Origin of the sequence: Sinomicrobium soli, assembly GCF_003285545.1 — a bacterium.
GTDB lineage: Bacteria > Bacteroidota > Bacteroidia > Flavobacteriales > Flavobacteriaceae > Sinomicrobium.
Genome location: NZ_QLNV01000004.1, coordinates 115,344 through 173,014 on the forward strand (window position 1 = coordinate 115,344; position 57,671 = coordinate 173,014).

Sequence of the window (57,671 nt, forward strand, 5' to 3'; positions counted from 1 at the left end):
TAGAAAGGGAATTTATTACCGAATCCCTGCCGGTAAGCCTTATAGGTATGAATTCCAGGCTTATGACCCAATACCTGGAATTCGTAACAGACAGGCTGTTGGTGGAACTCGAATGTGAGAAGGTGTACAATGTGGCAAACCCCTTTGACTTTATGGACATGATCTCCCTCCAGGGAAAGACCAATTTCTTTGAGAAAAGGGTATCGGAATACCAGAAAGCAGGGGTGTTGAAAAAGGATAGTGACGACGATACGCAGAAGATCAGCTTCGATGCGGATTTTTAAGGGCATGGTATACAGCAGAAAAAACATAAAATAATAAACGGTAGTGGTATGTATGTAATAAAAAGAGACGGCAGGAAAGAACCCGTGATGTTCGACAAGATCACGGCACGGGTAAGGAAATTGTGCTACGGGCTCAACGATCTGGTAGATCCCGTAAAGGTGGCCATGAGGGTCATAGAAGGGTTGTACGACGGGGTTACGACCTCTGAACTGGATAACCTGGCAGCGGAGATCGCGGCTACGATGACAACGACACACCCGGATTATGCCAGGCTGGCGGCCAGGATATCGGTGTCCAACCTGCACAAGAATACCAGGAAGTCTTTTTCGGAGACCATGACCGACCTCTATGAGTACGTAAATCCGAGAACAGGGAAGAAGGCGCCGCTGTTGTCTGATGAAGTGTATAAGGTAATACAGGACCACGCGGAAAAGCTGGACTCCACCATTATATACAACCGCGATTTCGGGTACGACTATTTTGGCTTCAAGACCCTTGAGCGCTCTTACCTGCTCAAGCTTAACGGAAAGATCGTGGAGCGCCCCCAGCATATGCTGATGCGTGTTGCGGTAGGGATACACCTGGACGATATGGACAGCGTGGTGGAAACCTACGAACTGATGTCCAAAAGATATTTTACCCATGCCACGCCCACACTGTTTAATTCCGGGACACCCAAACCGCAGATGTCATCCTGTTTCCTGCTCGCCATGAAAGACGACAGTATCGACGGGATATACGATACGCTGAAACAGACCGCCAAGATATCCCAGTCGGCCGGGGGGATAGGGCTTTCCATTCATAATGTCCGCGCCACAGGAAGCTATATAGCCGGGACCAACGGTACTTCGAACGGTATTGTCCCCATGCTGAGGGTATACAATGACACCGCCCGCTATGTAGATCAGGGCGGAGGAAAACGAAAAGGCAGCTTTGCCATTTACGTAGAGCCCTGGCATGCGGATATCATGGATTTTCTCGATCTTAAAAAGAACCACGGCAAGGAGGAGATGCGCGCCCGTGACCTGTTTTACGCCATGTGGATTCCCGACCTGTTTATGAAGCGTGTAGAGCAGGACGGGGAGTGGACCCTGATGTGCCCCAATGAATGCCCCGGGCTTTTTGACAGCTACGGAGAGGAATTCGAACAGAAATACGAGGGCTATGAAGCTGCCGGAAAAGGGAGGAAAACGGTAAAGGCACGCGAACTGTGGGAAAAGATACTGGAATCGCAGATAGAGACCGGAACGCCTTATATGCTTTATAAGGATGCGGCCAACAGGAAATCGAACCAGAAAAACCTGGGAACCATAAGATCTTCCAACCTGTGTACGGAGATCCTGGAGTATACTTCTCCCGATGAAGTTGCCGTGTGTAACCTGGCCTCCATAGCATTGCCCATGTTTATCAGGGACGGGGAATTCGACCACAAGGAACTGTTCCGGGTCACCAAACGGGTAACGCGAAACCTGAACCGGGTGATCGACAGGAATTATTACCCGGTAAAAGAGGCCGAAAATTCCAATTTCCGCCATCGCCCCATCGGGCTGGGGGTGCAGGGGCTTGCCGATACGTTTATACGTCTCAGGATGCCCTTTACCTCCGACGAGGCCAAGACACTGAACCAGGAGATCTTCGAAACCATATATTTTGCTGCGGCCACGGCCTCTATGGAAATGGCGAAAGAGGAAGGGGCCTACCAGACCTTTAAGGGATCGCCCATATCGCAGGGAGAATTCCAGTTCAACATGTGGGGCATAAAGGACGAAGAACTGAGCGGACGGTGGAACTGGGGCGAACTCAGAAAAGAGGTGATGGAACACGGGGTGCGCAATTCCCTGCTGATGGCCCCCATGCCTACGGCTTCCACCTCCCAGATACTGGGTAATAACGAGTGTTTTGAACCCTATACCTCCAATATCTATACCAGGCGGGTACTGTCCGGGGAGTTTATCGTAGTGAATAAACACCTCCTCGAAGACCTGGTAAACCTCGGGCTGTGGACCGAAGAACTGAAGCAGGAACTCATGAGGGCCAACGGTTCCATCCAGCATATCGAGGGCATCCCACAGGAGATAAAAGACCTCTATAAAACCGTCTGGGAACTGAGCATGAAAGACATCATTGACATGTCCAGGCACAGGGGATATTTTATCGACCAGTCGCAGTCGCTCAACCTGTTTATGGAAAATGCGAATTACGCCAAGCTGACTTCCATGCACTTCTATGCGTGGAAAAGCGGACTGAAGACGGGGATGTATTACCTGAGGACCAAATCGGCCGTGGATGCGATCAAGTTTACGCTGGACAATAGTAAAAAAGCGGTTCCCGCTCCCGAAGACCAGGAGCTTGCCGTAGAAGTGAATGCCGGGGAAACCGTTACCGCACCCGTTGCCGTAGAGCCCCTGACGCCGGAGGAACTGAAAGAAATGATAGCGAGATCCAAAGACAACGAGGGAGATGATTGCCTCATGTGCGGATCATAGTTATTTGCCGATATCATAATTATCCGGGACCCCGGGAAGCCTGAAGAGGTTTCTTCGGGGTTTTGAAATGTTTGCGGAATATATATTGTACTTATGCTTGAAAAAAAGAGTTTTATCCCCGAAGAGGTGTATGCCAGTAAGGGTAAGCGCATCGGGAACCTGATCATCGATCGTCTCGTTATCTATGTTTTTTCCTTCGTATTGGGCATGATTACCTTTGTGATGTCCGATTATATGGGAGTTCACGGGCCACTCCGGTTTATAGAGAACATGAACCCCTTTGAGGAAATATTGTTCGAAGTGGTGATTACCCTGCTTTATTACGCTGTTATGGAGTCGGCCACGGGCAGGACCATAGGGAAGTTTATCACCAATACCAGGGTCATTAATGAGCAGGAGGAAAAGGCTACCCTGAACGAAGCTGTTGTGAGAAGCCTTTGCCGGCTTATTCCCTTTGAGGCCTTTTCGTTCCTGGGAGGCGAAGGCCGGGGATGGCACGATTCCATTCCGAAGACCTACGTGGTGGATATCAGGAAGTACGAAGAGGAAAAACAGATACGGGAAGGGCTGGAAACCCTGGGAAATAATACAGAAGCACTATGATGCAGTGGGAGAATCTCCTGTCGCTTAAACGGCAGGGGGATACCAACAAGAGATTGAGAAAGGAAGAAAAGGAAACCCGGCTGGGGTTTGAGGTCGATTACGACCGGATCATTTTTTCTTCTTCTTTCCGCAGTTTGCAGGACAAGACACAGGTTATTCCCCTTTCGAAGACCGACTTTGTCCACACGAGGCTTACACACAGTATGGAAGTGTCTGTGGTAGGCCGTAGCCTGGGGCGCATGGTGGGCAAGAAACTGCTCGAAAAACACCCTTACCTCAGGCAGGTGCACGGATACCAGCTCAATGATTTCGGCGCCATCGTCGCGGCGGCGGCACTGGCACACGATATAGGGAATCCGCCGTTCGGGCACAGCGGGGAAAAGGCTATCGGGTCTTACTTTAAATTCGGGAAAGGAACGGAGTACAAACCCTTGCTTACGGATAAGGAATATCGCGATCTCACCGATTTTGAGGGCAATGCCAACGGGTTTAAAATACTGACGGAGAGCCGTGAAGGGGTTCGCGGCGGGCTTCGCCTGAGCTATGCCACCCTGGGAGCGTTTACCAAGTATCCGAAAGCGTCGCTCCCTCACAGGCCCAGCAGGCATATAGCCGACAAGAAATTCGGTTTTTTCCAGTCGGAGAGCGTATTTTTTTCCGAAGTGGCGGAAGAGCTGGGACTATTGTCCCGCGGAAGTGAGGAAGATATCGCCTATGTGCGGCATCCGCTGGCTTTTCTCGTGGAAGCCGCAGATGATATCTGTTATACCATTATCGATTTTGAAGATGGTATCAACCTCGGCCTGATCGATGAAGAATACGCACTGGAATACCTGATAAAGCTGGTGAAAGACCGCATAAATACGGTAAAGTACGGACAGCTGGGGACTACCGAAGACCGCATCAGCTACCTGCGGGCCCTGGCTATTAATACGCTTATTGAAGAGTCTTCCAGGGTATTTGTCGCCAATGAGGAAGCCATTTTAAAAGGGGAGTTTGACACTTCCCTTCTCGATAAATGCCAGTATAAGGCGCAGATCAACGATATCATATCGCTGAGTGTGGAAAAGATCTACAGGTCGGAAGAGGTGATCGAAAAGGAGATCGCAGGATATGCCATTGTCGAGCGTTTACTGGAGGTATTCTGTGCCGCGGCCATCAGGAAATTCGGGGAGGAAGAGACGCATTACGACTGCCTGGTACTTCAGTTGATCCCGGAGAAGTACAAATACGGATTTACCTCGCCATACCGCTGCCTGCTGGGAATAAGCTGCTTTGTAGCCAGCCTTACCGATGGCAGGGTCGTGGGGATCTACAACAAGATAAACGGGGGGCAGATCACTTGATCAGCGATCTGCCCGGTTATACTTGTCTTGAGGAGAACAAGGAGGGTTGGCGCATTACCGCGATCAGAAAGCATAGCTTATGCCTACTCCGAGGATCTGTTTCAGCTGGAGCCTGGGGCCATAGGCCAGGGTTTCGTTTTCACCTAATTGCAATTCCCGGGTTTTTACGTCGTTGTCGTATTTGATATGTGCCCCTACGTTGGCTTTTACATATTCGTTGACGACCAGGTTGAAATTGAATTCCCAGTCTACATCCACATTTCCGAAATCGTTCAGGTAGTCGGTGTACAGCGATATCCTGTTGGTAAATGTCATGTTGGTATACACTTCCTTTTCCCAGTTACTGTTGATGAGTATACCCACCTCCGTACGGGTCTGTTTCCCGGCGCGGATCATATTCCCGTCTGCGTCATAAAGGGCCTTTTCCACCCCGAAAGCCCCGTTGTTGGCCAGGTCCTGGTCCAGTACATAGGTAGACTTCTGCGTGACGGGCGAGAAATAGGCGGTTAGTTTTTCATCCGTGGGTGAATACTCCGCACCGACACCGAGGAAGAAATATCCCGGGGCCATAAACCTGGAGATGGGATTGTCGCGGTCGGGATATTTGTACCCGTTGGTAAACTGTGTATTGAAGTTCAGTTTGGCCGAATAATACCAGTCTGATTTGGGATGTGTACGGTAACCGAAGGTACTGTTGAACTGTATCGCGTCATCCGATTTGCGCAACTTCTGGTTTTCCTGGGCGTTGAGGCCGTATTTCACGATAAGCTCGTTGTTCCAGCTCAGGTTTCCTCTTTTGTACCACCGGACAAAATGCCCGGACGATATCCCGGATATGGCATTATTACCCCCGGCATTCCAGTTGGAGAAAGCGATCTGGCTCATGATGATACCGAGTTCGTTTTTCTTAGACCAGTACGAAACCGGATCGGGGATGGGGGGCACAATGTTTTTAAGCCCCCTTATGCGCCCCTGGCTGGTATCTTTGGGCATGTATACGGGCAGGTTGTGAGTGCTGTACGAGCTGCTCCTGATAGGCGTGAGTATTTCCTGTGCCCGGATGGTATATGTGCACAGAACGATCGTGATTAGGAAAATGGTTTTCTTCATTGTCAATAATGGTTTTATATACGGTAACGGTGATTATGGTATAAAATTTTTGACATTTTCTTGATATGGTTTCCGGATAAATTATTAACGGTGTTGTTCCGTGTATGTTGTCCTCCATAGCAAATTGTTCGCTAAATATATGAAACCTTCATGTCGTTGCAAACGGATTTTTCGGTTTATAAATGGTTTGTACCAGGTCTGGCCCTGTCCCCGTCAGAGCAGCGAAGATATCGCCTGTCGTATCTTTTCCGGACTGATACCTGTCATTTCCTGTAATTCCCCCACTTTTCCGTGGGAGATAAACGCATCGGGGATACCGAGACGCCGAATGTTGCTGCTGTATCCGTGTGTGGCCGCAAACTCCAGTATGGCGCTGCCGAACCCTCCGGAAATGCATCCGTCTTCTACGGTGACCAGTATTCCGAATTTTGTGAATATGCGGTGCAACAGGGCTTCGTCCAGGGGTTTTACAAACTGCATGTCGTAGTGGGCGACCGCGGGTTTGTTATCATCCGGAAGGCCCTCAATGGCCAGGGTGGTGTTATGCGCCATATTTCCTATGCTCAGTACAGCGATCCGGTTGCCGTCTTTCAGCGTTTTTGCTTTTCCCGTTTCCAGTTTCCGGAAAGGTGTTTTCCAGCGGGGGGTTATTCCCCGCCCCCTGGGATACCTGATGGCGATCGGCGACCGGAGCCCCAGCTGTGCCGTGTACATGATGTTTCTCAGGTCGGTCTCGTCGGCCGGGGCATAGATGACAAGATTGGGGATGCATCTCAGAAAGGCCAGGTCGAATACGCCGTGGTGGGTAGCCCCGTCTTCCCCGACCAGCCCTGCGCGGTCGAGACAGAAAATGACCGGGAGGCCCTGCAGGGCCACGTCGTGAATAACCTGGTCGTAGGCCCGTTGCAGGAAGGTGGAATATATATTGCAAAAGGGAATAAGCCCCTGTGTGGCCATACCTGCTGCCAGCGTAACGGCATGCTGTTCTGCGATCCCCACGTCAAAGGCGCGTTCCGGGAAGGCATCCATCATAAACCTCAGCGAGCTGCCGGTGGGCATGGCAGGGGTAATTCCCACGATCTTTTCGTTGTTCCCGGCAAGTTCTACCAGGGTATGGCCAAAGACATCCTGGTATTTGGGAGGAAGATCGTAAGCGGTGTCCTTTTTTACGATCTCGCCGGTGATCCGGTCAAATTTTCCCGGGGCGTGATAAAGTACCTGGTTCTCTTCGGCTTTCCGCAGGCCCTTGCCTTTAGTGGTTACGATATGGAGGAACCTGGGGCCCCCGAGTTCTTTCAGGCGGGATAGTTCGCTGATCAGGGCAGGAAGGTCATGACCGTCTACCGGTCCGCTGTAATCGAAATTAAGAGCCTTTACAATATTGTGCTGTGCCGGTTTCCGTTGTGTCTTGACCCTGGTCAGGTATTCTTTTACCGCGCCCACACTGGGGTCTATACCTATGGCATTGTCATTGAGTATGATAAGAATGTTGGCGTCGGTAACCCCTGTGTGATTAAGCCCCTCGAAGGCCATTCCGCTTGCTATGGAGGCATCGCCGATAACGGCAATATGCTGTTTTCCGGTATCCCCTTTAATGGCTGAAGCCATGGCCATCCCCAGAACAGCGGATATGGAGGTCGACGAATGCCCCGTGCCGAAGGTATCGTATATACTTTCCCCGCGTTTCGGAAAACCGCTGATGCCTCCGAGCTGGCGGTTGGTGTGAAAAATGTTTTTTCTTCCCGTAAGTATCTTGTGTCCGTAAGCCTGGTGACCTACATCCCATACCAGTTGGTCCAGGGGAGTGTTGAAGACGTAGTGGAGCGCAATGGTGAGCTCTACGACCCCGAGGCTGGCCCCGAGGTGGCCTTCTTTTACCGAGACGATATCGATAATAAAATCGCGCAGTTCCGCCGCCACTTCGGGCAGTTGCTCCGGCGACAGTTTTCTGAGGTCTTCGGGGGTGTCTATATGGGCTAACAGTTTTTCGGGCATGATGGTACAAAAGTACGAGAAGCGTTTGTATTTTTGCGGGTATGACGACTACTTTTGACGACGAATATTTTATGAAAAAGGCACTGCAGGAAGCGGAAGCAGCCTATGAAAAAGGAGAGGTGCCCGTGGGAGCCGTAGTGGTGATCGGCGACAGGATCATTGCCAGGGCGCATAACCTCACGGAGACGCTTACCGATGTCACTGCCCATGCAGAAATGCAGGCCATTACTTCAGCCTCGGGTTTTATCGGCGGAAAATACCTGAAGGGGTGTACCTTGTATGTAACGCTGGAGCCTTGCCAGATGTGTGCCGGCGCCCTGTACTGGAGCCAGATATCGCGGGTGGTTTTCGGGGCGGAGGATACAGACCGCGGCTTTAGGGCCATGGGGGCGTCGCTGCATCCCAAAACAATACTGAAAAAAGGAGTGATGGCGGGTGAAGCGGCCGGGTTGCTCCAGCAGTTCTTCAGGAAAAAACGACCCAGACATTAAAGCGTGCGGGATATATTCCAGCCTGTAAGGCACTTTCAGAAGCAATCTCCACAGACCCGTTAATAAGAAATTTTTGGCAGGAGGGGAGAGGCGACTCTAACTTTTTTATGTATTTATCCTTAGGGGGCAGTATGCGGGTTTACCGGCCGTATAATGGTGATGCCGGTGTCTTTTTTACAGAGATGTTAAAAAAATATTCAAAACGCGACCGAAAACCGGGTTTTACCGCTCGTTTTGCCCGGATCCGCCGCTCACCACTTTAGAAATTTTTTTGTAATTTAGTCTCCCCCGCCAGGTATGACCTCAATAACCCTTACGGAAACTTTAGGTTAAAGACGTACTGTAACTAACCAATCCGAAAAGCCTACTTCGGCTATGAAACGACATATCGTTGGGGCTACGCTCTATATCCACATGAGTCACCAGACCTTTAAAGATTAAACCGGTATTTGTGTCTTTTATATTTTTGGGTGCTATTTCAATTTGGATCTGTTGTCCGACATACTGCTGGGCCTTATCAATAACCCCGGCAATAAAAGCCTTGGGAAGCGGCTGTCTGACAAAAAAAGTATGATGGGAGAGCAGCCCCTGCTGTATTCCCATCCTGGAGAATTTGGTAATGGCTTCTCCATTGATACTTATCTTGATGTTTGTTTGTATAGCCATAATACAATGTTTTTGATAAAACCTCTCGATTTATTGTGGGTCAACCAATTCTATAATATCAAGGTTTTCAACTTCCTTATGAGCTTCACCGATCTGCTCTTTTGTACCCACATAGTACTGTATGAATCTAATCACTTCGTTCCCATCGGGGTCCTTATTTACTCCGCCTGCAATACCACCGGTGGCAATTATGGTATCTGAAGGCAACTCCCTGTCCATGGTAAACCTGATTTGATTTTCAGGGGCAATACTCCCATTATAAAATTTTGGAAAACCTGACAAGCCTGGATTGCTTGTAAATTTTGATAACAACACCCCGCTTGACGGGATTCTGTATACACGTGATTTATCCTGGTATTCTTTATCCGCACCGTTTTCCTGGTTGTAAATGACAAGGATATAGCCTTTATAATCCTCGGGAACTACAAATATGCTGGGTTCCCCTCGCTGGCAACTCGTCAAAACGGAGATTAAAACGAGTAATAATACAGGAATATTGATTTTAAAATTCATCTTGAATACGTTTGTTCCATTCGTCTACAGTATACGTTTGATCTCCTTCACGGACGCCGGTAAAATTTCCTTCGCTGTTAAACATAATCTGCATGTCCACATTAAATAAAGGATTCTTGTTATCCCCGAAAAGACTGTGTAAACCACCCTTTTCCTTATATGCCCCTAAAAAGACCTTGGTATATCCGGATTGGTCTACCACAAAGGCTTCTGCACTTGGAAAACTGTCTCCGATAAAAGACCCTTTGATATACAGTACCCCGTTTTCCAGGTCTTCTGTTATGGATAATGTGGAGTGTACATCAAGCCTTGGAGTAATAAAACCCGGGGTAAGCGGGTCTTTGCCATAGTGGTGAAAATCAAATGAGGCCGTTCCTTTACTAAAATTCCTGTTAGAAATCAAAGCAGTTGGTTCGCCAATGTCAGCAGCGGGTGGGATATAAGATCCGGGGGTAGGACCCGGACTTCCATAAAATATAGTAGGGTCACTTCTAAATTCCAATCCGGAAATAGAACCTTGTGCAGGATCAACGGTAAAAGTAGAACGAACTCTTGACCAGGCATCCGGGTCGGGGTAAGATCCTGTTGTAGGCCCTCTGCCATCCCCTCTAAAAAAAATACCCGTTGTAGGAGCCGAAATAAAAGACCGTATATGAACGGGCCAGGGCCATTGCCCCTCCACACGAAGCGTAAAGTTCAGCTCCCCGCTATAGCCTATATGTGCCATGCTTTCTCCCCATTTTAAGGCCTCTTCTACAGAGTGTACATTGATCTCCATACTATCCGCTTTACAGGCTCACAGGCCAGTTCTTGTCAAACCTGGAACCATTAATCTCAATTTCTTTAGCTACAATGGTGATTTCAGCACGCATCGGGAGCGTATCATCAGCATCAAAGGCTTCTTTATAAGCCACACAATAGGCTTTACGGAATTTCAGCCCACGCATTTTCGACATGCCGTCCCGGCGGTAAAACACAAATGCCCCATCTTTCACGTGGCTCGGGTTGCGCATCCAATCGAACAGGGTGGTACTTTTGGTCAGTTCCACCAGTACCCGGATACGCCCTCCCCTCGGGTCTGCCGCCGGCCGGTCGCTATGATCGGTATCCTGTACCATCGACATCCGGTATTGCAGTACAACCATTTCTTCATGGTCTATAGTTAATTTCGCAAGGAAACTCATAATTCATTTTCTGTTTGCTGGTGCTTTTCAAACCTTCATCAGACTTCAATATGTATAATCTACCGAAGCTACACTACGAATTCATTATCAGGATTGGCTTAGGGGGAAGCAAGCAAAGGGAATGCCCCAGACATTCCCTTTACTAATATACTAATCCTTAATACTGTAACGCTAAATTGGTTTACACCCATTCATTCAAATGCTCGCCTCCGCCGGTATTGAGTACACGGCAGGAAATGGTAAAGGTCTCGGTAAGAGGATTGTTGCCGGAGGCATCAAAATTCTCCTTGTACTTTACCAGGTACCCTTCGGTGAAATTCACCTCTTTCAGTTTCGCATCGGTATCGCGTTTCAGATAGGTGATGGTTCCGTTCTTACGTTCGAAATTGTTGGTCATCCACTCGAAAAAGAAAGAGTCTCCGGTGGATTCTACGGTAAGGTAAATTCTACCTCCACGTGTTACCGAAGAAGGACGCCCGGTGGCATCTACTTCCTGGGCCAGGTCGTAATTGGCGTTAAGAATATTCACTTTCTTCCCGCCAACGCTTAATGTTGCTTTAAATGACATAATACTTAAAATTTAAGGTTAACAAATAAAATACCTACTAAAAATTGATTTATATACAGCACGCAAGATATTAAATCTCACCCTAATACACAAAATTTCTAATAGCATTAAAATGTTTTTCTTCTCAAATTGAGAAATAAAATCAAATATTGATATCAATATTTACTGACAAATTTTGGTGATAAACCCAGAGAATAATAGAAATGGAGGTATCCGGTTCGTACGGTAGTACAACCTCATAAGCATAACTATTCTAATCCGTCAATACCACAAGCTAATCAAGCCGTCTATGCCCGATCAAGGTCGGTTTAAAAAAAATCGGAACCTCCTAAAAAGGCCCCTCCCATTTTTTTTACCGGGAGCGCACTCTCTAACTCCACCTTGATTCTCCACCCCTGTTGAGTGGTCCGGTGCCATTAGAATTATGAGCACAAAAAATCATGCCCAGGAAAAGGCTGTAGCTAAAAAGACCATGGAACTACAGTAACCAAAGAAGTGAAAAGTACCCAACCGGTACCAAAGAAAGGGTATTCCGCTTAGAGGGGAGCTTCGGCAAGGAAAAGGAATACTACCACTTGAAGAACGTCAAGGCCAGGACCGGGTCTGAGGAAAACACAAAAAACTCGGACAACTTAACTGAAAATCGTCCGAGTTTGTTCGTACTTATGGCTTAAATCTTAACGGATATATGTTAAAGAGGCCTGCTTCTGAAAGTGCCTAAAAAAAGGTGTCTGCCGGGGCAAACACCTTTAGTCAATCAAAATAAAATATAGCTTATCCGATTACCTGCACCTGGGCGGCAACCATCCCTTTTCTTCCTTCTTCTTCTACATATTCTACTTTGTCTCCGTCTTTCAGCTCAACACCTTTTAAACCGGTTACGTGTACAAAGATGTCTCTGCCTGTTTCGTCGTTGGTAATGAATCCGTAACCTTTTGATTCATTGAAAAATTTAACTGTTCCTGTCATTATTAAAATTATAAATAAAATTTGAGTAACAAATGTAGGATTTATATGAATGCAAAAGGTTAAATAAATGTTTTTTCTTGAAAAAAAATTATTGATTTTCAGGATTTTTGGGGTTTCCGAAGATGTTCAACCCGGCGTAATCCCTGAAATTCTTGTTTTTATAGCGATGAATAAGGAACAGCGGCATCAGCACCAGGGCCATTCCCATGACACTGAAACCTATTACGCGGTGCCCCGTGTGTTTATCTCCCGTCCACAACAGGATAAAGCCGGTGGCCAAAGCGCCGAGGACTGCAAAAAACAGGATGCGGATCAGGATTTTCATGGTTGTACGATTTAGCATTGTTCATTGGTATGTTTTACAAAGATAGCATATTCTGCAGACCTTTCTATCTTGTGGTGAACGATATGAGCTTTCTGCGGTATGCGGTGAGCAGCTTTGATTTGGAAATAAAGCCCTTGTAGATGTTGCCCTTTACTACCGGTAGGTTCCAGGCCCCGCTGTCCTGGAACTTCTGCATGACTTCCGTCATTTTGTCTTTTTCAAGGTCAATTATGGCAGGGGGGGGATGCATGACATCCGAGGCCGATATTTCGTGGTAAAGGGTCTGGTCGAACATGATGGGCCTGATATCATCGAGGAGCAGTACGCCTACCAGTGAACTGTCTTCTTTTTTGAGTACCGGGAAAATGTTGCGGTTCGATTTGATCACGGCATGGTGAACAATGTCTCCCAGCTTCATGTCGGGGTAGATGGGGATGAAGTTGGTTTCCACGACCCTGTCGATATCCATAAGGGTGAGTATGGCCTGGTCCTTGTTGTGCGTGATCAGCTCTCCCTTGCGTGCCAGCTCCATGGTATAGACGGAATGTGATATAAAATATTTTGTGATGGCAAAGGAAATGGCCGAAGTGATCATCAGGGGGATAAATAATTCATAGCCTCCCGTGAGTTCCGCAATGAGAAAGATGGCCGTGAGCGGGGCATGGAGTACCCCTGCCATAAGGCCTGCCATTCCGACGAGGGTGAAATTGCTCTCTGAGACCGCCGGGTTTCCCAGCCCCAGGGCATTGATGATCTTCGCCACGCAATTGCCCATAATGCTCCCCATGAACAGGGTAGGGGCGAAGATGCCTCCCACACCGCCGGCACCGAAAGTAAGACAGCTGGCAATGACCTTAAAGAACACCAGTCCGGCAAGCAGGACGATCACGGTCCATACGTTATCCAGGCTGAGATGGAATATATTGTTGGTCAATGCCTTTTCCGGGTTGCCTTTTATCAGGTTGTTGATCACGTCAAAGCCCTCACCGTATAGCGGGGGGATAAAAAACAGGAGCACCCCGATGCCCAGCCCGCCTATAAGAAGCTTTTTAAGGGGGGAGTCAATACGGTCGAACAGGCTGTGCGTCTTGTGGTAAACTTTTGCAAAATAGATGGATACGAGCCCTGACACCGCCCCGAGAATGATAAAGAACGGGACGTCACGGATCTCGAAATTTTCAGTGATATGAAAGGGGAGCAGGCTGTCTGACCCGAAAAAGAAATACGAGGTAATGATGGCTGATATGGAGGCCAGTAACAGCGGGAGCAGCGAAGCCAGGGTGAGGTCGAGACTAAATACCTCAATGGCAAAAATGATGGCGGCAACGGGTGCCTTGAATATGGAGGACAGCGCGCCCGCAGCGGCACAGCTTATCAGGAGGGTGCGGTTGGCCTGGTTCATATGGAACAGCCTCGCTATGTTGGAGCTGATGGCAGATCCCGTAGCTACCGTAGGCCCTTCAAGCCCTACCGATCCTCCGAAGCCTACGGTAATGGGGGCCGTCAGAATGGAACCGACCATCTGGAACTGTTTCATGATGCCTTTTCGCTTGGATATGGCATATAATGTGGAAGGGATACCGTGACTTACCTGGTGCCTGATAACGTATTTCATTATCAGGTAGGTAATGGTAAGCCCGATAATCGGAAAAATGAAATAAAAGGCGTGGTGGTAATACTGTACCAGGTTCCCTTCGAGGAGGTGTTGTATGAAGTGTGTAAAGTTCTTTAACACCACCGCCCCCAGCCCGGAAGTAAACCCGACCAGTACACTCAGGATAAAGATAAACTGGCGTTGTGAAATATGTTTTGCGCGCCAGATCAGGAAACGCCCGAGTAAGGACCGTTCGTGTTTTGCTTTTTTACACTCTTCCACCAATACGACATTTAGAAGGTTAGTAGTTTTCCCGCAGTTGCTATACTGCTTTTTGCGAAAGTGCAAAATTAAACACAATAAAACCGTTCCCACAAGTTTTTTACCCGATAATCGGGATTCCTGTCAGGATAAGTGCAGATTGAAAAATGCAGATACCGGTAGGGCGCTGCGGGAGATAAAGAAAAAATCCCTTGAATGCCGGTGCAGTCAAGGGATGGGACAATTTTATAGTTTCGGGCAGTTCTTGCAATGTGTTTTGCCCTTTTTCTTATACTTCTTACAACACTTCTTTTTTTTCTTCTTTTTCTTTTCTCCCGTGAGAAGTGGTGTCATCAGCGGTATACGTTCCCAACATTGTCCTGCGGCATCTTCTGTATAGCATTGCATGGGTCATTTCTGTATTTATTTGTGCTGCAAATATACTCCAAAAATGTGAATCCGTATTCCGGCCCGAAGGATTACGGCTTTATTTCCAGCCCCAGTTCTTCCAGCTGTTCGTCGTCTATGGGAGCAGGGGCATTGATCATGACATCGCGCCCCGAATTGTTTTTCGGGAAGGCGATAAAATCGCGAATACTTTCCTGCCCGCCGAGTATGGCCACCAGCCTGTCAAAACCAAAGGCAATTCCTGCATGAGGGGGAGCTCCGTACCTGAAGGCATTCATGAGGAAGCCGAACTGGGCTTCTGCCTGTTCTTCGGTAAAACCGAGCAGCCCGAACATTTTGCCCTGAAGTGCGGAATCGTGAATCCGTATGGAGCCGCCTCCTATTTCGTTACCGTTCAGTACCAGGTCGTAGGCATTGGCCCTGGCCTTGCCCGGATCGGTGTCCAGAAGAGGGATGTCTTCCGGTTTGGGTGCGGTAAAGGGGTGGTGCATGGCGTGGTAACGCTGTGTTTCTTCATCCCATTCCAGCAACGGGAAGTCTACCACCCACAGCGGGGCAAATTCGTCCGGCTTGCGAAGCCCGAGGCGTTCTCCCATTTCCATACGAAGGGCGCTGAGCTGTGTTCGTGTTTTATGAGCATCTCCGGCCATAACGAGCATAAGGTCTCCCGGCCCGGCCCCGGTAGCTTCCGCCCATGCGGAGAGGTCACCGGAACTGTAGAACTTGTCTACGGACGACTTGAAACTGCCGTCGGGATTGCATTTTACCCAGACCAGTCCGTTGGCCCCGATCTGTGGTCTCTTTACCCAGTCGATAAGGGCATCAATCTGCTTCCGGGTATATTCTGCCGCCCCGGGAACAGCGATACCAACGATGAGTTCCTGTGCGTCAAAAACATTAAAGCCCTTGCCCTTGGCCACTGCATTCAATTCGCCGAACTCCATGCCAAACCGGATGTCCGGCTTGTCGTTCCCGTATTTTTGCATGGCTTCCGCATATGACATTCTGGGGAAGCTGCCCACCTCGATATTCTTTACCGTTTTGAGTAAATGCGTGGTCAGGGCTTCAAAAACCTGCAGGATATCTTCCTGATCCACAAAAGTCATTTCGCAATCTACCTGTGTGAATTCCGGTTGCCTGTCTGCCCGGAGGTCTTCGTCCCGGAAACATTTTACGATCTGGAAATACCGGTCCATTCCGCCTACCATAAGCAGTTGTTTAAAGGTCTGCGGCGATTGCGGAAGGGCGTAGAACTGGCCTTCGTTCATACGGGAGGGAACCACAAAGTCGCGGGCGCCTTCCGGGGTCGATTTTATGAGATAAGGCGTTTCCACTTCGATAAATCCCTGTTGTGAAAGATAATTGCGGACCTCCATCGCTACCCGGTGCCTGAAAACCAGCTTGTCTTTTACCGGGTTTCTCCGGATATCGAGGTAACGGTATTTCATGCGCAGGTCTTCTCCGCCGTCGGTCTGATCCTCAATGGTGAAGGGAGGGAGGGCGGCACTGTTGAGCACCGTAAGCCCGCTTACCATGATCTCGATATCGCCGGTGGGGATATTTTTGTTTTTGGACTCTCTTTCAATAACGGTTCCCTGAACCTGGATTACAAATTCCCTGCCCAGCGTTTTTGCGAGCTCAAAAACCGCTTTCGGGGTTCGCTCTTCATCCAGGATGAGCTGGGTGATACCGTACCTGTCACGAAGATCTATCCAGATCATGAATCCCTTGTCCCTGATTTTCTGTACCCATCCGGCCAGGGTGACGGTCTGGTTGATATGAGAATAACGGAGTTCTCCGCAGGTATGGCTTCTGTACATTGTATTACAATTATATTGATGTCATTATTAATCCGGCATACAGGGGGCATATGGTACACCGGGGTGCAAAGGTAAGAAGATATATGTTTCCTTCATGGCTTATTGAGGTTTCTGAATTTGAAATGTTTTATAGTGTTTATAATCAGTATATTACCGATTTAATGTTAATTTAATGTTATGTAAATGTTTCTTAAATGTAAAATATTGATTATATTTGTGATAACAGGAAAATTGATAATCATTAAAAGAACAGTAATATGAAAAAGATAATGATCATTGCGGCAATGCTGGTTTCGGCCGGGGTTTTCGCCCAGAAAACTGAGGCAGAGCCCAGGTTTGAAAAGGAGGGAAACCTGATAAAGGCTACCTATTATCACGATAACGGAACAATAGCCCAGACAGGCTTTTTTAAGGCCGGGAAGCTTCATGGGGAATGGCAGTCTTATGATATCGAAGGGAAGAAAGTAGCTACGGGAAAATATGACAAGGGGCAGAAAACCGGGAAGTGGTTTTTCTGGTCGGGGGAGCAACTGAATGAAGTTACTTTTGAGGATAGCAGGATTGTTAATGTAGTGGCATGGAGTGAGGCAAAACCGCTGGTGTTGAATAAGTAGCAGACAGCAGATAAAAAGACAGAAAAAAGAAGACCGTGCTCTACGAGGGGCACGGTCTTTTTTTTAGAGGTATTGCGGCCATTAGCTCAGGGCCGTATCGGTATCTTCACCGGTTTCGGTACTGTTTTTGTTCCGCTTTTTGTACACCCACATTTTGAGCAGGGTTACCAGGTAAAACGTAACCGGGACAATGATGAGCGTGAGGAATGTGGCAAAGGTGAGCCCGAATATAACGGTCCATGCCAGCGGCCCCCAGAAAATCACGTTGTCTCCCCCGATATAGATTTTCGGGTCCCAGTTCTCAAAGAGTGAAAAGAAATCTATGTTGAGTCCTATGGCCAGTGGCACCAGGCCAAGTATGGTGGTAATGGCCGTAAGGATTACCGGCCTCAGCCGCGATTTTCCCGAGGTCACTATCGTCTGTACCAGGTCTTTCTTGTCGAGCATACTGTCTTCGGGCATACCCAATTCCTCTTTTTTGCGGTCTATGAGTATCTGGTTGTAGTCCAGCAACACCACACCGTTGTTCACCACGATACCGGCCAGGGCAATAATACCCATCATGGTCATCATGATCACAAAGGTCATATTGAATATCACCAGCCCGAAGAGCACTCCTATAAAGCTCAGGAAAATGGCCAGCATGATAATGGCCGGTTTGGAGATGGAACCGAACTGGAAGATCAGCAACAGCATGATCAGGCCGAGCCCGGATGCCAGGGCGGTTGTCAGGAATATCATGTTTTCTTCCTGCTCCTCCATTTCCCCGGTAAAGGCAAATGACATTTCCTGTTCCGGAAGCCTGAAGTTCTTGAGTTCCGTTTTGAGCTGCATGACGATCTCGTTGGCGTTATAGCCGGGCAATACATCGGCATAAACGGTGACCAGCCGCTTCAGATCGCGGTGTTTTATGGCGCTGAAGGAAGCCGTGTTCTTTTGTGTTACCACTGCCGCTACAGGGATCTCCTTCAGCTGGCCCGAAGCCGCATCCCTGAAGGTTATTTTCTGGTTGAAGAGGGCACTGGTATTATACCGGTTTTCTTCATTGAACCTGACGTTTATGTCATAATCATCCCCGTCTTTCTTATACACTCCCGCTTTCTCCCCGAAAAGTGCACGCCTGATCTGGTTCCCGACCTGTCCGGCCGAAACGCCCAGTTCCCCGGCCTTTTCGCGGTCTACCGTAACTTCCATGGTCGGTTTGTTGCGGTTGACATCTATTTTGAGTTCATCTATCCCGGTAATATTGATGTCGTTTATGAAATCGCGCATCTGTTCTGCGGTATGCACGAGCTCCTCGTAATCCTTGCCCTTTATTTCAATATTGATGGGATATCCTGCAGGAGGGCCTACGGCATCCTTCTCTACCGAAATAATGACCCCGGGATAGTGGCCTGCCAGTTTTTGCTGTACCTCCCGCCGAAGGTCTTCACTGTCCTGCCCCCTGCGGTATTTGAATTCGCGCAGGGTCACTGTGATCTTTCCCTTATGGGGCATTTCCGCTGAAGAACCCCCATCGGTTTCCGGGTTTCCGGCGCCTTCACCTACCTGGGATACGGCCGATTCCACCATGTAATTATACCCGTTATCGATGAATTTCGGATTCCTCAGCACACTGTATACGTCGTCTTCGATCTTTTTGGTCACCGCATTGGTCTTTTCGATGTCTGTACCCTGCGGATATTCGATATACACGATGATCTGATTGGGTTTGTTGTCCGGGAAAAACTCGACTTTCGGACTTGCCACGCCTACCAGCACAAAAGAAAGGAACAGCAGGCCGATAGTGCCGAAAAGAAATACATAGGGCCATTTTTTGCTGAGGGCAAAGGAGAGGAATGCCTTATAGCTGTTTTCCAGCCGCACCAGGAATGTTCTCTGGAAACGGTTGGCCAGTCCCTTGATTACATATTTGTATAGCCAGAACGTGGCTGCGGTAACCAGCATCAAAGTGCCTATACCTCTTGCAGGACCGCTGATAAACAACAAGGGAACCCCGAGGATGGTCAGGGCAATACTCAGGCGGATAAGCTCTTTCCTGGTGAGTACCCTGTTCCTGATCTCCATAAACCTGGATACCAGCATCGAATTCATGAATATGGCTACGAGAAGCGACGATCCCAGTACGATAGACAGGGTCATGGGGAAGAACTTCATGAATTCTCCCATAACTCCCGGCCACATCCCCAGGGGGATAAAGGCGGCAACGGTGGTCGCTGTAGAGACAATGATGGGAAGGGCGATTTCCCCGATACCGATCTTGGCTGCCTGTTTGCGGCTCATGCCTTCCTCTTCCATGAGGCGGTATACATTTTCTACCAGTACGATCCCGTTGTCTACCAGCATTCCGAGCCCCATGACCAGGGCAAACAGGACCATGGTATTCATGGTAAAACCGAGGATCTGGGCTATCATAAACGAGATCAGCATAGACATGGGGATCGCAAAACCTACGAACAGGGCATTGCGGAACCCGAGGAAGAACATCAGTACACCGACCACCAGGATAACCCCGAAAATAACGTTGTTGACCAGGTCGTCTACCTGGTTGAGGGTCTGTGTAGACTGGTCGTTGGTAATGGACAGGGTAACGTCTTTCGGCAGGTAGTTTTCCTGGGTTTCCTTTACGATACGGGATACATTTTCGGAGGCATCTATGAGGTTTTTCCCCGCCCTTTTCTTGACATCGAGCATCACTACATTCTGCCCGAACTCCCTGGCATAGGTGGTCTTGTCTTCCTCTTTGAACCGTACTGTGGCAATATCTCTCAGGTAAACGGCACCGTCTTCCGATTTGACCACAAAGTTGAGCAGCTCCGCGGGGTCCTCGATCTCCCCGAGTACCCTTATCGTCCTGCGCTGTCCACTCGATATGAGGTTACCACCCGAAATGGTGGCATTTCCGTTGTTAATGGTACTGATAATATCGTCGAAACTCACCTTGGCGGCCGTCATTTTGTAAATATCCACAGCCACTTCCACTTCCTTGTCCTGTGCCCCGCGTATATCGGCCTGCTTGATTTCTGATAAGGTTTCTATCTCGTCTTCGAGATATTCCGCAAATTCCTTGAGTTTCTCTACCGGGTAATCTCCCATGATATTGACATTCAAGATGGGGACTTCCTCTGAGAAGTTGAGTTCGAATACATTGGGCTCCACTTTGGCCCCGTTAAATGTGGGCCAGTCTTCATCCGCCTTTTCGGTGTCGACTTTGTCTTTTACTTTCTGTTTTGCCGCGTCGACGGTGATATCTTCGTCAAATTCCACGATGATCATGGAGTAATCTTCCTGGGATGTTGAGGTGATCTCCACCACATTACTGACGTTTCTCAGCTCTTTTTCCAGCGGGTCGGTAATGAGCTTTTCGATATCTTCAGCGGTATTTCCGGGATACAGGGAGCTGATATAGATCTTTGTTTCCTTTACTTCCGGGAAGCTTTCGCGAGGCATGGAATAATAGGCGGAAAAGCCCACAAAAAAGAAAATGGCGATAAGGACATAAATAATGGTCTTGTTGTTTATGGCCCACGACGACAATGCGAATTCCTTGTAGTTGTTTTTTTTGTTATCCATTGGTTCTGGAATTTATACCTTAGCTTTATATGCCGGCCGGGCATTATTTTTCTTCCGTGATCTGTATCACCTGTCCTTCTTCCACACTTCTCGCTCCTTCCTTGATGATATGGTCTCCGGGACCGATGCCGTCAAGGACCTCGATAACATCTCCCTGTGTTTTTCCTGTTTCTATAATGACCCTTTTTGCAATGCCCTGATGTTCCTTGCCGTTCTTTTCGGCTACATATACATATTGTTCTCCCCTGGCATTTTCCGAAATAATACTTTGAGGGATAAGTACCGCTTTCTCGCTGGTGTAATCATATACCCGCAGTTTGGCGGTAAGATTGGGTTTTATTTCTCCTTCGGGATTGGGGACATCCACTTCAATTTTAAACGACCTGTTGTTGGGGTTGATGTAGTTTCCTGCCTGTCTGACCTCAGATTCCACGGTCTTTCCGAGCACGGGGAAACTGATGTCTGCCCGGGTTCCCCTGGAAATACTGGGGAGGTATTTTTCCGGTACTTCTGCTTCTATGTACATGTCGCTGAGGTTGACAATACGCATCAGTTCCGTTCCGGCGGTAACTATGGAGCCCTGATCGGTAATGATATCGTCTATAGTCCCGGAGAAAGGAGCGGTAACCCTGGTCTTTGCCACCTGGTCCCTTAACTGGGCAATGGCTTTTTCCTGTGATTCGTATGAGGTCTGTGCATCCAGGAACTGTATTTCGGAGCCTATGTTCTGATCCCATAACCGCTTTTGACGTTCGTAGGTGGTTTTGGCGAGATTGGCCTGTACTTCGGCTTGTGCCAGTTGCTGGGAGAGGCCGCCATCGTCTATTTTTGCCAGTAGCTGTCCTTTTTTTACGGCCTGCCCGTCCCGGACGTATACTTCGGTAAGCAATCCGTTGTATTCGGCATTGATAACGATATTTTTCTTGGTGTTCACACTGCCCTGTAACTCGATATAGTGCCTGAAGAGGGTGTCCTTTATGGTAATGGCAGAGACCAGGGCAAGTTTGTGAAGGGTATCCTGCTCGGATATGGCCTCGTCCAGCCGGGTCAGTTGCCCGGAAATTTCATCGCGCTGCATGACCAGTTCGCTTCTTTTGGCTTTCATCTCTCCCAGGGACCCGCTTTCTATGATGCTGTCTACTGATTTTTTCTTGCCGCCACCCCCGCAGGAAGTAAGCAGGGCTATTCCCAGAACCGCTATATATGATTTTTTCATAATATCTTTTTTGTCGCGTGTTTGTTTTTTATTCGTTGGCATTGTGTAATATGGCTTCCAGTTCGGTCTTGTTGTTAATGATATCCAGCATGGATTGCAAATATTCCTGCTGTGCCGTATAGAGCTGGGTCTGTGCCTGCCTGAGGTCGAAGCTTGTGGCCATACCCTCTGAAAACTTGACCTGGTTCTTGTGCTCTATACGTTCGGCCAGTTCCAGGTTCCTCTTCCTGGTCTGGAATTGTTCCAGGGAAAACTGGTAATTGCTCTTTGCCTGTTGTATGTCCAGTTGCAGTTTCTGTTCGGTTTCCCTAAGATCGTTTTTGGCCTTTTCCAGTTCTATTTTCATACGCTGGGTAGCGGCACTTCTGCCGAGTGCACTGAATACCGGTACGTTGAGAGAAAGCCCGACCATCGAGTTGCCGAACCATTCCTGTTCCCTCTTGAAAAAGTCGAAACTGTTGCCGAACCCGAGATACCCGCCGTTGATAAAAGCCTCAAGGGTGGGAAGCCCCTTGCTTTTTTCGTTTTTCAGCAAAAGTTCCTGCGATTTGGTGTTGATGTCGGCTATTCTATAGTCGATGTTGTTTTCCGGGTTAAACTGTGCTTCCGCCAGTCCCGGGACTGTATTTTCCACTGCCAGGTTATCGAGCCTGTCGGAAAGGGATACCGGGGTGTCTATGGGCGCCCCTATGGTAATATTCAGCATTTTATACGCTATTTCCCGCAGTCTGATACTGTTCTGCAGGTCGCTTTCGATCCCGGCGAGGGTAATTTGCAGTTGTTCTACACTTTCTTCTTCGGCAAGCCCGTTCTCATACGTCTTCCGGGTTTCGTATACGTTTTTTTCCAGCACCTCCTTGTTTTTCCGGAGAATACGTATGTTCTCTTCGGTGAGCAGGACATTGCCATAGGCATTGATCACTGATTTCCTGACTTCCAGTTCGGTTTTTTTCCTGGCATTCCTGGAGATGTCCAGGTATACTTTGGCCGATTGCAGGCCCACGATATAGGAACCGTCGAATATTTTCTGGCTGAGAGTAGCAAGGGCATTTACATTGTGTTTGGTGCCAAAGATCACCTCTTCGAAGGTTCCGGGCTCTCCCCCGAAGATCTCGGCCGGGATAAGGGAAACCTGTTGTTTCAGGTTATTCTGGTAGTCTGCCGTGATATTGATCTGCGGAAGCCCCGTGGACGTGGTTTCCCATTTTTGCTTTTTGGCTATCTCTATGTCGTGGGCAGCGTTGAGTACGGTTCTGTTGTGTTCCAGGGCATATGATATGGCTTCGTCCATCGACAGGTTCAGGCTGTCCTGGGCAGTAAGGGCCGAGAAGCACAGGAGCAGGGAAAGTTGGAATATTTTTTTCATGGAGTATTTACCTTTTTTTAATTTACTCACGATGTTAAGATTAAACCCGACTGACCTACAGGCAGGCGTCAGGCAAGTTGCTCCGGCATCTTCACCGGAAATTTTTATGTGTCATCACAGCCTTTCCTGATACCAGCCGGCGGGTCAGGCCCCGTCTTTTTTTAGCGGATGCCGGATCACCGGGGCGATGCGGGAACTTTTGCTGCGTTCCCTGACCAGTATCTCTTCCAGGGTTTCCAGCCCCTTAGGGGTGGCAATGGCCCTGACGTGGTATTCGAGAAAAATATTTACCAGGTAAGGAATGGTGTGGTCTACGGCCCAGGTGATATCCCCGCCCTTGAACGATGTCATTCCCGTATAGTATATTTTTGCAACGACCTCCAGGTCGAGCTCCGGCCGGTAATATCCTCCTTCTACTCCCCTGCGCAGGTTGTTCAGGATATAACCGTCTATAATGTCATACCGTTCCCTGCGTACGGTCTCGAAAATCTTCGGGTAGTATTTCTCCAGCTGGTAGGCGGGAGAGGCCTTCTCATTGTTTAGTCTCCGCAGGGTGATCTTCCGGGTCTCATAGAGCTCTTCGATAGGGTTGAGCTTCCACTGGTCGATCTCTTCGATATCTGATAAAATGGTGCCTACCACATAATTGCAACAATGTGTGATCAGGTCCGATTTATTCTTGAAATACTGGTAAACGGTCTTTTTGGATATTCCCATTTCGTTGGAAATGTCGTCCATGGTGATGCTCTTGAACCCCATGTTCAGGAACATTTCGGTGGCTTTTTCTATAATCTGCTCTCTCATAATCAGGGGCAAAGGTATTTAAAGAAACTTTAAAAACAAAAAAAGTTTCCATAGTTTTTTATTGTGTTTAAGACACTTTCCCATCCGGGAGAGATATATGCCCCGGCCTGTGCCCCGATCTGCTGATTTGTTTTCGGCAAAGTAAACGGGGATTGGTGACAGCCTTATGTCAGCAGGGGAAAGAAAATATGGTAAGGATGAATTTTTCATCTGTTTAAAATTTTTTGCACCGACCAAAATGTGCAAAAAATTTCTGCACATTCAGGAACCGCTGCGCGCTCACATGAAAAATTTTAATCATTTCCCTGTGTGAAATATTTGATTAAAGTTTTTCATGTTCGTTTCATTATGATATAATTTGCTTTGTACTTTGTAGGGGGTGCTGTATTTTAGCTCAAAATTTCTTTTGCATGTTGTCCATACCTGAATATCAGAATGAATTTTTGGCGTATTTGAAAACCTATCCTTTCGGGAAAGCACCGGAAGGGCTGTATGCCCCCGTATCCTATATAATGCACCTCGGGGGAAAGCGGCTCCGCCCGGTACTTACCCTGCTGGCAGCCGATTTCTTTGACGGGGATTACCGGAAGGCCATGGATGCCGCGCTGGCCGTTGAGGTCTTTCACAATTTTACCCTGGTCCACGATGATATTATGGATGGAGCCTCTGTGAGAAGGGGGCACCCTTGTGTGCATGAAAAGTGGGATGTCAATACCGGAATACTTTCGGGAGACGTCATGCTGGTCATGAGTTATAAGCTGTTTGAAGGATATGCTCCCGAATTGCAGGTGGCCCTGTTGCGGGTGTTTAACAAAATGGCTGCCGAAGTATGTGAAGGACAGCAGTACGATGTGGATTTTGAACTACGGGGAGATGTAAGCCTGGACGAATATCTCCTGATGATAACGTATAAGACTGCCGTTCTTGTAGGGACGGCCCTGGAAATGGGGGCCCTGGTGGCAGGTGCTGCTGCAGATGAGGCACGTGCCATATACGATTACGGGGTAAATCTCGGGATGGCTTTCCAGTTGCAGGACGATTACCTCGATGCTTTTGGCGATGAGGAGACCTTCGGTAAAAAAATAGGGGGAGATATTGCAGAAAACAAGAAAACCTTTCTCTATATCAAGGCCCTGGAAGGACTGGACAATGAAGATGCACAGCTTTTAAGGGATCTCTATGAACTGCACCCTGCCGATACGGAAGAGAAAATAAAGACGGTAAAAGAGCTCTTCGTGTCGAGCGGCGCTACCGGTATCATACAGGACGAGATCAGGTCTTATACACAGAAGGCCTTTGATTGTATCATACCGCTTGGGACGGAGGACAGTAAAAAGCAGTTACTGCTGGACTTTGGCAGGGACCTGATGACCCGGACGGTATGAGCTTATAGTTCGTAGTTCTTAGTTGTTAGTTCGTAGTTGTTAGTTTAGTTGCTCACCCACCCACCTAATGACCCGGTAACTCAATAACCTGAAAATCCACAGACTTCAGGCCTGCAATAATTTAGTTTAGGCTAAAAATATATTCTTGAAAATAAAAATGTATTTTTGTCTAAACGAAATTTTATGACACTATCCGAAGAAAATTACCTGAAGGCGATATATCACCTGAGCAGGGATGCGCAGGACGAGGTCTCTACCAATGCTATTGCTGAGGCTATGGAGACCAAGGCGTCTTCGGTAACCGACATGATCAAGAAGCTGTCGGAAAAAAAGCTGGTGAAATACAAACGCTATCAGGGGGCAAAACTGACTGAAGAAGGGAGGCTTTATGCCGTAAACGTGATACGTAAACACCGCCTGTGGGAGGTTTTCCTGGTAGAAAAACTGAACTTTTCCTGGGATGAGGTACACGAGGTTGCGGAACAGCTGGAGCACATAAAATCGGATAAACTGATCGAGGAGCTCGATGTTTTCCTGGACAATCCTTCTGTGGACCCTCACGGAGATCCCATTCCCGACAGGCACGGCAATATACAACCCTCTTCCAAGGTACTTCTCGCCACGCTCAGAGCGGGAGAGCAGGGAGTATGCGTAGGTGTCAGGAATTCGTCGAGGGAGTTTCTGCAGTACCTGGACAAACTCGGGATATCGCTGGGGGATGAATTGAAGGTGCTCTCCAGGGAACCTTTTGACAATTCGATGCTGATCGGTACGGGAGACAGGAAGCTCAGTGTGTCGTCGCTGACGGCAAATAATCTTTATGTGAAAAAAATATGATCTATGTTTGATAAGCTGATTGTCTTTTTTGAGTCGATAGACCCGGTTGCGGGAGCCTTGCTGGCTACGACCTTTACCTGGTTGCTCACCGCTGCCGGGGCCGCCCTGGTGTTCCTGTTTAGAGACATGAAACGCAGTGTGCTGGACGGCATGCTCGGTTTTACCGGCGGCGTTATGGTGGCAGCCAGTTTCTGGAGCCTGCTGGCCCCTGCCATAGAGATGAGTGATGGTGAGGGGTTTGTAAAGGTGATGCCTGCCTTTATCGGTTTCGGGCTGGGAGCGGCTTTCCTGTTCGGGCTCGACCGTCTGTTGCCGCATTTGCATATCAATTTCAAGGAGAGCAGGGCCGAGGGGGTACAGACCGATTGGCACCGCACTACATTGCTGGTACTGGCCATAACCCTGCACAATATTCCCGAAGGGCTTGCCGTAGGAGTACTTTTCGGAGGGGTGGCCGCAGGAATTCCCGAAGCTTCCATAGCCGGAGCGGTTATCCTGGCCCTGGGGATAGGGATACAGAATTTTCCGGAGGGAATAGCGGTGTCCATGCCCCTGAGAAGGCAGGGAATGAGCAGGAGAAAGAGTTTCTGGTACGGACAGCTGTCGGCCATTGTAGAACCTGCCGCAGGAGTATTGGGTGCCATGGCGGTGAGTTTCTTTACCCCGGTGTTGCCCTATGCCCTGGCTTTTGCAGCGGGGGCCATGATCTATGTCGTGGTGGAGGAGGTGATCCCGGAAACCCAGCAGGATAAATATACGGATATTGCAACTCTCGGATTTATCGGGGGGTTCATGGTCATGATGTCGCTGGATGTAGCGCTGGGGTAGTGCTGCCGTTAATGGCACCCGCAGTCGGGACCGCCCCCGCAGTTGCTTTTGTTTTTTCTACGGGAGGGCAGCAGGAATTTTTTGACCAGAAAACCTATGGCTGCTCCCAGGGCGATATATACTAATGTGGTCTGGATATCCGGCATTTTTGGTTATTTGAGTAATTGATATGCTATTAAGGCACTTACATAGGCGAGTGCAGTCATAAAGACCAGCTGTACCATCGGCCATTTCCACCCGTTGGTCTCCCGTTTTACGATCGCCAGGGTGCTCATGCACTGCATGGCAAAGGCATAGAACAGCAGCAGGGATACTCCCGTGGGAAAATTGAATACCTTTTCTCCTGTTACGGGATTTACTTCTGCAGCCATACGGTTCTTGATGGTATCTTCTTCTTCACTTCCCACGCTGTAAATGGTAGCCAGGGTCCCTACAAAAACTTCCCTTGCTGCAAAAGAGGTGACCAGGGCGATGCCTATTTTCCAGTCGTACCCCAGCGGGCGGATGGCAGGTTCTATCGCCTTGCCCACAATCCCGATATACGAGTTTTCCAACTGGTATGATGCGATTTCGGTTTCCAGCTCCTCTTCGCTGAGGGTGCTTCCTGCATGCCTTTCGGTGATTATCTCTTCGGCCCGGTCAAAGCGGTCTGACGGACCGTGGGAGGCCATAAACCACAGGATTATGGATATGGCGAGGATGATCTTTCCGGCGCCCCATACAAAGCTCTTGGTTTTTTCGACAACGGTGATGATTACGTTTTTAGGCAGGGGGATCTTGTAATTGGGCATTTCGACCACAAAGAAGGGTCTTATCCTTGTTTTCATGGTTTTGTGCATGACATATGCCGACAACAGGGCGGCCACAGCTCCCAGGAGATACAGGGCCATAAGCATGATGCCCTGCAGGTTAAAACCCCATACCTTTTCGTCCGGGATAACGAGGGCAATAATGATCAGGTACACGGGAAGACGTGCGGAGCAGGTCATAAACGGAGATACCAGGATAGTGATCAGCCGTTCTTTCCAGTTCTCTATATTTCTTGTCGCCATTACCGCGGGAATGGCACAGGCTGTTCCCGAGATCAGGGGGACCACGCTTTTCCCGCTCAGTCCGAAACGGCGCATGCTCTTGTCCATCAGGAATACCACCCGGCTCATATACCCCGATTCTTCCAGCAGGGCGATAAAGAGGAAGAGAAATGCGATCTGGGGGACAAAAATGACCACTCCGCCTATACCGGGAATAAGACCTTCGGCGATAAGGTCTGTAAACAGGCCGGGAGGAAGGGTGTTTTTGGCCCACTCGCTGAATGCTGCAAAAGACTCGTCTATAAAGTCCATGGGGTAAGCACTCCAGTTGAATATGGCCTGGAAGATCAGTAGGAGAATAGCGAAAAAAATGACATACCCCCCCACCCGGTGTGTGAGTGCCCGGTCCAGCGATGCCCGCAGTCCCCTGGCGGCGTTGAGGTCCGTTTTGGAAGCCTCTTTCAGGATGTCGTTGATAAACTTGTAGCGATAAATGGTTTCCTTTTGCTGTAAGCGCTTTATTTCCGAACCCGATTTGGTGTTAAAGGAGGAAGTGTCAGGAACTTCCTGCCGGTCCAGCTTTACAAAATTGGCATCCTGGGTGATCAGCAGCCAGAGTTTGTACACCTCGTGTTCGGGAAAGGCCTTCCGGAGTTTTTCAAAATACTCCGGGTCCAGGGCGGTAGTATCGGTGCAGGACGCTGAAGACAAGGTCCGATAGTCGAGAATAAGTTCCCTGATCCTGTCTATTCCCGTTCCTTTACGGGAGCTGACCAGGGCTATCCGGGTGTCCAGTTCTTTTTCGAGTTTTTCAAGGTCCAGAGAGATACCCTTGCGCTGCATGCGGTCGGCCATATTGATAACCAGTATGGCAGGTATCTGCAGGTCCTTGACCTGGGTAAACAGGAGCAGGTTTCTCTTTAGGTTCTCGACATCGGTAATCACGACGGCCACATCCGGAAAATCCTTGTCGTTCCTGTTGAGCAGGAGTTCGGTAACGATATTCTCGTCCATCGAAGAGGCGTTGAGGCTGTAGGTTCCCGGGAGGTCCAGGATATGGGCTTTTATCCCCCTGGACAACCTGCATACCCCTTCTTTCTTTTCCACCGTAATTCCGGGATAGTTGCCTACTTTCTGGTTCAGCCCTGTCAACTGGTTGAAAACAGAAGTCTTCCCGGTATTCGGGTTGCCTATAAGCGCTACCTTGATCTGCTTGCTCGCTATTGTCATAATGCCCGGTTTTCTTCCAGTTTCTCAATTTCTATAAGCAATGCGGTTTCCCGTCTTATGGACAGAAAAGACCCGTTGATGTTGAGGTATAACGGATCTTTGAAAGGAGCCAGCTGAAGCAGTTCTACCTCATTGCCGGGAAGGCACCCCATCTCAAAAAGTTTTATCGGAATCCGGTCTATGGGGATATGTGTGATCACCCCTTTCTCGCCCCGTCTCAGATGTGCTATAGTTGTCTTCAATTTTTATTTAGAATGAATTTAAGTGTTCAAAAATAGCATAAAAAGTCAGGCTGCAAAAATGAATGCGGTGCCCGGATATCAGGTGTCGTTGTTAAGGTGTTGATTATTAGTGTTTTTTGAGTGTTTGAAGGAGAGTGTGTACGGAAACTTTAACATACTTTTTGTTTGTCGGAGGGGGCAGTACTTACGGATCGGATTATCCTTCGCCCCTGAGTACCTCAATATCGTGCAACAGTTTTTCCATGTCTTCCCCGTCGGTGCCGTCGTAGAATCCGCGGATACGTTTCTTTTTGTCGACCAGGATAAAGTTTTCGGTATGGATCATGTCGTAAGGGCCGCCGTCTCCGTCGTTAAGTACGGCCAGGTACGACTTTCGCGCAAGCCGGTAGATCTGCTTTTTGTCGCCCGTAACCAGGTTCCATTTCTCGTCGTTCACTCCTTTCTCCAGGGCGTATTTTTTCAGTTGGGGTACGGAATCTATCTCCGGGGTTACCGAATGCGAAAGCAGCATCACGTCATCATAAGGGGCAACGGCTTTCTGGATGCCGGTCATGTTGTCGGTCATAATAGGGCATATGGTGGGGCAGGTAGTGAAGAAGAAATCGGCTACGTATATCTTGTTACTGTAATCGTCCTGCGTTATGGTATCCCCGTTCTGGTTTACGAGTTTGAAATCGGCAATGGTATGATATTTTTTTACGTATTGAATGGTGCTGTCTACCAGTTCCGCCCTTACCATGGAGGGCTGGTATACGGGGAGGACCTCTTTGGGTTTAAGGGCGTTGTAAAACAGGGTGATAATGATGGCGGAAAGGATAAGGAGCGTGATGGCCAGGTATTTGAACTTGCTGAAGAAACGCAACATGATACAACTGTTTTAGTTCATGCAAAGGTAATGAATTGCGCCGTCCCCCGGTTTTCGGCAAAGGGCGAAAAAACAGTTTTTAACATTACCTTGATAGTTTAGCCTATGATCATGCCTGCGAGAGTGGCGGAAATAAGTGATGCCAGTGTTCCGCCCAATACTGCTTTCATGCCCAGCTCGGAAAGGTTTTTACGCTGACCGGGGGCCAGGGAACCTATTCCTCCTATCTGGATGCCGATAGAGGCAAAATTGGCAAATCCGCAAAGCATATAGGTAGCCATGATAACCGATTTGTTGTAGGTGAAGTGCAGGGATTGTGCGGCATCCTTGAGCTGGGCCAGCTGAATATACCCTACAAACTCACTGGCGGCCAGTTTCACCCCGAGAAGCTGCCCCATAAGCGCCATATCTTCAGGAGCTACCCCTATAACCCACATCAGGGGGGCGAAGATATAGCCCAGTACCAGTTCCAGGGATAATTCGCTGTATGGCGTATGGGCTGCCACCCATTCGTTAATGTGCCCTATCTCGCCGATTTTCAGCAAACCGTAATTGATCATGGCGATAAAGGCCACAAATACCAGGAGCATGGCGGCTACATTGGCAGCCAGTTTAAGTCCCTCGGTGGTCCCGACGGCCATGGCATCGAGCAGGTTGGAGCCTATATTCTGTTCGGAAACCTCTACCGTGGTATTCACCTCCCCGGTCTGGGGGAGAAGTATTTTGGAAATGACAATAGCTCCGGGTGCGGCCATAACGGATGCTGCCAGAAGGTGGCGGGCAAATTCCAGCCGTAGTGTTTCGTCGCCCCCCCCGAGAAATCCTATATATGCGGCCAGGACCCCTCCTGCTACCGTAGCCATACCGCCTACCATGACCAGCAGGATCTCGGAACGGTTCATCTTGCCGAGATAGGCCTTGATCATCAGCGGGGATTCGGTTTGCCCGAGGAATATATTGCCGGCTACCGAAAGGCTTTCGGCACCGGATATCCTGAGCAGCCTGGAAAGCAGCCATGCCAGCCCCCTGACGACTTTCTGGATAATACCGAGGTAAAACAGTACGGAGGTCAGTGCAGAGAAAAAGATAATGGTAGGGAGTATGGTAATGGCGAAATTCATCAGCGGGCTCTCTATCTCGTTGGTGCTGAAGGAGCTGAAAAGGAACCTGGTGCCTGCTTCGGTGAAGTTCAGGATCTTGTTGAACCCCTTGCCCAGCAGGGTGAAAATTTCCCGGATGAGCGGGATCTTTAATATCCCGATAGCCAGAAGCAGCTGTGCGAGCAGTCCCAGCCCTACGGTCCGCCAGTTTATAGCCCTCTTGTTGCTGCTGAAGAGGTAGGCGATACCGATCAGGACCAGCAGTCCGAGCACTCCTCTTCCCAGACCGTTCAAGGTAAACCCGGCACTGGGCTGGATAGCGGTCTGGAAAGCAATGAAAGCGTTGTGCATATGTAATGTGATTATTTTTTCTCCCTCTTGGAGATCTCGTCCCGGAGTTTTACGGCTTTTTCATACTCTTCGTTAGTCACGGCATTTTCCAGCATTTTATGTAGTTCTTCCAGAGTCAGCGCACTGTAGTTCTCTGAAGTGGGAGGGGTATTTTCGGGGTCTTTTACGATCTCTTCCGAAAGGACCTCCTCTCCGGCCTGTTCCTTGTCTTTCTGGGAAAAATTAAGATATATGCCGGCCTTGTCAAGAATATTCTTATAGGTGAAGATCGGGGCGCTGAACCGGAGCGCCAGGGCAATGGCGTCGCTGGTACGGGCATCGATGATCTCTTCTATCTTGTCGCGCTCGCAGATAATACTCGAATAGAAGACCCCGTCCACGAGTTTGTGGATAATGACCTGCTTGACCACAATGTCGAAGCGGTCTGCAAAATTCTTGAAGAGGTCATGTGTCAGTGGCCGCGGGGGCTTTATTTCTTTTTCCAGGGCAATGGCGATGGATTGTGCCTCAAATGCCCCGATGACTATGGGGAGTTTTCGGTCGCCTTCTACCTCGTTGAGTATAAGGGCATAAGCGCCGTTCTGGGTTTGGCTATACGAAATTCCTTTTATGTTTAATCTGACTAAACTCATAGTTCTACACAACCGGGTATAAACCTGTTCATCACAATTTTAGGCAAAGATGAAAAAATTTCGTGCGAATTCCTCGTTGCAGGCCCGCGAATTTACGTTTTTAAATGCAATATACTGATATCCGGTATATTTGGTGTTGCCCTGTCACGGAAGTTCCACGTAAAAAGAACTGCCCGGCCGGAACATACTCCCCGGCCGGGCTGCCCTTCAGGAAACAATGTACTAAAAAATTATGAGATCTTTATGCGGGCGGAAATTGATTTTGGAAGAATCCGACACAAAAAAGAGGAATATACCCGGTTTCGTATCAAGTGGTTACTAAGTTATTGAGTTACTAAGTTATTGAGTGTTGACTAAATAACTTAGTAACTCAATAACCTAATAACCAATAACCATGGCAATGCCATTGCCTTTCAATGGCGTGGATATCCCTGAGTCCTATGAGTTTTGCGACTTGAATTCCTTTAATTTTTCAGTCAGGGCGGGGACGACCTCGAAGGCATCACCTACCACCCCGTAGTCGGCAGCCTTGAAGAAGGGGGCTTCCGGGTCGTTGTTGATCACTACCTTGACCTTGGAGGCATTGATCCCGGCGAGGTGCTGTATGGCCCCTGATATCCCGACGGCGACGTACAGGTTGGCAGCAACGGGTTTCCCGGTTTGCCCGACGTGTTCGCCATGTGGGCGCCATCCCATGTCTGATACGGGTTTGGAGCACGCGGTAGCTGCTCCCAGTACGCCGGCCAGGTCTTCTATCATTCCCCAGTTTTCCGGGCCTTTAAGCCCCCGGCCTCCGGATACTACGATCTCGGCGTCCGCAATGGTTACTTTTCCGGCCGTTTTGTCGACGGACTCCGTCGTAATGGAAAAATCGGCATCGTTAAGGGAAGGAGAGAAATCTTCTTCCGCAGCATTTCCCTGTTGTTCCTTCAATCCGAAAGAATTTTTGGCCAGCCCTACCAGCTTGATATCCGTACTGATCTCCGTAATATTGAATGCCTTGTTGGAAAAGGCAGTCCTTTTTACGCGAAAAGGATCGGTGCTTTCCGGAAGTGCCACCACATTCGGGGCATAGCCGGCTTCGAGCTGAGCGGCCAGCAGGGGAGCCAGGTACTTGTCGTTGGCCGTGGAACCTATGATCACAATTTTAGCCGCTTCCTGCCTGGCGGCCTGCTGTATGATGTCGGCATAGGCGCGGGCATTGAAGGCGGCAAGCCTGTCGTCGTTTACCCTGAGTACTTTGTCGACCCCGTAATTCCCCAGCGGCGCGGTATCCCCGGCATTGATGGATACGGCGGTAACGGTGCTGCCCGTCTGCCGGGCCAGGTCTTTGGCGTAAGAGGCGACCTCAAAGGCTGTTTTCTTTAATTTTCCTTCTTCTGATTCGGTATATATTAAGATGGACATGTCTTTACGGTATTAAGTGTTTTTTGCTGTATTGGAATGAAAAACGGGTTATATGACCTTGGCTTCGTTGTGCAACAGGTCGATCAGTTCGTCGAGCTTGTCCGGGGAAACCAGCTTGACCTCTCCCTTGGGTGCCGGCTTTTCAAATTTTACGACCGATGTCCGGCCGGGGGCCTCCGCAGCTTCCGTTACGGTGAGCTTTTTCTGCCTGGCCATCATGATGCCCCTCATATTGGGGATGCGCAGGTCACTTTCTTCTACCAGGCCTTTTTGCCCGCCTATAATAAGCGGAAGTGCACATTTTACGGTCTCCTTACCGCCGTCTATCTCCCGGGTTGCCGTAGCTTCGCTGCCCTCGATTTCCAGGCCTATACAGGTATTTATAAAATTAGCCCCTGTAAGGGAGGCCAGCATACCGGGTACCATACCGCCGTTGTAATCTATGGATTCCCTCCCGGCTATAACGAGATCGTAACCGCCGTCTTCAACCACTTTGGCCAGCTGGGAGGCAACAAAAAAGCCGTCTTCGGGCTGTGCGTTTACCCTGATGGCCTCATCCGCACCTATGGCCAGGGCCTTTCGAAGGGTAGGCTCCGTTTCCGGTCCGCCGACATTGACCACGGTCACCGAAGCGCCCTGTTTTTCCTTAAACCACATGGCCCTGGTAAGGCCGAATTCGTCGTTGGGGTTGATGACAAACTGCACGCCATTGGTGTCGAACCTGGTATCGCTGTCTGCAAAGTTGATCTTGGAGGTGGTATCCGGAACGTGACTGATACATACTAATATCTTCATGTTTCTGTTTTTTGGGATTTGACCGAAAACAAAGGCCAGGATTTAGACAGTTACTGTGATATCGGACCCGGACCTTCGGACTTCTGTCTGTTTTGATTTATATACGGTTACGAAGATAGAGATTATTTCCGTAATATACTATGCGCGCATAGCAATTTTTTTTAAAGGAAACAGTATCTTTTTACAGGGTTTTTACTGCAAAGAAATCCTGTGCCTCCTACTGTGCCGGCAGGAATGTTATATCAGACTGGCGTTATTCTGCCGGAATATGCGAAGGATGTGCCGGACTTGTAAAATTTATGGATTTGCAGGGGATTAAAAATTTAATTATTACTATTTTTGCTTCGCTTATACAGAAGATACTGTTTTATCAATATTTATAGTACATGAGAACAATACAATTTAGAGAGGCGATAGCCGAGGCCATGAGCGAGGAGATGCGCAGGGACGAAACGATCTACCTCATGGGGGAGGAAGTGGCCGAATACAACGGAGCATACAAGGCTTCCAAGGGAATGCTTGACGAATTCGGTCCTGAGAGGGTACTGGATACGCCTATTTCCGAGCTCGGTTTTGCCGGTGTTGGGGTAGGGTCTGCCATGAACGGGAACAGGCCTATCATAGAATTCATGACTTTTAACTTCTCATTGGTAGGTATTGACCAGATCATTAATAACGCTGCCAAGATGCGCCAGATGAGCGGGGGACAGTTTGATATCCCGATCGTTTTTCGCGGTCCTACAGCTTCGGCCGGACAGCTGGCGGCGACGCATTCCCAGGCTTTTGAAAGCTGGTATGCCAACTGCCCCGGACTTAAGGTCGTGGTGCCTTCCAATCCTCATGATGCAAAAGGCCTGCTGAAATCGGCCATTCGCGATAATGACCCCGTGATCTTTATGGAGTCTGAGCAGATGTACGGAGACAAGGGAGAGGTGCCGGAAGGTGAATACACCCTGCCTATCGGAGTTGCCGATATAAAGCGGGAAGGGACGGATGTCACCATTGTGTCGTTCGGGAAAATCATAAAAGAGGCCTTTAAGGCGGCCGATACCCTGGAAAAGGAAGGGATTAGCTGTGAGGTTATAGACCTGAGAACAGTCCGGCCGCTGGACCACGATACCATTCTGAAGTCGGTCCGGAAAACGAACCGTCTTGTGATCCTCGAAGAAGCCTGGCCTTTCGGAAATGTGTCTACGGAAATAACCTACCAGGTACAGTCACAGGCATTCGATTACCTGGATGCCCCTGTAGAAAAAATCAATACGGCGGATACTCCCGCTCCGTATTCCCCTGCATTGCTGGCCGAATGGCTGCCTAACCAGGAAGATGTTGTCAAGGCGGTAAAAAAGGTTTTGTACAAATAAAACGGTCCGTTTTACGTTATACAGACTTCACCGGCATTTTGTTGGTGAAGTTTTTTTATTTTTGGGGAGTCATTCGTTACCCTGTGTCAGATCCGGAATAAAGTTGTAGGTTTACATGGTGATAAACCTGTTTTTTGTGTGTTTTAGGATTTAATTTTTTTTATGAGAATACTTATAACTGCAATACTGGTACTCTTATCGGCAGGATTGAGGGCTCAGACGAAGGTAGGGGGTATTGTCGTGGATGAATCGGGAGCCCCGGTTTCCTTCGCCAATGTGTTTTTTAAAGATTCTTCGGAAGGGACCATAACCAATGATGACGGAAGGTTCTACCTGGAATCTCCGAACACTCATGCTACGCTTGTGGTGTCTTTTGTGGGGTTTACCACCCGTGAGATTGCCCTGGATAAAAAAGTGACATACGACCTGAAAGTGGAGCTGAGTGAAGGTGAACAGCTGAAGGAGGTGGTGGTCTTTGTGGGTAAACAGTCGAAGAAGAACAACCCCGCCGTGGATCTCCTGAGAAAGGTACTGGAGCGAAAACGGAAGAACGGGGTAAAGGGCTTTGATCAGTATCGCTATGACAAGTATGAAAAGGTGGAGTTTGACCTTAATACCATAGACAGCAGCCTTATGGAAAGCAAACTCTTCAAGGGGATGGAGTTTATTTTCGAACAGATGGACACCTCCCGGATCACGGGTAAGACCTATCTCCCCATCTTTATCAACGAGTCGTTCTACAAAGTGCATGGCGACAATAAAATGGGAAAGGAAAAACAGAAGCTTGTGGGGAACAAGAATTCGGGCTTCAGTACCAACCAGAACCTGATCTCGTTTGTACAGGATCTCTATTCCGATTACGATATCTACAAGAGCTATATCAAGTTTTTCGACAAGAGCTTCGTGAGCCCCATCTCCAGGGTGGGTATCGATACCTATAATTACGCCCTGGCCGATAGTGCTTATGTCGATGACAAATGGTGCTATAACATCATTTATTATCCGAGACGGAAGAACGAACTCACCTTTAAGGGTGATTTCTGGGTAAGTGACACCACCTATGCCATTAAGAAAATCAACCTGCAGCTCACCAAGAGTGCCAATATCAACTGGGTGAAGGAGGTTTATATAGAACAGGAGTTCGATGTGCTTAACGACTCGGTCTTCCTGCTTACCAGGGATTATATGATGAGTGATTTCAGCCTGAGGAAAAAAGAGGAGTCGCGGGGGATATACGGCAAGCGTACCACGGTGTATGACAATTACGTTTTTGACGAGGAGCAACCGAGATCGTTCTACAACGAGGAGGTAGACCGTTTTGACGAACAGGTTTACGAACGGGATGACGCGTTCTGGAAAGAAAACCGGCTCGAGGCATTGAATAAAAATGAATCGGGCATATACCGCATGCTGGATACCCTGAAAACGGTGCCCAAGTTCAAGCGGCTCTACAGTTTGGGGGAGATACTGGCTTCCGGTTATGTCGAGATCGATAAATGGGATCTGGACTACGGCCCCATTTTTTCCACATTCGGATATAACGATGCCGAAGGTGTACGGATAAGGGGAGGGGGGCGAACCTATTTTGGTCCCAATGACATGTGGCGCCTGGAGGGGTTCGGGGCCTATGGTTTCAAGGATAAGAAATTCAAGTACGGGATTTCGGCCAAATGGCTGCTCAACAGGGAGCATCGCCTGATCGTATCTGCCGGAAACCGCAGGGATGTGGAGCAGATAGGGGTGAGCCTCACTCCCAGTAATGATGTATTGGGCAGGAGCTATGCGTCGTCCTCGGTATTTACGGTGGGGTCTAATGACAAGCTTACGGATATCAACCTGACCACGGCCGATGTGGAAATGGAACCTGCAAAAAACTTCCGGTTTAAGGTGGGTGCGTCTTTCAGGACGCTCAAATCTGCATTGCCGGAAGCCTTTAGTCTGGATTATGTGGATCCCGATGCGGCTTCCGGGGTGTCGTCTCAGGTAAAACAGATGGAAATCAACACTTCCCTGGAATATACACCGGGCAGGAAAACCACGGGTTACGGGGTGGAAAGACGGGATGTGAATGATGAATACGCACGACTCTTTATTAATTACGGCAAAGGGGTCAGCGGTTTTCTGGAGAGCGATTTCGACTATGAGAAAATACAGTTCTATTTCAGGAAACCCTGGAGTGTGGGAGGGTTCGGCCGGCTTTACACTACTGTGGAAGCGGGGAAGACTTTCGGGGAAGTACCCCTGGGGCTGCTGAGCGTGGTGCCCGGAAACCAGACCTATTTTTCCATTTTCAACACCTTTCCCAACCTCGATTTCTACGAGTTTGTTACCGATACTTATGTCTCCATGCACCTGGAACACAATTTTAACGGACGTATCTTTGCCCGTATCCCGCTGATCCGGAAACTGAACCTCAGGGAGATCGTCGGGGTCCGCGGGGTATGGGGGGAACTGTCGGATGAAAATATCGCACTGAGCCAGCCCTCGAATATGGTGCTGAAAGCCCCTTCTGAAAAAGTGTACTGGGAGTATTCTTTCGGAATAGGGAATATCTTTAAGGTGTTCCGTATCGATTTTAATTTCAGGGGTAATTATCTCAACGAGCCGGATGCGCGCAGATTTGCGGTAACAGGTACTTTCGGGTTCTATTTTTAGGATGGTACTACTCCCGTCCGTTAAAAACAGATTTATATTGTGTTTTACGTTCATGTTGCGTATTTTTGCGCCCTCTTAACACATTTTATAAGCTATGAGCGCAGCCAAATTAAAGTCTTTCGACGTTTTGATAGAAATCCCGAAGGGGAGCAGAAACAAATATGAATACGATTTTAAACTGAAAAAGGTCCGTTATGACAGGATGATATTTTCATCCATGCATTACCCGGCAGATTACGGGTTTATTCCCGAAACCCTGGCACTGGACAAGGACCCGCTGGATGTGCTGGTGCTGGTTACCGAACCTACCTTTCCCGGATGTGTTATGGAAGTCAAACCGATAGGCGTTTTTCACATGGCAGACGAGAAAGGACCGGATGAGAAGATCATATGTGTACCGGTATCCGATCCTATATGGAACAAGCTTACCGATCTTAAGGACATGAACCCCCACCAGATCAAGGAAATCGAACATTTCTTCCAGGTGTATAAGGATCTGGAAGAAAAGAAAGTAGATGTAGGCGGCTGGGGAGATGTACACGAAGCATACGATATTATAGATGCCTGCCTGGACCGTTTCGAGGCGCTTCAGAACAAGGAGGAAGGGCTGTATAGTATTGGGTAAACAGAATAATATTTAAAACAAAAAGCAGCGAGAGTGTGATGTCAGCATTTTCGCTGCTTTTTGTTTTTATACCTGCTGTTTTTGAAGCAGGGGCCCGTGTTTTGTTTTTCTCCTTTTGGAGTGTGCCCGGTACCGGTTGTTTTTTGCCTTTTTCTTTCTGCCTTTCCAGATAAGAAAACCGGTTACCGGTGAAGAGGCTGCGACAAGGCATATGAGAAAGGCCAGTATTTTGGTCGGATAACCGTAGATACTGCCTATGTGAACCGGGTAAACAAGACGTCTGATCTTATCTCCGGTCGAGAGTTCCCGGTACAACGTTGTCTTCAGTCGTTGTCCCGAATGCATGTCAAAGTATGCCATGTCCCGGACATTGGGTATCCCGGCCTCGAGGCTTTCTTTCAGGACGAGGATGCTCCGGTCTCCCCCGGGAACAATGAGACGGATATCACCTTTATAGCTGAAAAGGCTATCTGTTTCCTTTAACATGGATTCGTAGAAGAACTCCTTTTTACTTTCGGTACTTTTTGTCGCCCTGTTCTTTACGAGATGCACGGGCTTGGAGGCTCCGTCTGCAAGATAATACATCAGGTTTTCGTACCAGTCATAAGACCATATGAGCCCGGTTAAAGCGGTGATGAGCAGGAATAAAGCACTGTAAAACCCGAACACCGAATGAAGGTCCCAGTTTAGTCTTTTAAAAGAGGCATTCCATTTAATGGTCAGTCTTTGTTTCAGGTTTTTAAGCCTTAACGGCCACCACAATATGATACCGCTGATGAGTAGCACGACAAAGACCAGGCACGAAATACCGGTTATGGCCTTGCCCGTATCGCCCATTAGCAGGTACCGGTGCAGTTCGGTGACGATAGTGAAAAAACGTTTCTTGTAAAAAGTATCTTTCAGGATGGCCCCGGAATAGGGGTCGGCCGAGATCACAAGACGCTGCCCGTCTTTATCTGTCAGGTGTATCAGGATGCTCCTTCCGGGATCGTCGAATATGTAAAGGTTTGTAAGTACGGATCCGGGATGTCTGCTCCGGGCTTCTTCTGTCAGGATATCTGCCGGTAACTTTCGGGAAGCGATCTGCGGAACCTTATAGTAAGGTGGGTCGAAAAAGGGACCCAGTTCCTTTTCGAAAACAAGTATGCTTCCGCTGAGTGCCATTATAAAAACCACCAGGCCGGAGGCTAACCCCAGCCATAAGTGGATGGTTTTTATATAAGGTTTCAGCCATTTCATTCAGAACGAGTATCCTACGGTTAAAAGCCAGTTCCTGGGGGTTCCGGGGAATAGACGGATGTAGTCATATCCTCCGACCCAGTGGGTTTTGTCGGTAAGGTTGTTCAGGTTGAGCTGTAAGGTGAATTTGTTTACGGTATAGTAAAGGGCCGCATTGAGCAGGGTGTATCCCGGAATAGTCTGTGCACTGTTTTGCTGAAGTACTCTTTCGGTGACAAAGTTGGTGCCGAAACCTGCACCCAGCCCGTTGAACCGGCCGTGATCGATATTGTACCTGGTCCACAGGTTTCCCTGGTGTTTCGGGGTGTTCGGCTTTTGAATACCGCTGTGGTTACCCTCGGCATCCTTTACGATCTCAGCCTCGATAAAAGAATAGGAAGCGCTAAGACTCCAGTGGGGGAGTATACGGCCGTTGAGGTCGATCTCCACTCCTCGTGAACGGTCTTTTCCGATTTGCTGTAACACATCGGTGCCGGGCTGTGCATATAGTGTATTCTTCTGTTCTATCTGGTATAAGGCCAGTGTGGCGTCGAGTTTGCCGTTGAACCAGGACGACTTTCCGCCGAACTCGATCATATTGCTTTCCAGCGGATCAAAGGGCCCTCCCAGGTTGGGGTCCATGTTGGAGGCTGTCTGGGGTTCAAATCCCTGGACATAGGTGCCGTAGAGATTAATATTGTCCGTCACTGAATAAGTAACCCCAATCCTCGGCAGAAATGCTTCCTGGTGTATGCTGTTCTCATCCGGAGTATCGTAACTTAGTTTATCCGTGTAGTAATCGTAGCGAAGGCCCACCAGTATTTTCAACTTTTCCCAGCTGATCTGGTCCTGCAGGTAAACGCCATGAGAGTTGTACAGTTCCGGGCCGTATGACCGCACTGTATAGACATAATTGTTCATGTCTTTTAACTGTTGGGATGCCACGGGATCGGTGAGATCAAAATGTGCGACATTGGGTATGGGGTTGCCGTCGGGGCCAAAACGAAAATCCTGGGGGTTGTCTTTGTCATAGGCCCTGGTCCCTCCGTCTGTAGTGAGGTAGCCATTCGCCTGTAACTGCGATCCGCCACGGGGTATTTCCTGTTGGGCGTAATCGTATCCTGCAATAAGATTGTGGTCCAGGACTCCTGTTTGTGCCTTGTAGTTGAAGAAAGCGGAGAGATTGTCTATAAACCTCTTGCGTTTGCGCTGGAATACCTGCATGGCTATCTGGTCGGGTATCTCCCGGCCCAGGCTGTCTACGGCATACTGATTGGCTCCCCGGTGTTCCAGAAGGTCTTCATTGTACCCGGTGCGTATATAGGATGCGGAGAAAGACAGCTGGTCTGTAAACCGGTGGTTCAGCGCTATGGTAACGATATAAGTCTCTTCGTTAAGGTAGTCGTTGGTAGCGCTTAATGACCGCGATATGGAAGTGGAGTAGAGGTCGTCCTTGAAAGTGGACTGCCCGCGGTCTAAGCGGCTTTTCGAACTGTTGTAGATAAGGTCGAAGTTCACCCTGGTCCTGTCTGTGGGCAGGAAAGATATTGAAGGTGCTATGACCAGGTTTTTATCAAATTGCAGGTCCCGGAAGCTGTTGGCGTCTTCATATCCTATATTGAGACGGTACAGCAATGACTTGTCTTTGGTCAAAGGTCCCGTAAAATCTCCCAGGGCCCGGAGCGTATTAAAGCTTCCGGTGGAAAAACTTACGGAATTGCGTACCTCGTCCAGGGGCTTTTTGGTGACCCGGTTAATAACACCGCCAGGCGAGGCGTTTCCGAAGAGGGCGGAGGAGGGCCCTTTTAATACTTCCACACGTTCGAGATAATTGGCCAGGGGCTGTTTCCAGAAACCGGTGGAGGTCCGCATACCGTTGAGCAGTTGTGTGTTACTGCCCCCATTGATACGGTATCCTCTTATGATGAGGTCGTCGTAGAATGTGTTCTGGTTAACGCCGCTGAAGTTTTTTACAATATCACCGACCCGCATCACACCCTGGTCGGCAATGAGTTCCTTGGTGGCATAGGAAACGGCCTGGGGAAGGTCTTTCAGGGCGATCTCTGTTTTGGCCCCGATAAAGGAGGTGGTGTTTTTATAGCTTTTTTCTTTTCGCCCTATTACTTCAACGGTTTGCAGGGCAGTGACGTTTTCTGTCATCTGGACATCGAGCTCCAATAATTCTCCCGGATTGATCCGGAGCTGTCTTTTTTCGGTATTATACCCCACTTGGGAGATCACTACCGTGTAATTGCCGGGAGGAATTCCGGATAATGTGAAGCTGCCGTTTTCATTGGCCGGGGTACCGCGTTTCAGTTCTTTGATATACACATTGGCAAATGCGGCTGCTTCACCGGGAGTATTAGTGATCTTTCCGCTTAGGGTAGCGGTCTGCTGTGCGTGAACAAGACTGTATGAGAACAGTATGATCATGCAGGTAATACCATATTTCATCGTTAGGAGGTCTTTTAGTTATAGCTGCGAATTTATAGTATTATTTTTATTTAGAATAAATAAATTTATATGTTTTTTAAAAGGATTGTCAACCGTGGACAGGCGATAAGAAGCAGTCGGAAAGAGGGTGTTTGAAAAAGTATATTGTACGGGAATTTAAGGTGAGGTTATTTTATATTTTGTACCTGCATTTTATTAATTATTTAAAAAGTGCCGGAATAGTGATTTTTCTTTTATTAAATTTATGATCGTAATATTTATAAAAACCAACAGTATATTATGGAAACAAATATGATTTTCTTACCGGTAATTATGGCTTTTATCGGTCTTGTCTTCATGATCAGCAAGGCGATGTGGGTGAAAAAGCAGGATGCTGGTGATGAAAAAATGCAGTCTATTTCAGGAAGTATCAAGGATGGTGCCCTGGCTTTTTTAAACGCCGAGTACCGGCTTCTGATGGTATTTGTCATTCTGGCGGCTATAGCTTTGGGAGTTATAGCCTTTTTTGTGCCGACTACCCACTGGGTGATTATCGTCGCCTTTGTGTTCGGAGCCTTTTTTTCCGCCCTTGCGGGCAATATAGGGATGCGTATTGCTACGGAGAGCAATGTGCGTACCACCCAAGCTGCCCGAAACAGCCTGCCGAAAGCACTTAAGGTGTCGTTTTCCGGGGGTACCGTTATGGGATTGGGGGTTGCCGGACTGGCTGTTCTCGGGCTCTCCCTTTTCTTTTTTGTGTTTACGAAAATGTTCCTGGTCGGGGTACAGGATTTTTATACGGAGATGACCATTGTCCTGGAAGCGCTTGCAGGGTTTTCCCTGGGAGCGGAATCCATTGCTCTTTTTGCCCGGGTAGGCGGTGGGATCTACACCAAGGCAGCCGATGTGGGAGCCGACCTGGTGGGAAAGGTGGAAGCGGGAATCCCGGAAGACGATCCGCGGAACCCGGCAACCATAGCCGATAATGTAGGCGACAATGTAGGTGATGTTGCCGGAATGGGGGCCGACCTGTTCGGGTCGTATGTGGCCACGGTACTGGCATCCATGGTACTGGGGAATTACGTGATTCGCGAAATGACGGAAGTGAACGGCAGTTTTACCGATGCTTTCGGAGGCATGGGCCCCATACTGTTGCCGATAATGATCGCAGGGGTAGGCATTATCGCTTCCATCATAGGGACGTTCTTTGTGAGGATAAGCAGTAATGAAGCCCGTGAACCACAGGTGCAGAGGGCCCTGAATACGGGAAACTGGCTGGCCATTCTGCTAACCGTAGTGGCCTGTTATTTTCTTATTGGCTGGATGCTGCCCGACACACTGCATATGAAATTTTTCGGGGAAGGGTTTAAGGAAGTATCGGCAAACCGCGTATTCTTTGCTACCCTGATAGGGCTTGCGGTAGGAGGGCTGATCTCCTATTTTACGGAGTATTATACCGGCCTGGGGAAAAAGCCGGTGCTCCATATCGTGCACAATTCCTCTACAGGAGCCGCTACCAATATTATCGCAGGGCTTGCTACGGGGATGAAATCTACCTTTTCGTCGGTTTTGCTTTTTGCCCTTGCTATCTGGGGTTCCTATACCCTGGCCGGGTTTTACGGGGTAGCTATAGCAGCCTCGGCCATGATGGCCACGACCGCCATGCAGCTGGCCATAGATGCTTTCGGCCCTATTGCGGACAATGCCGGCGGGGTTGCCGAGATGAGCGAGCTTCCGGAGGATGTTCGCGGACGTACGGACATTCTCGATTCGGTGGGCAATACTACTGCGGCCGTGGGTAAGGGGTTTGCCATAGCCTCTGCCGCCCTGACCGCCCTGGCGCTGTTTGCGGCTTATGTGACCTTTACGGGAATAGACGGGATCAATATTTTTAAGGCCGATGTACTGGCCGCCCTTTTTATAGGAGGCATGGTTCCTGTTATTTTTTCGGCCCTGGCCATGCAGAGTGTGGGTAAGGCCGCCATGGAAATGGTCAGGGAGGTCCGAAGGCAGTTCAGGGAGATCCCGGGAATTATGGAAGGTACGGGAAAACCCGATTACGGGCGTTGTGTGGATATATCCACCAGGGCAGCACTCCGGGAAATGATATTGCCGGGAGCGATCGCCATTCTGTCTCCCGTAGCCATCGGTTTTGTCATGGGTGCGGAGGCCCTGGGCAGCTATATGGCCGGCGTAGCCGTTTCGGGAGTGGTATGGGCCATCTTTCAGAATAATGCAGGCGGGGCCTGGGACAATGCGAAAAAGTCTTTCGAAGCGGGGGTAGAGATAGAAGGAACCATGACCTATAAGGGATCGGATGCCCATAAGGCAGCGGTTACCGGGGATACCGTGGGTGATCCTTTTAAGGACACTTCAGGTCCCTCCATGAACATCCTTATAAAACTTACCTGCCTGGTGGGGCTGGTCATAGCGCCGATACTTGGGGGGCATACGGCTTCCGGCGGACTTTCTTCCGCAGCAGACCGGGATGACCGTACACCCGGGACAGAAAAAATAGTGGTCTCAGAAGTACAGGAAACCGAAAAGGAAGGGAAGGACGCGGTCTATATGGCAGAGTACGGAAAATGTAAGAAAGAGAAAGATAAAGGAGGGTATTAAAAAAGATATCCCTGATATAAAACTGCCACCCCTTACTGAAAGAGGTGGCAGTTTTTTTGTTTTATCTGTCCTGCAGGTTGAGGGCTATAACTGGTTAACCTCCGGGTTTTTTCCGGGTTTTCTTGGCATGGTCCTGAAAATATGGTCCCATAACGGGGAGGATACCCCGAAGGCCCGGTCCGGTTCCCTGTAATGATGAATGGAGTGGTGGTACCACAGTACTTTCAGGAAATTATTGGGGACCTTAAAGGCGTGAACCGAATAATGTACGCCGAGGTAAGCCGTATACCCCATAAGGAACCCGGCCAGAAAACCGAAGACATAATCTCCCATAACAGCCCGGTATATGACAAAAAATACCGTGGCGATGATCAAACTGAGCAGGGGGGGCATGGCCAGACGGGATTTGTCCTTCGGATAGTCGTGGTGCACACCGTGCATGGTATACGCTACCTTTTTCCGCTTTTCCGAAGTGGCCGGCATATGGTACAGGTAGCGGTGCATCAGGTATTCTACAAAGGTAAAGAAAATGAGCCCTGCCAGGAAGAGCAGGATCATTTCCGGAACATGAAATCCCTTCTCCACAATACCGTAATAGATCAGTACCGCTGCAATTACCGTAAATATGATCAGGGGCAGGGATATATGGGTATGTGTCAGTTTTTCCAGAAAGGGATTGTCAAACAGCTTTGGTGACCCCTTGTGCTTTGGTCGTTTGTGTTTTGTTGCTTCCATAGACATAAGTATTAGAGTGTAAGGGGGCATACATACCGGTCTGCTGCCGGGGCCTCATGAGAAACAAGCGTTTTTTTCCCGGGCCTGCGATCAGAACAATCCGTTCAGCTCCCCGTCTATTTTTTCAATAACATGCCCCAGATCTTCGGGCTTATCTACAAAATTAAGCTTATCTACGTCAATAATCAAAAATTTTCCCTTTGAGTATTGATGGGCCCATGCTTCGTACCGTTCGTTCAGCCTGCTGAGGTAGTCGATAGAGATGGAATTTTCGTATTCCCTTCCCCTTTTGTGTATCTGGTTTACAAGGTTCGGGATCGAACTCCTCAGGTAAATAAGCAGGTCGGGAGCCTGTACGAGGTTTTCCATGAGTTCGAACAGGGCGAGGTAATTTTCAAAATCCCGGTTTGTCATGAGCCCCATGGCGTGCAGGTTGGGGGCGAAAATATAGGCATCTTCGTAGATGGTCCTGTCCTGTATGATGGTCTTGCCGCTTTCCCTGATCTGTAATATCTGGCTGAACCTGCTGTTGAGAAAGTAGATCTGAAGATTGAAACTCCAGCGCTCCATCTGGTTGTAAAAATCATCCAGGTACGGATTGTCTACAACATCCTCGAACTGGGGTTCCCACCTGAAATGCCTGGCGAGCAGCCTGGTCAATGTTGTTTTTCCGGCACCAATGTTCCCGGCTATGGCGATATGCATAATTAAACGGATTGAGTAATGAATATTTTTCAAAGGTAAAGATACAGGTTATAGAGGTTCGGATAAAATATTTTTTAAGGGGATTCGTTCAGGTCAGGATTCCCCGGGAATCAGGGGCCGTTTTGTGACCTCCTGCCGCGGGGTGGAGCAGGTCTTTCTCCGGCCGGTAAAAAAACAGGCCATGCTATTGTAAAATTGTTAACTTTGATAATCAACCAATTAAAACAGAAATTATGAAGATATTAAAAGCGATACTGATCGTGCTGGTCGTACTGATAGCCCTGCCGCTTATTGCTGCGGTGTTTGTAAAAAAGGATTATGCCGTGGAGCGGGAGGTTACCGTTGATAAACCCGTGAAGGAAGTCTTTGAGTATGTAAAATACCTTAAGAACCAGGATGATTACAGCAAATGGGCGTCGATGGACCCCGATATGGAAACGAGCTATAGCGGAACGGATGGCACGGAAGGGTTTGTATCTGCATGGAGCAGTACCAGGGATGATGTGGGGTCCGGCGAACAGGAGATTGTGAAGATCACGGAAGGGGAGCGAATAGATTACGAACTCCGTTTTTTTGAACCATTTGAATCTGTTTCACCTGCTTATATGACCACAGGGGCTGTTTCCGACGGGCAGACCAGGGTGGCGTGGGGGATTGAAGGACATATGAATTACCCGATGAACCTGATGTTGCTGTTTATGGATTTTGACAGTATTATGGGGGCCGATCTGCAAACCGGGCTGGACCGCCTGGAAGAAATTCTGGAGTCGCGGAAATCTGTAGCCCCGGGGAGTAAGGAGTATTTGCTGGGCTATTTACAACAAACCGTCGATACCCTGAAAGGAAGTGTGTCTGCTCTGAGCGAAACCCAGTTGCAGTTCAGCCCGGCGAAAGACAGATGGTCTGTAAGCCAGTGCCTGGAACATATTGTGATCACGGAGAACATGCTTTTCGGAATGGTCCTGGAGCAATTGAAAAAACCTGTCGTATCCGGTGAGGAGGAGAAGGATGAAACGATGAAATTAAGCGATGAGGAACTCATCGCGGCCATAAAGGACCGCAGCCAAAAGGCAGAAGCCCCGGCGGAACTGCAGGGAGAAGGTAAATACAATAGCCCCGGGGATGCTATCCGCGACCTGGAAGCGGGGCGCAAGGCGGTTCAGGACTATATAGAAAATACTTCTGTTGAAGCGTTACGCGACCATATACTCGAATTTCCTTTCGGGAAAGTAGATGGCTATCAGGCCCTGTTGTTCGTCCCCGCACATACCGCAAGACATACCCTTCAGATAGAAGAGGTAAAGGCAGATCCCGGATTTCCGGAGGATTAAAACAGGCGCCTGTTATCAAAATCCCATGAACACACCTGTACTATTTATATGTTCCCTGTGCATGATAAAGAGTTAAAATCACTTTAAAATAGACGATTTAAAAGAGTTGCCTGAAATTTCGATAATAACAACGGTTATTTTTCGTGGTTATAGCCAATGGTAAACCTGGTGATAATTACATTTTATAAAACATTATTTTTTAATTCGTAATTTGATATTATCTTTGTCTTATGGAAATAGAAGTTTAAACGATGCGTATAGTAACCTATAAAAGAATAAGGGAGTTTATAGAAGTACATGCAGATAGCGAAAACCCTTTGAACTTTTGGTATCATATTGTAGCGGCAAAGAACTGGGGTGATATCAACGATTTAAAGCAGGACTTTAATAGCGTTGATTATGTGGGAAACCACCGTTTTGTATTTAATATCAAAGGAAACGATTACAGGCTGGTTGCCATTATTTCGTTCAATGCTAAAAAGGTTTACATACGGTTTATAGGTACGCACCCGGAATACGACAAGATTAAGGACATTAAAAATATTTAGCAATGATACAGACAGAAAAGGAATATAATGCCATTGTTGAACGTATGGAAGAACTTTTACAGAACCCCGACAATATCGAAAACCAGGATGCCAAAGGGTATGTAGAGCTTAATCTGTTATCCGGCCTTGTGGCAGATTATGAGGAGCACTATTATCCGGTCAAAAAACCTTCATTGGTTGAGGTTGTCAAATTGCGAATGGCTGAAATGGGGTTGAACCAGAAACGTCTATCCGAACTTTTAGGTGTTAGTACATCAAGAGTAAGCGAGTACCTGAATGGCAAAAGTGAACCTACTTTAAAAGTGGCAAGGGATATCAGTGTTAAGCTTGGTATTGATGCTTCCATTGTTTTAGGGGTTTAAAAATGCTTGCCATATTATGACCATGCATGTCCCTTCAGGTGTTGACTAAACAGTATCGTGAGTTTGTAAACGACGAGATGGCAGGAAGTCGGGAGTCCGAAGTCAGAAGCTCAAAGTTTGATTCAAACCTGCAACTAACAACTAATAAACTAAATGAAATTTGAAAAGTAAAAACAGGTTTTCAGGAAAATAAAACAAAAAAACCCTAAGCGATTGATCTTCTCACGCTTAGGGTTTCTAAGTGGTGGTGCCTCCAGGAATCGAACCAGGGACACAAGGATTTTCAGTCCTTTGCTCTACCAACTGAGCTAAGGCACCAGCTGCTTTATTGCGGGTGCAAATATAGGGGCAAAATTAATTTTTCCAAAACAAAATATGAAAAAAAAGTCTTTTGTAACTTTACACTTTTGTGTTTGAATATGACTATAGCTGTAGATGCCGGAAATACTTTTGTAAAAGTAGCTGTTTTTCAGTCGGGTACCATGGTGGAGTGTGAGAAGTTCCGGAAGGCATTTTTTTTTGAGAAAATTTCCGGCCTCCTGAAAAGGTACAGGGGGATTACCGATATGGTGGTCGCATCGGTATCGGATATCGATGAAGATGCCCTGCATGCCCTGAAGGTAAAAGTGAGAGTTCATGTCCTGGACGGATGCTCCAGGCTTCCCTTTGAAAACCTTTATACCACCCCGAAGACACTCGGGGCCGACAGGATAGCGCTTATGGCGGCGGCCTGTAAGGTATACCCCGGCAAAAACACGCTGGTCATCGATTCGGGAACCTGTATTACCTATGATTTCCTGGATGCCCGTAACCGGTACCTCGGAGGAGCCATTTCGCCGGGAATAAGGATGCGTTACAGGGCCCTGCACTCATTTACGGCAAGGTTGCCCCTGCTCGATATCATGGAGCTGGATGATTTTATTGGAGATTCCACTGCAACCTCTATGGCATCGGGGGTGCTCAATGGCGTTGTAAATGAAATAGATGGGGTTATCGGGCAATACCGGGAAAGATTTCAGAATTTAACAGTTATTTTAACGGGCGGTGACCTCGATTTTTTGTCAGAACAATTAAAAAGTAGCATATTTGCCAATCCGAATTTCCTCCTGGAAGGGTTAAATTATATTTTGGAACTCAATAAGAACCCATGATTAGAAAGATATTTATTGTTTTGTTTGCCTGTATTTCCGGTAGTATTTATGCGCAAAGAGGGTCGTCGTCTCCCTATTCCTTTTACGGCATCGGAGACCAGAGATTCAAAGGTACTGCCGAGAACCGCTCTATGGGAGGGCTTACCATCTACTCAGACAGCATACACCTCAACCTGAACAATCCTGCTGCTTACGGTGACCTGCAGCTTACCACCTATACCGGGGGGGGCTCCTATACCGGGCTTACCTTAAAGAACCGTACACAAAAAGAGAGTTCTTCCAATGCCTATCTCGATTACCTGGCACTCGGGTTTCCGGTTATCCGGGGAAAACTGGGAGTGGGCTTCGGGCTTATGCCATATACCTCTGTGGGGTACAACCTGGTACAGTCTGCGGAAACCATGAGGGATGAGTTTACCGGAGAGGGAGGGGCCAACAGGGTGTTCCTTTCCGCAGGATACCGGATTACCGATAATTTCAGTGTGGGAGCTACGGTGAATTACGATTTCGGACAGTTGGAAACCCATTATTACAGGATATTACAGGACATAGAACGCCCTACCTATGAAGACAACACCTCCGAACTATCCGGGTTTAACGTAAACCTGGCGCTCAATTACAGAAAAACGCTGAATAATGATCTTACCGTACGGGGAGCACTGATGTATTCGCCCGAGACCACGTTGTCCAGTGAGAATACCAGGATACTGTCGGTGATCGCGAGAAATTCCCAGGGCCAGGTCATTGCAGGCGAGACCCGCGATGTGGACCTGGACGCTCTTGGCCTCAGGAATGTAGACCTGAAGATGCCCCAGAGTGCTTCGGTAGGAGTAGGAATAGGAAAGGAGAGAAAATGGTTTGCAGGGGCGGAATACGAACGTAAGAATACCAGCGTTTTCAGTAATCCCTTTATAAAGGTTGATGGTGTGGGGTACCAGGATGCCAGTCGTTTTTCCGCGGGAGGTTTTTTTATTCCTGAGTACAGCTCTTTTACAAGTTACTGGAAAAGAATTGTTTACAGGGCCGGTTTGCGTTATGAGGAAACAGGGCTTATGGTGAAAGATGTGCCTCTGAACGACTTTGGCATATCTTTTGGACTGGGATTACCGATGGGAGCCGCGATACCTACCACCAATTCCCTGCAATATGCCGGGATGTTCTCCAATATAAATATAGGTGTTGAACTGGGAAGGAGAGGTACCGTGACCAACAACCGCATTCAGGAGGAATATGTGAAAGTAAGTGTGAGTTTGTCCCTGAATGATAAGTGGTTCGTAAAGAGGAGATATGATTAACTGTACATATTATTTAGTATAAAAACACAATGATGAAAAAGAAAGGAATATTGTTTTTGGCGGGCTTGATAGGGATCTCGGGTACCGCATTTTCGCAGGCCCAGAACCCGGAATGTATGACAAATCTTTCCGTGTTCGGAGAGCATGCCAAGGTGAAGAACTACGATGCGGCTTATGAACCCTGGAAGATGGTGTTCGACAATTGCCCGGAACTTCACCCGGCAACCTATGTATACGGGGAGCGTATCCTCAAAGATAAGATAGGGAAGTCTGAAGGAGCGGAACAGGAGGAACTCGTAAATACGCTGATGTCGATGTATGACAAGGAACTGGAATATTTCCCGAAGCGCTACAGCAAGGCCAATGTGCTGGCCAAGAAGGCATTGCTGATGTACGACCAGAAGACGGCAGAAGGTTCGGAGATCTTTGCCGTTCTGGACGATGCCTTTCAGAACGACCGGGCCAACTTCAGCAATCCCAAGGCACTCTATCTCTATTTTTCACTGATGGTGGATGAATACGATGCCGGGAATAAGGACCTTCAACAGGTTTTTGATACCTATGATGCGGTAAACGAGCGAATTGATGAAGAGATGGCAGACCTCTCCAAGGTGCTGGACGAATATGTAGCCAAGGAAGAGGCGGGAGAAACCCTGGATGCCAAGAGTAAACAGAGTTTCAGTAATGCTAAGATCAATACCGAATCTTACGGTAAGATCAGCAGTAGTATAGATGCCAAACTCGGAGATCTTGCAGACTGTGAAAACCTTATTCCGCTGCTGGAGAAAAATTTTGAAGCTAAAAAGAACGACGCCCAGTGGTTGAGGCGTTCGGCAGGGCGTATGGACGGTAAAGACTGTTCCGACGATCCTATGTTTATAAAACTCGTAGAGGCCCTTCACCAGGTAGAGCCGTCATCCAGGTCGGCGTATTACCTCGGGGTACTGAACGACAAGAAAGGGAATTCGGCAGAAGCCCTGAAATACTATAACGAATCGGTAAGCCTGGAAACGGATACCTATAAAAAAGCCAATACGCTGTTTAAGATCGGGGTTAAATACAAAAATGCCGGTCAGAAAACCACGGCTTATAAATACTTTAAGCAGGTACTTGATGTACAGCCTTCCAACGGTAAGGCCTACCTGCAGATCGCGGCCCTGTATGCCGGTAGCGCAAACGAATGTGGTGCTACTCCTTTTGAAAAAAGGGCGGTATACTGGAAAGCTGCCCAGATGGCCCGTAAGGCCGGACAGGTAGATCCTTCGGTAAAATCCCATGCTGCCCAGACTGCAGCGAGCTACGAAGGAAGGGCTCCCGGCAAACAGGATATATTCAGCAGCGGGATGGCCGGAAAGACCATTCAGTTTAATTGCTGGATCGGAGGGAGCATTACGGTGCCGAACATTTGATAAGGATGTGTAACAGGCATAAACATATTTTCAGAGACATTGTCACAGTACTTGCTGTGGCAATGTTTTTTTCATGCGGTTCCAACTTTGAGGATGTGCGTAAACTGAATGTGCAGGAGCGTTTTCCGGTAGGGATTGCAGAAGATTATCGCCTGATATACACCGATTCTGCCAAAATCAAGGTCGCCCTAACCAGTCCCATCAGCAAGGATTTTTCTAACCAGGAGTTTCCCTTCCAGGAATTTCCGGAAGGGCTGCAGGTGGAGTTCTACGACGACGAAAAGAATAAAAGTACGGTAACCGCCGATTACGGTATTATTTACCAGGCTACCAAGATGGCCGACCTGCAGGGCAATGTGGTGGTGCATACCCACGACGGCAAGAAACTGGAAACCCCGCAGTTGTACTGGGACCAGTTGAACAAATGGGTGTTTACGAGTGAGCGATTCACCTATACCAACCCGGAAGACGGTACGCTGATGAATGGTACCGGGATCGAGTTCAGTCAGGATTTTGAAGAAGGACAGCGCTATATAAAGGCATATCACGTCGATGGTTACCGCGATGTGAATATGGAAGAGGAAGAAAACGGCTCCGGGGCACAACAAGCAGACAGCATACGGGAGCAGTCCGGGACATGATCACCGGAAAACCGGCATAACAACTACTTTGTGTATATTTGCACAGGACCGTGTATGTTTTATACACCACCCGGATATCTCCGGGAAGAATTTGAAAATAAAATATGAAGTATCTCAGGTTTACAGAAATCATATATCCCGTAGTGGCGGTAATTTCGCTTATCGAGGCCATAAGAAGCTGGAGTGTTGACCGGAACAGGGCATATCTGCTTCTTTTTTTTGCCGCAGTTTCCGTGGGGATGTTCTTTTTAAGAAGGTATTACCGGAGGAAATTTGATCAGCGTCGCAATGGCGGACGTTAAACACCGGCTCATCCGGGTATTTTTACCTTTATGGATTATTCCGTTATCATCATTATAGTATCCTTGCTGCTCTCGGCTTTTTTTTCGGGGATGGAAATAGCATATGTGTCCTCAAACAAGATACATATAGAGATCGAGAAAAAGCAGGAAGGCTGGCTGGCGGCTGTTCTTACCCGGCTTACGGCAAAACCTTCCAAGTTTATCGCTACCATGCTCGTAGGCAACAATATCGCGTTGGTGATATACGGGTTTTATATGGGCGAACGCATTGTAGGGTACCTCTACCCGGATTACCTCGGGGTGGAAGAACTGCCGTTGCGTATTATTTTTGTACAGACACTTATATCTACCCTGGTTATTCTGATCACGGGAGAATTTCTGCCTAAAGTGCTTTTCCAGGTATTTGCCAACAGGCTGCTCAAGTTCTTCGCTTTGCCGGCTTACGGGTTTTACCTTCTTTTCTCGTTTATTTCGGAACTGGTGATACGGTTTTCGGACTTTGTACTCCGGGTAATTTTCAAGACCAGCGGAGATGAAGTGAACCTGAGTTTCAGTAAGGTGGAGCTCGGCGATTATATTTCGGAACAGATGGAAACGGTAGAGGATGAGGACGAAATGGATTCCGAGATACAGATATTTCAGAATGCGCTGGAATTCTCTGAAGTAAAGGCCAGGGAGGTCATGGTGCCCCGTACCGAGATCGTAGCCGTTGAGCTGCATGAAGCCCCGAAGAACCTTATCCGTATATTTACCGAAACGGGATATTCCAAACTGCTGATATACAAGGGTACTGTTGATAATATAATAGGCTATGTGCACTCTTTTGAACTGTTTAAAAAGCCCGGGAGCATCAAGGGGATCATGCTGCCTGTAGAATATGTGCCCGAAACCATGCTTATTAATGATATCCTGGGAATACTTACCAAAAAGAGAAAGAGTATGGCGGTGGTCCTGGACGAGTACGGGGGGACCTCGGGGATACTTACGGTAGAAGATATTGTGGAGGAACTGTTCGGGGAAATCGAGGATGAGCACGATTCTACCGATCTGCACGAAGAACAGCTGGGGGAGGGCGAATTTAAGTTCTCTGCCCGGTTTGAGGTAGATTATCTCAATGAGGAATACAGGCTGGACCTGCCAGAAAGTGAGAATTACGAGACCCTGGGGGGGCTTATTGTCAATCATATCGGGGAAATACCGGAGAAGGGCGAGGAAGTGGTCATTAAGCAATACCGTTTTACCATACTGGAAGTGAGCAGTACCAAAATAGACCTGGTACATCTGCATGTGCTGGATCACGATGAGTAGCGGGAAATTACCCTTTTTGACGGTCTTGTGGTATTCCGCAATGGGGGAATTTGTGATAAGGCAAGCAGCTTGCCTTCATAAAAAAGGGATACGGTTTTAATTATTGTAAAAAAATGGTATTTTCGCAAACTCAATTTTATAACTTTAACGACAAATGGCAGTTCTTGAAAAAATAAGAAAGCGTTCACTGATCCTGATCCTGGTTATCGGTCTTGCCTTATTTTCTTTTGTTATTTCAGACCTTTTCAGGAATGGAGGAGGAATGAATAACTTTACGTCTTCAATAGGTGAGGTCAACGGGACAGCGCTGTCCCGGGCCGAATTTGCGGATGAAGTGGAGTATTTTTCCCGTCAGTACGGGGAAAGGGCCTCTACTGTACAGGTAGTGAACCAGGTGTGGGAAAGGCAGGTGCAGGGTACTCTGCTGGATGAACAATGCGAAGCTCTGGGGATCAATATCGAGAAAGATCAGATTATCAATGTGGTTAAGGCCAATCCGGCTTTTGCCCAGGACTCTACCTTTTTAAATGATGCGGGCCTCTTTGATGAAGATAAGTTTGTCGAGTTTATCGCCGATCTCAGGCTGAATAACCCTGCGGCTTATGAACAGTGGAAACTGCAGGAAGATGCCCTGATCAAATCTGCCAGGGAACAGACCTATTTCAACCTTATAAGAGCAGGTGTCGGGGCTACCCTGAAAGAAGGGGAGCTGGCCTATAAACTTGAAAACGACAAAGTGGATATCAGGTATGTAAAAGTGCCGTATAATACCATTCCGGATAGCCTGGTCAGTGTCTCAGACAGTGAAATACAAAAATATATCGACCAGCACAAGGAGGAATACAAGGATGAAGCATCACGCGATATTCAGTATGTTTATTTTGAGGAAAAACCCTCTGATGAAGATGAGAAGGAAATAAAAGACGGCATTACAGCCTTGCTGAACGGCAGGGTCGAATACAATAGTGCAACAGATACCAACGACACCCTTCCCGGGTTTTCCGCGGTGGAGAACGTGGCAGATTTTGTCAATGCCAATTCCGACATTCCTTTCGATACGACCTATGTAGCCAAGAGTGCGCTGCCGGCTTCCCTGGCCGATACGCTTTTTAACCTCGGAGTAGGCCAGGTATACGGGCCGTATAAAGATGGTGACCATTATAAATTGTCCAGAATGCTCGGTAAAAAAGCGGGAGGAAGTGTAAAAGCGAGCCATGTCCTGATCGCTTATGAAGGGGCAATGCGGGCTAATCCGCAGGTGAGCAGGACCAGGGAAGAAGCAGAAGCGAAGGCGAAGGAGATACTGGGCGAAGCCCGGAAAAGCGGAACGGATTTTGCACAACTCGCCAGGGAGAACTCGGATGGTCCTACGGCATCAAGGGGAGGAGATCTCGGGTATTTTACCGAAGGATCGATGGTCCCGCCCTTTAACGACTTTGTCTTTGCCAATGAAGCAGGAAAGATAGGAATGGTGGAAACCGATTTCGGATTTCATGTCATCAAGATAGAAGATAAGCAGGATGTGGTTCAGATTGCTACCATAGCAAGAAAGGTGGAGCCCTCCCAGAATACGGTCAATAACCTGTTTACCGAAGCTACAAGGTTTGAAATGGAAGCTACGGACGGAAATTTTACCGACGTGGCAAAGGAAATGAAATTTCAGGTACGTCCGGTGAATAACCTTAAGGCCATGGACGAACTCTTACCGGGAATAGGGAGACAGCGGTCGGTAGTGCAATGGGCCTTTAACAATGACACCGGAGCCGGGGACATCAAGCGTTTTGATGTGGCATCGGGATATATCGTGGCACAGCTTACCAACAAGCGTAAAGCCGGTGTCGCCAAGGCCAAGGACGTAGCCGCACTGGTGAGGCCGATACTCCGTAAACAGAAGAAAGCACAGAAAATCAAGGAGGACAGCAACACTTCTTCTCTCGACGATTTTGCCAGCTCCAACAGTGTAAACGTAGCTACGGCTACCGGGCTCAATATGAAAACCCCCACCATATCCGGTGCGGGACGTGAACCCAAGGTGGTAGGTGCGGCATTTGCCCTTGATGAAGGAGCTAC

Annotated in this window: 50 protein-coding genes and 1 tRNA gene (2 of these 51 cut by a window edge); 23 read left to right on the plus strand and 28 right to left on the minus strand. The window is 48.3% G+C overall.

Annotated features, from left to right (window positions below; translation table 11 throughout):
• The 4 genes from DN748_RS06160 to dgt form a co-directional block, all read left to right on the plus strand.
• On the plus strand, positions 1–284 hold the end of the coding sequence (locus DN748_RS06160; protein ID WP_112370910.1) for a ribonucleotide-diphosphate reductase subunit beta. It extends 703 nt beyond the left edge of the window; the window shows 284 of its 987 coding nt (coding positions 704–987); its start codon lies beyond the left edge, outside the window; it ends in the stop codon at positions 282–284.
• A 48-nt stretch (positions 285–332) separates the two neighbouring features.
• The gene (locus DN748_RS06165) at positions 333–2,771 is read left to right on the plus strand and encodes a ribonucleoside-diphosphate reductase subunit alpha (RefSeq protein WP_112370911.1); all 2,439 of its coding nucleotides are present in this window, start codon (positions 333–335) and stop codon (positions 2,769–2,771) included.
• Between the two features lie 93 nt (positions 2,772–2,864).
• Positions 2,865–3,374 carry an RDD family protein gene (locus tag DN748_RS06170; RefSeq protein WP_112370912.1) on the plus strand — a complete coding sequence of 170 codons (510 nt, stop codon included), beginning with the start codon at positions 2,865–2,867 and terminating at the stop codon, positions 3,372–3,374.
• A complete protein-coding gene (dgt, locus tag DN748_RS06175; RefSeq protein WP_112371147.1) occupies positions 3,374–4,720 on the plus strand; it encodes a dGTP triphosphohydrolase in 1,347 nt (448 codons plus the stop codon). Before DN748_RS06170 ends, dgt begins: the two co-directional genes overlap by 1 nt.
• Before the next feature lie 63 nt (positions 4,721–4,783).
• Here dgt and DN748_RS06180 read toward each other — a convergent pair whose 3' ends face one another.
• Together DN748_RS06180 and DN748_RS06185 are read right to left on the minus strand one after the other, a co-directional pair.
• On the minus strand, positions 4,784–5,830 hold the full coding sequence (locus DN748_RS06180; protein ID WP_112370913.1) for a DUF3078 domain-containing protein: 1,047 nt from the start codon (positions 5,828–5,830) through the stop codon (positions 4,784–4,786).
• A 213-nt stretch (positions 5,831–6,043) separates the two neighbouring features.
• Complete coding sequence (locus tag DN748_RS06185; protein WP_112370914.1) at positions 6,044–7,825, minus strand: 1-deoxy-D-xylulose-5-phosphate synthase; 1,782 nt, start codon at positions 7,823–7,825, stop codon at positions 6,044–6,046.
• 41 nt (positions 7,826–7,866) lie between these two features.
• Here DN748_RS06185 and DN748_RS06190 point away from each other — a divergent pair, with 41 nt between their 5' ends.
• Positions 7,867–8,316, plus strand: coding sequence for a nucleoside deaminase (locus DN748_RS06190; RefSeq protein WP_112370915.1), 450 nt, complete (start codon positions 7,867–7,869; stop codon positions 8,314–8,316).
• Between the two features lie 324 nt (positions 8,317–8,640).
• On the opposite strand, the gene DN748_RS06195 is transcribed toward DN748_RS06190, so the two are convergent.
• The 9 genes from DN748_RS06195 to aspS all read right to left on the minus strand — a co-directional run bounded on the left by DN748_RS06195 (position 8,641) and on the right by aspS (position 16,624).
• Positions 8,641–8,982, minus strand: coding sequence for a hypothetical protein (locus DN748_RS06195; RefSeq protein WP_112370916.1), 342 nt, complete (start codon positions 8,980–8,982; stop codon positions 8,641–8,643).
• Between the two features lie 30 nt (positions 8,983–9,012).
• Positions 9,013–9,495, minus strand: coding sequence for a DUF6843 domain-containing protein (locus DN748_RS06200; protein WP_112370917.1), 483 nt, complete (start codon positions 9,493–9,495; stop codon positions 9,013–9,015).
• Positions 9,485–10,273: a hypothetical protein gene (locus DN748_RS06205; RefSeq protein ID WP_112370918.1), complete on the minus strand. Its 789-nt coding sequence runs from the start codon at positions 10,271–10,273 to the stop codon at positions 9,485–9,487. Before DN748_RS06205 ends, DN748_RS06200 begins: the two co-directional genes overlap by 11 nt.
• A gap of 10 nt (positions 10,274–10,283) precedes the next feature.
• On the minus strand, positions 10,284–10,679 hold the full coding sequence (gene tssD, locus DN748_RS06210; protein WP_112370919.1) for a type VI secretion system tube protein TssD: 396 nt from the start codon (positions 10,677–10,679) through the stop codon (positions 10,284–10,286).
• 181 nt (positions 10,680–10,860) lie between these two features.
• Entirely contained in the window at positions 10,861–11,247 is a 387-nt protein-coding gene (gene tssD / locus DN748_RS06215; protein ID WP_112370920.1) for a type VI secretion system tube protein TssD, read from the minus strand.
• A gap of 774 nt (positions 11,248–12,021) precedes the next feature.
• The gene (locus tag DN748_RS06220) at positions 12,022–12,216 is read right to left on the minus strand and encodes a cold-shock protein (RefSeq protein ID WP_112370921.1); all 195 of its coding nucleotides are present in this window, start codon (positions 12,214–12,216) and stop codon (positions 12,022–12,024) included.
• An 88-nt stretch (positions 12,217–12,304) separates the two neighbouring features.
• Positions 12,305–12,541, minus strand: a complete 237-nt coding sequence (locus tag DN748_RS06225) for a hypothetical protein (RefSeq protein ID WP_112370922.1) — start codon at positions 12,539–12,541, stop codon at positions 12,305–12,307.
• Between the two features lie 64 nt (positions 12,542–12,605).
• Positions 12,606–14,417 (minus strand): chloride channel protein, encoded by a 1,812-nt coding sequence (locus tag DN748_RS06230; RefSeq protein WP_236636803.1) that lies wholly within the window; start codon positions 14,415–14,417, stop codon positions 12,606–12,608.
• Positions 14,418–14,875: 458 nt separating this feature from the next.
• Positions 14,876–16,624, minus strand: coding sequence for an aspartate--tRNA ligase (gene aspS, locus DN748_RS06235; protein ID WP_112370923.1), 1,749 nt, complete (start codon positions 16,622–16,624; stop codon positions 14,876–14,878).
• A 257-nt stretch (positions 16,625–16,881) separates the two neighbouring features.
• Here aspS and DN748_RS06240 point away from each other — a divergent pair, with 257 nt between their 5' ends.
• Positions 16,882–17,238, plus strand: coding sequence for a toxin-antitoxin system YwqK family antitoxin (locus DN748_RS06240; RefSeq protein WP_112370924.1), 357 nt, complete (start codon positions 16,882–16,884; stop codon positions 17,236–17,238).
• Between the two features lie 81 nt (positions 17,239–17,319).
• On the opposite strand, the gene DN748_RS06245 is transcribed toward DN748_RS06240, so the two are convergent.
• The 4 genes from DN748_RS06245 to DN748_RS06260 all read right to left on the minus strand — a co-directional run bounded on the left by DN748_RS06245 (position 17,320) and on the right by DN748_RS06260 (position 24,197).
• Entirely contained in the window at positions 17,320–20,811 is a 3,492-nt protein-coding gene (locus DN748_RS06245) for an efflux RND transporter permease subunit (protein ID WP_112370925.1), read from the minus strand.
• Positions 20,812–20,854: 43 nt separating this feature from the next.
• Positions 20,855–22,027 carry an efflux RND transporter periplasmic adaptor subunit gene (locus DN748_RS06250; RefSeq protein WP_112370926.1) on the minus strand — a complete coding sequence of 391 codons (1,173 nt, stop codon included), beginning with the start codon at positions 22,025–22,027 and terminating at the stop codon, positions 20,855–20,857.
• Positions 22,028–22,055: 28 nt separating this feature from the next.
• Positions 22,056–23,393, minus strand: coding sequence for a TolC family protein (locus tag DN748_RS06255; protein WP_112370927.1), 1,338 nt, complete (start codon positions 23,391–23,393; stop codon positions 22,056–22,058).
• Positions 23,394–23,537: 144 nt separating this feature from the next.
• The gene (locus tag DN748_RS06260) at positions 23,538–24,197 is read right to left on the minus strand and encodes a TetR/AcrR family transcriptional regulator (protein ID WP_112370928.1); all 660 of its coding nucleotides are present in this window, start codon (positions 24,195–24,197) and stop codon (positions 23,538–23,540) included.
• Between the two features lie 410 nt (positions 24,198–24,607).
• Here DN748_RS06260 and DN748_RS06265 point away from each other — a divergent pair, with 410 nt between their 5' ends.
• The 3 genes from DN748_RS06265 (at position 24,608) to DN748_RS06275 (ending at position 27,247) form a co-directional block, all read left to right on the plus strand.
• Positions 24,608–25,582, plus strand: coding sequence for a polyprenyl synthetase family protein (locus DN748_RS06265; protein WP_112370929.1), 975 nt, complete (start codon positions 24,608–24,610; stop codon positions 25,580–25,582).
• A 183-nt stretch (positions 25,583–25,765) separates the two neighbouring features.
• Entirely contained in the window at positions 25,766–26,419 is a 654-nt protein-coding gene (locus DN748_RS06270) for a metal-dependent transcriptional regulator (protein WP_112370930.1), read from the plus strand.
• A gap of 3 nt (positions 26,420–26,422) precedes the next feature.
• Positions 26,423–27,247 carry a ZIP family metal transporter gene (locus DN748_RS06275; protein WP_112370931.1) on the plus strand — a complete coding sequence of 275 codons (825 nt, stop codon included), beginning with the start codon at positions 26,423–26,425 and terminating at the stop codon, positions 27,245–27,247.
• 8 nt (positions 27,248–27,255) lie between these two features.
• Here the strand turns inward: DN748_RS06275 and DN748_RS06280 are convergent, their stop codons facing one another.
• The 8 genes from DN748_RS06280 to DN748_RS06315 form a co-directional block, all read right to left on the minus strand.
• Entirely contained in the window at positions 27,256–27,393 is a 138-nt protein-coding gene (locus DN748_RS06280; RefSeq protein ID WP_112370932.1) for a FeoB-associated Cys-rich membrane protein, read from the minus strand.
• Between the two features lie 6 nt (positions 27,394–27,399).
• Positions 27,400–29,508 (minus strand): ferrous iron transport protein B, encoded by a 2,109-nt coding sequence (gene feoB, locus DN748_RS06285; RefSeq protein WP_112370933.1) that lies wholly within the window; start codon positions 29,506–29,508, stop codon positions 27,400–27,402.
• A complete protein-coding gene (locus DN748_RS06290) occupies positions 29,505–29,750 on the minus strand; it encodes a FeoA family protein (RefSeq protein ID WP_112370934.1) in 246 nt (81 codons plus the stop codon). Before DN748_RS06290 ends, feoB begins: the two co-directional genes overlap by 4 nt.
• 196 nt (positions 29,751–29,946) lie before the next feature.
• The gene (locus DN748_RS06295) at positions 29,947–30,615 is read right to left on the minus strand and encodes an SCO family protein (RefSeq protein WP_112370935.1); all 669 of its coding nucleotides are present in this window, start codon (positions 30,613–30,615) and stop codon (positions 29,947–29,949) included.
• Positions 30,616–30,713: 98 nt separating this feature from the next.
• Entirely contained in the window at positions 30,714–32,081 is a 1,368-nt protein-coding gene (locus DN748_RS06300; protein ID WP_410528308.1) for a NupC/NupG family nucleoside CNT transporter, read from the minus strand.
• Positions 32,078–32,698 (minus strand): bifunctional nuclease family protein, encoded by a 621-nt coding sequence (locus DN748_RS06305; protein WP_112370937.1) that lies wholly within the window; start codon positions 32,696–32,698, stop codon positions 32,078–32,080. Before DN748_RS06305 ends, DN748_RS06300 begins: the two co-directional genes overlap by 4 nt.
• A 438-nt stretch (positions 32,699–33,136) precedes the next feature.
• Positions 33,137–34,105, minus strand: a complete 969-nt coding sequence (locus DN748_RS06310; RefSeq protein ID WP_112370938.1) for an electron transfer flavoprotein subunit alpha/FixB family protein — start codon at positions 34,103–34,105, stop codon at positions 33,137–33,139.
• Positions 34,106–34,153: 48 nt separating this feature from the next.
• On the minus strand, positions 34,154–34,900 hold the full coding sequence (locus tag DN748_RS06315; RefSeq protein WP_112370939.1) for an electron transfer flavoprotein subunit beta/FixA family protein: 747 nt from the start codon (positions 34,898–34,900) through the stop codon (positions 34,154–34,156).
• 386 nt (positions 34,901–35,286) lie between these two features.
• On the opposite strand from DN748_RS06315, the gene DN748_RS06320 reads away from it, so the two are divergent.
• The 3 genes from DN748_RS06320 to DN748_RS06330 all read left to right on the plus strand — a co-directional run bounded on the left by DN748_RS06320 (position 35,287) and on the right by DN748_RS06330 (position 39,544).
• Positions 35,287–36,264: a pyruvate dehydrogenase complex E1 component subunit beta gene (locus DN748_RS06320; RefSeq protein WP_112370940.1), complete on the plus strand. Its 978-nt coding sequence runs from the start codon at positions 35,287–35,289 to the stop codon at positions 36,262–36,264.
• Between the two features lie 162 nt (positions 36,265–36,426).
• The gene (locus DN748_RS06325; RefSeq protein WP_112370941.1) at positions 36,427–38,919 is read left to right on the plus strand and encodes a DUF5686 and carboxypeptidase-like regulatory domain-containing protein; all 2,493 of its coding nucleotides are present in this window, start codon (positions 36,427–36,429) and stop codon (positions 38,917–38,919) included.
• A gap of 94 nt (positions 38,920–39,013) precedes the next feature.
• A complete protein-coding gene (locus DN748_RS06330; RefSeq protein ID WP_112370942.1) occupies positions 39,014–39,544 on the plus strand; it encodes an inorganic diphosphatase in 531 nt (176 codons plus the stop codon).
• Between the two features lie 66 nt (positions 39,545–39,610).
• Here the strand turns inward: DN748_RS06330 and DN748_RS06335 are convergent, their stop codons facing one another.
• Complete coding sequence (locus DN748_RS06335) at positions 39,611–40,783, minus strand: PepSY-associated TM helix domain-containing protein (protein WP_112370943.1); 1,173 nt, start codon at positions 40,781–40,783, stop codon at positions 39,611–39,613.
• Positions 40,784–43,216, minus strand: a complete 2,433-nt coding sequence (locus DN748_RS06340) for a TonB-dependent receptor (RefSeq protein ID WP_112370944.1) — start codon at positions 43,214–43,216, stop codon at positions 40,784–40,786.
• 279 nt (positions 43,217–43,495) lie between these two features.
• Here DN748_RS06340 and DN748_RS06345 point away from each other — a divergent pair, with 279 nt between their 5' ends.
• The gene (locus DN748_RS06345; protein WP_112370945.1) at positions 43,496–45,814 is read left to right on the plus strand and encodes a sodium-translocating pyrophosphatase; all 2,319 of its coding nucleotides are present in this window, start codon (positions 43,496–43,498) and stop codon (positions 45,812–45,814) included.
• A gap of 84 nt (positions 45,815–45,898) precedes the next feature.
• Here DN748_RS06345 and DN748_RS06350 read toward each other — a convergent pair whose 3' ends face one another.
• Complete coding sequence (locus tag DN748_RS06350; RefSeq protein WP_236636804.1) at positions 45,899–46,549, minus strand: sterol desaturase family protein; 651 nt, start codon at positions 46,547–46,549, stop codon at positions 45,899–45,901.
• Positions 46,550–46,639: 90 nt separating this feature from the next.
• On the minus strand, positions 46,640–47,278 hold the full coding sequence (locus DN748_RS06355) for a deoxynucleoside kinase (RefSeq protein WP_262511152.1): 639 nt from the start codon (positions 47,276–47,278) through the stop codon (positions 46,640–46,642).
• Positions 47,279–47,487: 209 nt separating this feature from the next.
• Here DN748_RS06355 and DN748_RS19050 point away from each other — a divergent pair, with 209 nt between their 5' ends.
• The 3 genes from DN748_RS19050 to DN748_RS06370 all read left to right on the plus strand — a co-directional run bounded on the left by DN748_RS19050 (position 47,488) and on the right by DN748_RS06370 (position 49,495).
• Entirely contained in the window at positions 47,488–48,585 is a 1,098-nt protein-coding gene (locus DN748_RS19050; RefSeq protein ID WP_161554490.1) for a DinB family protein, read from the plus strand.
• A 251-nt stretch (positions 48,586–48,836) separates the two neighbouring features.
• Positions 48,837–49,133 carry a type II toxin-antitoxin system HigB family toxin gene (locus DN748_RS06365; protein WP_112370948.1) on the plus strand — a complete coding sequence of 99 codons (297 nt, stop codon included), beginning with the start codon at positions 48,837–48,839 and terminating at the stop codon, positions 49,131–49,133.
• A gap of 2 nt (positions 49,134–49,135) precedes the next feature.
• Positions 49,136–49,495 carry a helix-turn-helix domain-containing protein gene (locus DN748_RS06370; RefSeq protein WP_112370949.1) on the plus strand — a complete coding sequence of 120 codons (360 nt, stop codon included), beginning with the start codon at positions 49,136–49,138 and terminating at the stop codon, positions 49,493–49,495.
• 242 nt (positions 49,496–49,737) lie between these two features.
• On the opposite strand, the gene DN748_RS06375 is transcribed toward DN748_RS06370, so the two are convergent.
• Positions 49,738–49,813, minus strand: a tRNA-Phe gene (locus tag DN748_RS06375).
• 101 nt (positions 49,814–49,914) lie between these two features.
• Here DN748_RS06375 and DN748_RS06380 point away from each other — a divergent pair.
• From DN748_RS06380 to DN748_RS06410, 7 genes are all read left to right on the plus strand, one after another.
• Positions 49,915–50,646 carry a type III pantothenate kinase gene (locus DN748_RS06380; protein WP_112370950.1) on the plus strand — a complete coding sequence of 244 codons (732 nt, stop codon included), beginning with the start codon at positions 49,915–49,917 and terminating at the stop codon, positions 50,644–50,646.
• Positions 50,643–51,941: a hypothetical protein gene (locus tag DN748_RS06385; RefSeq protein WP_112370951.1), complete on the plus strand. Its 1,299-nt coding sequence runs from the start codon at positions 50,643–50,645 to the stop codon at positions 51,939–51,941. The genes DN748_RS06380 and DN748_RS06385 overlap by 4 nt, the downstream gene beginning before the upstream one ends.
• Before the next feature lie 29 nt (positions 51,942–51,970).
• Positions 51,971–53,350 (plus strand): hypothetical protein, encoded by a 1,380-nt coding sequence (locus tag DN748_RS06390; protein WP_317047406.1) that lies wholly within the window; start codon positions 51,971–51,973, stop codon positions 53,348–53,350.
• A gap of 5 nt (positions 53,351–53,355) precedes the next feature.
• Complete coding sequence (lptC, locus tag DN748_RS06395; RefSeq protein WP_112370953.1) at positions 53,356–53,991, plus strand: LPS export ABC transporter periplasmic protein LptC; 636 nt, start codon at positions 53,356–53,358, stop codon at positions 53,989–53,991.
• 104 nt (positions 53,992–54,095) lie between these two features.
• On the plus strand, positions 54,096–54,293 hold the full coding sequence (locus DN748_RS06400) for a hypothetical protein (RefSeq protein ID WP_112370954.1): 198 nt from the start codon (positions 54,096–54,098) through the stop codon (positions 54,291–54,293).
• Positions 54,294–54,323: 30 nt separating this feature from the next.
• The gene (locus tag DN748_RS06405) at positions 54,324–55,601 is read left to right on the plus strand and encodes a hemolysin family protein (protein WP_112370955.1); all 1,278 of its coding nucleotides are present in this window, start codon (positions 54,324–54,326) and stop codon (positions 55,599–55,601) included.
• A gap of 154 nt (positions 55,602–55,755) precedes the next feature.
• On the plus strand, positions 55,756–57,671 hold the 5' portion of the coding sequence (locus tag DN748_RS06410) for a peptidylprolyl isomerase (protein WP_112370956.1). 196 nt of this gene lie beyond the right edge of the window; 1,916 of the gene's 2,112 nt are visible here — the first part of the coding sequence; it begins with the start codon at positions 55,756–55,758; its stop codon lies off the right edge, out of view.

Excerpts from the sequence above, each read along its gene's own strand:
- DN748_RS06165 (WP_112370911.1), top strand. The coding sequence starts at position 333 with ATGTATGTAATAAAAAGAGACGGCAGGAAAGAACCCGTGATGTTCGAC.
- DN748_RS06170 (WP_112370912.1), top strand. The coding sequence starts at position 2,865 with ATGCTTGAAAAAAAGAGTTTTATCCCCGAAGAGGTGTATGCCAGTAAG.
- dgt (WP_112371147.1), top strand. The coding sequence starts at position 3,374 with ATGCAGTGGGAGAATCTCCTGTCGCTTAAACGGCAGGGGGATACCAAC.
- DN748_RS06180 (WP_112370913.1), bottom strand. The coding sequence starts at position 5,830 with ATGAAGAAAACCATTTTCCTAATCACGATCGTTCTGTGCACATATACC.
- DN748_RS06185 (WP_112370914.1), bottom strand. The coding sequence starts at position 7,825 with ATGCCCGAAAAACTGTTAGCCCATATAGACACCCCCGAAGACCTCAGA.
- DN748_RS06190 (WP_112370915.1), top strand. The coding sequence starts at position 7,867 with ATGACGACTACTTTTGACGACGAATATTTTATGAAAAAGGCACTGCAG.
- DN748_RS06195 (WP_112370916.1), bottom strand. The coding sequence starts at position 8,982 with ATGGCTATACAAACAAACATCAAGATAAGTATCAATGGAGAAGCCATT.
- DN748_RS06200 (WP_112370917.1), bottom strand. The coding sequence starts at position 9,495 with ATGAATTTTAAAATCAATATTCCTGTATTATTACTCGTTTTAATCTCC.
- DN748_RS06205 (WP_112370918.1), bottom strand. The coding sequence starts at position 10,273 with ATGGAGATCAATGTACACTCTGTAGAAGAGGCCTTAAAATGGGGAGAA.
- tssD (WP_112370919.1), bottom strand. The coding sequence starts at position 10,679 with ATGAGTTTCCTTGCGAAATTAACTATAGACCATGAAGAAATGGTTGTA.
- tssD (WP_112370920.1), bottom strand. The coding sequence starts at position 11,247 with ATGTCATTTAAAGCAACATTAAGCGTTGGCGGGAAGAAAGTGAATATT.
- DN748_RS06220 (WP_112370921.1), bottom strand. The coding sequence starts at position 12,216 with ATGACAGGAACAGTTAAATTTTTCAATGAATCAAAAGGTTACGGATTC.
- DN748_RS06225 (WP_112370922.1), bottom strand. The coding sequence starts at position 12,541 with ATGAAAATCCTGATCCGCATCCTGTTTTTTGCAGTCCTCGGCGCTTTG.
- aspS (WP_112370923.1), bottom strand. The coding sequence starts at position 16,624 with ATGTACAGAAGCCATACCTGCGGAGAACTCCGTTATTCTCATATCAAC.
- DN748_RS06240 (WP_112370924.1), top strand. The coding sequence starts at position 16,882 with ATGAAAAAGATAATGATCATTGCGGCAATGCTGGTTTCGGCCGGGGTT.
- DN748_RS06245 (WP_112370925.1), bottom strand. The coding sequence starts at position 20,811 with ATGGATAACAAAAAAAACAACTACAAGGAATTCGCATTGTCGTCGTGG.
- DN748_RS06250 (WP_112370926.1), bottom strand. The coding sequence starts at position 22,027 with ATGAAAAAATCATATATAGCGGTTCTGGGAATAGCCCTGCTTACTTCC.
- DN748_RS06255 (WP_112370927.1), bottom strand. The coding sequence starts at position 23,393 with ATGAAAAAAATATTCCAACTTTCCCTGCTCCTGTGCTTCTCGGCCCTT.
- DN748_RS06260 (WP_112370928.1), bottom strand. The coding sequence starts at position 24,197 with ATGAGAGAGCAGATTATAGAAAAAGCCACCGAAATGTTCCTGAACATG.
- DN748_RS06265 (WP_112370929.1), top strand. The coding sequence starts at position 24,608 with ATGTTGTCCATACCTGAATATCAGAATGAATTTTTGGCGTATTTGAAA.
- DN748_RS06270 (WP_112370930.1), top strand. The coding sequence starts at position 25,766 with ATGACACTATCCGAAGAAAATTACCTGAAGGCGATATATCACCTGAGC.
- DN748_RS06275 (WP_112370931.1), top strand. The coding sequence starts at position 26,423 with ATGTTTGATAAGCTGATTGTCTTTTTTGAGTCGATAGACCCGGTTGCG.
- DN748_RS06280 (WP_112370932.1), bottom strand. The coding sequence starts at position 27,393 with ATGCCGGATATCCAGACCACATTAGTATATATCGCCCTGGGAGCAGCC.
- feoB (WP_112370933.1), bottom strand. The coding sequence starts at position 29,508 with ATGACAATAGCGAGCAAGCAGATCAAGGTAGCGCTTATAGGCAACCCG.
- DN748_RS06295 (WP_112370935.1), bottom strand. The coding sequence starts at position 30,615 with ATGTTGCGTTTCTTCAGCAAGTTCAAATACCTGGCCATCACGCTCCTT.
- DN748_RS06305 (WP_112370937.1), bottom strand. The coding sequence starts at position 32,698 with ATGAGTTTAGTCAGATTAAACATAAAAGGAATTTCGTATAGCCAAACC.
- DN748_RS06310 (WP_112370938.1), bottom strand. The coding sequence starts at position 34,105 with ATGTCCATCTTAATATATACCGAATCAGAAGAAGGAAAATTAAAGAAA.
- DN748_RS06315 (WP_112370939.1), bottom strand. The coding sequence starts at position 34,900 with ATGAAGATATTAGTATGTATCAGTCACGTTCCGGATACCACCTCCAAG.
- DN748_RS06320 (WP_112370940.1), top strand. The coding sequence starts at position 35,287 with ATGAGAACAATACAATTTAGAGAGGCGATAGCCGAGGCCATGAGCGAG.
- DN748_RS06325 (WP_112370941.1), top strand. The coding sequence starts at position 36,427 with ATGAGAATACTTATAACTGCAATACTGGTACTCTTATCGGCAGGATTG.
- DN748_RS06330 (WP_112370942.1), top strand. The coding sequence starts at position 39,014 with ATGAGCGCAGCCAAATTAAAGTCTTTCGACGTTTTGATAGAAATCCCG.
- DN748_RS06335 (WP_112370943.1), bottom strand. The coding sequence starts at position 40,783 with ATGAAATGGCTGAAACCTTATATAAAAACCATCCACTTATGGCTGGGG.
- DN748_RS06340 (WP_112370944.1), bottom strand. The coding sequence starts at position 43,216 with ATGAAATATGGTATTACCTGCATGATCATACTGTTCTCATACAGTCTT.
- DN748_RS06345 (WP_112370945.1), top strand. The coding sequence starts at position 43,496 with ATGGAAACAAATATGATTTTCTTACCGGTAATTATGGCTTTTATCGGT.
- DN748_RS06350 (WP_236636804.1), bottom strand. The coding sequence starts at position 46,549 with ATGGAAGCAACAAAACACAAACGACCAAAGCACAAGGGGTCACCAAAG.
- DN748_RS19050 (WP_161554490.1), top strand. The coding sequence starts at position 47,488 with ATGAAGATATTAAAAGCGATACTGATCGTGCTGGTCGTACTGATAGCC.
- DN748_RS06365 (WP_112370948.1), top strand. The coding sequence starts at position 48,837 with ATGCGTATAGTAACCTATAAAAGAATAAGGGAGTTTATAGAAGTACAT.
- DN748_RS06370 (WP_112370949.1), top strand. The coding sequence starts at position 49,136 with ATGATACAGACAGAAAAGGAATATAATGCCATTGTTGAACGTATGGAA.
- DN748_RS06380 (WP_112370950.1), top strand. The coding sequence starts at position 49,915 with ATGACTATAGCTGTAGATGCCGGAAATACTTTTGTAAAAGTAGCTGTT.
- DN748_RS06385 (WP_112370951.1), top strand. The coding sequence starts at position 50,643 with ATGATTAGAAAGATATTTATTGTTTTGTTTGCCTGTATTTCCGGTAGT.
- DN748_RS06390 (WP_317047406.1), top strand. The coding sequence starts at position 51,971 with ATGATGAAAAAGAAAGGAATATTGTTTTTGGCGGGCTTGATAGGGATC.
- lptC (WP_112370953.1), top strand. The coding sequence starts at position 53,356 with ATGTGTAACAGGCATAAACATATTTTCAGAGACATTGTCACAGTACTT.
- DN748_RS06400 (WP_112370954.1), top strand. The coding sequence starts at position 54,096 with ATGAAGTATCTCAGGTTTACAGAAATCATATATCCCGTAGTGGCGGTA.
- DN748_RS06405 (WP_112370955.1), top strand. The coding sequence starts at position 54,324 with ATGGATTATTCCGTTATCATCATTATAGTATCCTTGCTGCTCTCGGCT.